This is a genomic window from Pseudarthrobacter sp. CC12 (assembly GCF_039907755.1).
Classification (GTDB): domain Bacteria; phylum Actinomycetota; class Actinomycetes; order Actinomycetales; family Micrococcaceae; genus Arthrobacter; species Arthrobacter niigatensis.
Genome location: NZ_JARDJH010000005.1, coordinates 57,672 through 115,342, shown reverse-complemented (window position 1 = coordinate 115,342; position 57,671 = coordinate 57,672). Strand labels below are relative to the sequence as shown.

General features: G+C 63.8%; 51 protein-coding genes (2 of these 51 cut by a window edge). 21 read left to right on the top strand and 30 right to left on the bottom strand.

Annotated elements, in window-relative coordinates; all coding sequences use genetic code 11:
- The 6 genes from PV772_RS06105 to PV772_RS06080 form a co-directional block, all read left to right on the top strand.
- A protein-coding gene (locus PV772_RS06105) for a hypothetical protein (protein WP_347885639.1) crosses the window boundary here: on the top strand, positions 1-719 show its 3' portion. It extends 118 nt beyond the left edge of the window; the window shows 719 of its 837 coding nt (coding positions 119-837); its start codon lies off the left edge, out of view; its stop codon occupies positions 717-719.
- A gap of 104 nt (positions 720-823) precedes the next feature.
- On the top strand, positions 824-1,597 hold the full coding sequence (locus PV772_RS06100) for a class F sortase (RefSeq protein ID WP_347885638.1): 774 nt from the start codon (positions 824-826) through the stop codon (positions 1,595-1,597).
- Between the two features lie 81 nt (positions 1,598-1,678).
- Positions 1,679-2,191: a universal stress protein gene (locus PV772_RS06095; RefSeq protein WP_307361061.1), complete on the top strand. Its 513-nt coding sequence runs from the start codon at positions 1,679-1,681 to the stop codon at positions 2,189-2,191.
- Between the two features lie 286 nt (positions 2,192-2,477).
- Positions 2,478-2,837, top strand: coding sequence for a metal-sensitive transcriptional regulator (locus PV772_RS06090; RefSeq protein ID WP_141158867.1), 360 nt, complete (start codon positions 2,478-2,480; stop codon positions 2,835-2,837).
- A 53-nt stretch (positions 2,838-2,890) separates the two neighbouring features.
- Positions 2,891-3,130, top strand: coding sequence for a cation transporter (locus tag PV772_RS06085; protein WP_141158866.1), 240 nt, complete (start codon positions 2,891-2,893; stop codon positions 3,128-3,130).
- Between the two features lie 27 nt (positions 3,131-3,157).
- Complete coding sequence (locus PV772_RS06080) at positions 3,158-5,434, top strand: heavy metal translocating P-type ATPase (protein WP_347885637.1); 2,277 nt, start codon at positions 3,158-3,160, stop codon at positions 5,432-5,434.
- 22 nt (positions 5,435-5,456) lie between these two features.
- Here the strand turns inward: PV772_RS06080 and PV772_RS06075 are convergent, their stop codons facing one another.
- Positions 5,457-5,729, bottom strand: coding sequence for a DUF2277 domain-containing protein (locus tag PV772_RS06075; RefSeq protein ID WP_141158864.1), 273 nt, complete (start codon positions 5,727-5,729; stop codon positions 5,457-5,459).
- A gap of 212 nt (positions 5,730-5,941) precedes the next feature.
- Here PV772_RS06075 and PV772_RS06070 point away from each other — a divergent pair, with 212 nt between their 5' ends.
- A complete protein-coding gene (locus PV772_RS06070; protein WP_110545130.1) occupies positions 5,942-6,205 on the top strand; it encodes a WXG100 family type VII secretion target in 264 nt (87 codons plus the stop codon).
- Positions 6,206-6,290: 85 nt separating this feature from the next.
- Here the strand turns inward: PV772_RS06070 and PV772_RS06065 are convergent, their stop codons facing one another.
- Positions 6,291-7,319 carry an EamA family transporter gene (locus tag PV772_RS06065; protein ID WP_347885636.1) on the bottom strand — a complete coding sequence of 343 codons (1,029 nt, stop codon included), beginning with the start codon at positions 7,317-7,319 and terminating at the stop codon, positions 6,291-6,293.
- Between the two features lie 71 nt (positions 7,320-7,390).
- On the opposite strand from PV772_RS06065, the gene PV772_RS06060 reads away from it, so the two are divergent.
- The gene (locus tag PV772_RS06060) at positions 7,391-7,936 is read left to right on the top strand and encodes a CGNR zinc finger domain-containing protein (protein WP_141182815.1); all 546 of its coding nucleotides are present in this window, start codon (positions 7,391-7,393) and stop codon (positions 7,934-7,936) included.
- A 39-nt stretch (positions 7,937-7,975) separates the two neighbouring features.
- Here the strand turns inward: PV772_RS06060 and PV772_RS06055 are convergent, their stop codons facing one another.
- The 3 genes from PV772_RS06055 to PV772_RS06045 form a co-directional block, all read right to left on the bottom strand.
- Positions 7,976-8,332 carry a hypothetical protein gene (locus PV772_RS06055; protein ID WP_141182816.1) on the bottom strand — a complete coding sequence of 119 codons (357 nt, stop codon included), beginning with the start codon at positions 8,330-8,332 and terminating at the stop codon, positions 7,976-7,978.
- 100 nt (positions 8,333-8,432) lie between these two features.
- Positions 8,433-9,023, bottom strand: a complete 591-nt coding sequence (locus tag PV772_RS06050; protein WP_210411337.1) for a hypothetical protein — start codon at positions 9,021-9,023, stop codon at positions 8,433-8,435.
- Positions 9,024-9,092: 69 nt separating this feature from the next.
- The gene (locus PV772_RS06045; protein ID WP_347885635.1) at positions 9,093-10,445 is read right to left on the bottom strand and encodes an MATE family efflux transporter; all 1,353 of its coding nucleotides are present in this window, start codon (positions 10,443-10,445) and stop codon (positions 9,093-9,095) included.
- 108 nt (positions 10,446-10,553) lie between these two features.
- On the opposite strand from PV772_RS06045, the gene PV772_RS06040 reads away from it, so the two are divergent.
- Together PV772_RS06040 and PV772_RS06035 are read left to right on the top strand one after the other, a co-directional pair.
- Positions 10,554-10,991, top strand: coding sequence for a DoxX family protein (locus tag PV772_RS06040; RefSeq protein WP_347885634.1), 438 nt, complete (start codon positions 10,554-10,556; stop codon positions 10,989-10,991).
- Positions 10,992-11,117: 126 nt separating this feature from the next.
- The gene (locus PV772_RS06035) at positions 11,118-12,134 is read left to right on the top strand and encodes a hotdog domain-containing protein (protein ID WP_347885633.1); all 1,017 of its coding nucleotides are present in this window, start codon (positions 11,118-11,120) and stop codon (positions 12,132-12,134) included.
- Here the strand turns inward: PV772_RS06035 and dnaB are convergent.
- Positions 12,131-13,513, bottom strand: a complete 1,383-nt coding sequence (dnaB, locus tag PV772_RS06030; protein WP_141158857.1) for a replicative DNA helicase — start codon at positions 13,511-13,513, stop codon at positions 12,131-12,133. The two genes, PV772_RS06035 and dnaB, sit on opposite strands and share 4 nt — an antisense overlap.
- A gap of 641 nt (positions 13,514-14,154) precedes the next feature.
- On the opposite strand from dnaB, the gene PV772_RS06025 reads away from it, so the two are divergent.
- Positions 14,155-14,472: a hypothetical protein gene (locus PV772_RS06025; protein ID WP_141158856.1), complete on the top strand. Its 318-nt coding sequence runs from the start codon at positions 14,155-14,157 to the stop codon at positions 14,470-14,472.
- Between the two features lie 2 nt (positions 14,473-14,474).
- Positions 14,475-15,041, top strand: coding sequence for a hypothetical protein (locus tag PV772_RS06020; protein WP_141183487.1), 567 nt, complete (start codon positions 14,475-14,477; stop codon positions 15,039-15,041).
- Positions 15,042-15,275: 234 nt separating this feature from the next.
- Here the strand turns inward: PV772_RS06020 and PV772_RS06015 are convergent, their stop codons facing one another.
- From PV772_RS06015 to rpsF, 6 genes are all read right to left on the bottom strand, one after another.
- A complete protein-coding gene (locus PV772_RS06015) occupies positions 15,276-15,902 on the bottom strand; it encodes an FMN reductase (RefSeq protein ID WP_347885704.1) in 627 nt (208 codons plus the stop codon).
- A gap of 107 nt (positions 15,903-16,009) precedes the next feature.
- Positions 16,010-16,858 (bottom strand): PhzF family phenazine biosynthesis protein, encoded by an 849-nt coding sequence (locus PV772_RS06010; RefSeq protein ID WP_347885632.1) that lies wholly within the window; start codon positions 16,856-16,858, stop codon positions 16,010-16,012.
- A gap of 80 nt (positions 16,859-16,938) precedes the next feature.
- Positions 16,939-17,391, bottom strand: a complete 453-nt coding sequence (gene rplI, locus PV772_RS06005; protein WP_141158853.1) for a 50S ribosomal protein L9 — start codon at positions 17,389-17,391, stop codon at positions 16,939-16,941.
- A gap of 17 nt (positions 17,392-17,408) precedes the next feature.
- The gene (gene rpsR / locus PV772_RS06000) at positions 17,409-17,648 is read right to left on the bottom strand and encodes a 30S ribosomal protein S18 (protein ID WP_003800144.1); all 240 of its coding nucleotides are present in this window, start codon (positions 17,646-17,648) and stop codon (positions 17,409-17,411) included.
- A 124-nt stretch (positions 17,649-17,772) separates the two neighbouring features.
- Positions 17,773-18,348 (bottom strand): single-stranded DNA-binding protein, encoded by a 576-nt coding sequence (locus PV772_RS05995; protein ID WP_141158852.1) that lies wholly within the window; start codon positions 18,346-18,348, stop codon positions 17,773-17,775.
- Positions 18,349-18,421: 73 nt separating this feature from the next.
- Positions 18,422-18,727, bottom strand: a complete 306-nt coding sequence (gene rpsF, locus PV772_RS05990; RefSeq protein ID WP_015939036.1) for a 30S ribosomal protein S6 — start codon at positions 18,725-18,727, stop codon at positions 18,422-18,424.
- A gap of 695 nt (positions 18,728-19,422) precedes the next feature.
- On the opposite strand from rpsF, the gene PV772_RS05985 reads away from it, so the two are divergent.
- The 4 genes from PV772_RS05985 (at position 19,423) to PV772_RS05970 (ending at position 25,303) form a co-directional block, all read left to right on the top strand.
- The gene (locus PV772_RS05985; protein WP_347885631.1) at positions 19,423-21,159 is read left to right on the top strand and encodes a hypothetical protein; all 1,737 of its coding nucleotides are present in this window, start codon (positions 19,423-19,425) and stop codon (positions 21,157-21,159) included.
- 295 nt (positions 21,160-21,454) lie between these two features.
- A complete protein-coding gene (locus PV772_RS05980) occupies positions 21,455-23,011 on the top strand; it encodes a polysaccharide biosynthesis tyrosine autokinase (protein WP_347885630.1) in 1,557 nt (518 codons plus the stop codon).
- Positions 23,012-23,100: 89 nt separating this feature from the next.
- Positions 23,101-24,273, top strand: coding sequence for a glycosyltransferase (locus PV772_RS05975; protein ID WP_347885629.1), 1,173 nt, complete (start codon positions 23,101-23,103; stop codon positions 24,271-24,273).
- Positions 24,274-24,337: 64 nt separating this feature from the next.
- Positions 24,338-25,303, top strand: coding sequence for a hypothetical protein (locus PV772_RS05970; protein ID WP_347885628.1), 966 nt, complete (start codon positions 24,338-24,340; stop codon positions 25,301-25,303).
- Positions 25,304-25,576: 273 nt separating this feature from the next.
- On the opposite strand, the gene PV772_RS05965 is transcribed toward PV772_RS05970, so the two are convergent.
- From PV772_RS05965 to PV772_RS05945, 5 genes are all read right to left on the bottom strand, one after another.
- Positions 25,577-26,887 carry a hypothetical protein gene (locus PV772_RS05965; RefSeq protein WP_347885627.1) on the bottom strand — a complete coding sequence of 437 codons (1,311 nt, stop codon included), beginning with the start codon at positions 26,885-26,887 and terminating at the stop codon, positions 25,577-25,579.
- Positions 26,888-27,001: 114 nt separating this feature from the next.
- Positions 27,002-27,748 (bottom strand): glycosyltransferase, encoded by a 747-nt coding sequence (locus tag PV772_RS05960; protein WP_347885626.1) that lies wholly within the window; start codon positions 27,746-27,748, stop codon positions 27,002-27,004.
- 458 nt (positions 27,749-28,206) lie between these two features.
- Positions 28,207-29,673 (bottom strand): lipopolysaccharide biosynthesis protein, encoded by a 1,467-nt coding sequence (locus PV772_RS05955; protein ID WP_347885625.1) that lies wholly within the window; start codon positions 29,671-29,673, stop codon positions 28,207-28,209.
- A gap of 25 nt (positions 29,674-29,698) precedes the next feature.
- Positions 29,699-30,724: an aminoglycoside phosphotransferase family protein gene (locus PV772_RS05950; RefSeq protein WP_347885624.1), complete on the bottom strand. Its 1,026-nt coding sequence runs from the start codon at positions 30,722-30,724 to the stop codon at positions 29,699-29,701.
- Positions 30,721-32,586, bottom strand: coding sequence for a hypothetical protein (locus PV772_RS05945; protein ID WP_347885623.1), 1,866 nt, complete (start codon positions 32,584-32,586; stop codon positions 30,721-30,723). Before PV772_RS05945 ends, PV772_RS05950 begins: the two co-directional genes overlap by 4 nt.
- Before the next feature lie 580 nt (positions 32,587-33,166).
- Between PV772_RS05945 and PV772_RS05940 the strand changes: the two genes are divergently transcribed.
- The 5 genes from PV772_RS05940 to PV772_RS05920 all read left to right on the top strand — a co-directional run bounded on the left by PV772_RS05940 (position 33,167) and on the right by PV772_RS05920 (position 40,612).
- The gene (locus tag PV772_RS05940) at positions 33,167-35,860 is read left to right on the top strand and encodes an AAA family ATPase (protein WP_347885622.1); all 2,694 of its coding nucleotides are present in this window, start codon (positions 33,167-33,169) and stop codon (positions 35,858-35,860) included.
- A gap of 145 nt (positions 35,861-36,005) precedes the next feature.
- Entirely contained in the window at positions 36,006-37,583 is a 1,578-nt protein-coding gene (locus tag PV772_RS05935; RefSeq protein ID WP_347885621.1) for a sugar transferase, read from the top strand.
- Positions 37,584-37,606: 23 nt separating this feature from the next.
- On the top strand, positions 37,607-38,743 hold the full coding sequence (locus tag PV772_RS05930) for a Gfo/Idh/MocA family oxidoreductase (protein ID WP_347885620.1): 1,137 nt from the start codon (positions 37,607-37,609) through the stop codon (positions 38,741-38,743).
- 49 nt (positions 38,744-38,792) lie between these two features.
- Positions 38,793-39,956, top strand: a complete 1,164-nt coding sequence (locus PV772_RS05925) for a DegT/DnrJ/EryC1/StrS family aminotransferase (protein ID WP_347885619.1) — start codon at positions 38,793-38,795, stop codon at positions 39,954-39,956.
- Complete coding sequence (locus PV772_RS05920; protein WP_347885618.1) at positions 39,953-40,612, top strand: acetyltransferase; 660 nt, start codon at positions 39,953-39,955, stop codon at positions 40,610-40,612. Before PV772_RS05925 ends, PV772_RS05920 begins: the two co-directional genes overlap by 4 nt.
- A 2-nt stretch (positions 40,613-40,614) precedes the next feature.
- Here the strand turns inward: PV772_RS05920 and PV772_RS05915 are convergent, their stop codons facing one another.
- The 13 genes from PV772_RS05915 to PV772_RS05855 all read right to left on the bottom strand — a co-directional run.
- The gene (locus PV772_RS05915; RefSeq protein WP_347885617.1) at positions 40,615-41,916 is read right to left on the bottom strand and encodes a M18 family aminopeptidase; all 1,302 of its coding nucleotides are present in this window, start codon (positions 41,914-41,916) and stop codon (positions 40,615-40,617) included.
- A gap of 21 nt (positions 41,917-41,937) precedes the next feature.
- A complete protein-coding gene (locus tag PV772_RS05910) occupies positions 41,938-43,353 on the bottom strand; it encodes an amino acid permease (protein ID WP_347885616.1) in 1,416 nt (471 codons plus the stop codon).
- A 273-nt stretch (positions 43,354-43,626) separates the two neighbouring features.
- Positions 43,627-44,478, bottom strand: a complete 852-nt coding sequence (locus PV772_RS05905) for an ABC transporter permease (protein WP_141183489.1) — start codon at positions 44,476-44,478, stop codon at positions 43,627-43,629.
- A 20-nt stretch (positions 44,479-44,498) separates the two neighbouring features.
- The gene (locus PV772_RS05900; RefSeq protein ID WP_347885615.1) at positions 44,499-45,425 is read right to left on the bottom strand and encodes an ABC transporter ATP-binding protein; all 927 of its coding nucleotides are present in this window, start codon (positions 45,423-45,425) and stop codon (positions 44,499-44,501) included.
- 147 nt (positions 45,426-45,572) lie between these two features.
- Positions 45,573-47,069 (bottom strand): phosphatase PAP2 family protein, encoded by a 1,497-nt coding sequence (locus PV772_RS05895; protein ID WP_347885614.1) that lies wholly within the window; start codon positions 47,067-47,069, stop codon positions 45,573-45,575.
- 22 nt (positions 47,070-47,091) lie between these two features.
- The gene (locus PV772_RS05890) at positions 47,092-48,306 is read right to left on the bottom strand and encodes an MFS transporter (RefSeq protein WP_347885613.1); all 1,215 of its coding nucleotides are present in this window, start codon (positions 48,304-48,306) and stop codon (positions 47,092-47,094) included.
- Complete coding sequence (locus PV772_RS05885; RefSeq protein WP_141158822.1) at positions 48,303-49,076, bottom strand: DeoR/GlpR family DNA-binding transcription regulator; 774 nt, start codon at positions 49,074-49,076, stop codon at positions 48,303-48,305. The genes PV772_RS05890 and PV772_RS05885 overlap by 4 nt, the downstream gene beginning before the upstream one ends.
- A gap of 51 nt (positions 49,077-49,127) precedes the next feature.
- Complete coding sequence (locus PV772_RS05880) at positions 49,128-50,810, bottom strand: ATP-binding cassette domain-containing protein (RefSeq protein WP_347885612.1); 1,683 nt, start codon at positions 50,808-50,810, stop codon at positions 49,128-49,130.
- Positions 50,811-50,835: 25 nt separating this feature from the next.
- Positions 50,836-52,824 carry a penicillin-binding transpeptidase domain-containing protein gene (locus PV772_RS05875; protein ID WP_347885611.1) on the bottom strand — a complete coding sequence of 663 codons (1,989 nt, stop codon included), beginning with the start codon at positions 52,822-52,824 and terminating at the stop codon, positions 50,836-50,838.
- Between the two features lie 65 nt (positions 52,825-52,889).
- Positions 52,890-54,332, bottom strand: a complete 1,443-nt coding sequence (locus PV772_RS05870; protein ID WP_347885610.1) for an NAD(P)/FAD-dependent oxidoreductase — start codon at positions 54,330-54,332, stop codon at positions 52,890-52,892.
- The gene (locus PV772_RS05865; RefSeq protein WP_141182848.1) at positions 54,325-55,788 is read right to left on the bottom strand and encodes a glycosyltransferase 87 family protein; all 1,464 of its coding nucleotides are present in this window, start codon (positions 55,786-55,788) and stop codon (positions 54,325-54,327) included. Before PV772_RS05865 ends, PV772_RS05870 begins: the two co-directional genes overlap by 8 nt.
- Before the next feature lie 798 nt (positions 55,789-56,586).
- Positions 56,587-57,171: a histidine phosphatase family protein gene (locus PV772_RS05860; RefSeq protein WP_141158817.1), complete on the bottom strand. Its 585-nt coding sequence runs from the start codon at positions 57,169-57,171 to the stop codon at positions 56,587-56,589.
- A protein-coding gene (locus PV772_RS05855) for a CCA tRNA nucleotidyltransferase (RefSeq protein ID WP_347885609.1) crosses the window boundary here: on the bottom strand, positions 57,168-57,671 show its 3' end. The gene runs 1,005 nt beyond the window's last position; only the last 504 of its 1,509 coding nucleotides appear in the window; its start codon lies off the right edge, out of view; it ends in the stop codon at positions 57,168-57,170. The genes PV772_RS05860 and PV772_RS05855 overlap by 4 nt, the downstream gene beginning before the upstream one ends.

The window sequence follows — 57,671 nt, the reverse complement described above, 5'->3', positions numbered from 1 at the left end:
TACCGCTGGTCAATGTCAACGGCACAGGCGGGAACGGCAACGGCGGAACCAACAACGGCGGCGCCAACAACACTGGCGGGAACGGCAACGGCGGCTCCAACAACGGCGGCGCCAACAATACTGGCGGTAGCGGCAACAACGCTGGCGGCAACGGCGGCGGCAACGGCAACGGCGGCTCCAACAACGGCGGCGGCAACGGCAACGGCGGCTCCAACAACGGCGGCGGCAACGGCGGCTCCAACAACGGCGGCGGCAACGGCGGCTCCAACAACGGCGGCGGCTCCAACAACGGCTCCAACAACGGCGGCGGCAACGGCGGCGGCGGCGGCAACGGCGGCGGCACCGGCAACGACGGCGGCACCGGCAACGACGGCGGCACCGGCAACGACGGCGGAACCGGCAACGACGGCGGCACCGGCAACGACGGCGGCACCGGCAACGACGGCGGAACCGGCAACGGCGGCGGAACCAACAATGGCGGCGGCGGCAACACCAACGTCTCGGCGGCTTTGACCCCGGCCGCTGCCCCCAAGGCAGCCCCGCAGGCCGCTCCCGCCGCAGCCCCGGTCAGCGTGGGAACCAACCAGGGCTACAACGCCCAGACGGCCGTTGGGGCTGACAGCACACCCGGCTGGCTTGCTGGCCTGGGAGCACTGGCTGCCGCAGGAGCGCTGGTGGGGGTACGCCGTCGACCACGTCCACTGCACACCACCCGCTAGCCCACAATCCGCCACCCCGGTGGCTTAGAGACAAGGAAGGCGCCCTGCCAGTGCCCGGCAGGGCGCCTTCCTTCCTTTCCCCAGACCACCCGTGAGGAGATGCCATGCCACAGGACCGACGCCGGCACGCAGCACCCGGGCGGGGCCTCACGAGGTGGCAGCCCCGGCAGCGGTGGACCAAAGGCGACCTGGCCATCCTTGGCTGCGGCGTCCTCACCTTCCTGTCCTTCACGGCTGGCGCACCCCTCTTCCACGAGGCCCCCCTGCTGACGGTCCCCGGCATCCACGCGTCGGCTCCCGGCGTACGCGCCGCCGCTGCGCCTGCGGGGGCGGCAGCCCCGATGGAGGAGACTGGCATTCCGCAAGCCACCGGAACAGCGGCCGCCCAGCCCCAGCCCGTGGTGAATCCAGCGCCTGAAGCCGCCGTCCTGCCGCCGGCTGCCCAGCCGATCCACATCCGGTACCCGGCCGCCGCCTTCGATGTGCCCCTCCATCCGCTGGACCTGGACGGCGAAGCACAATCCAGCCGCACCATTGAGCCGCCCGCTACGAAGGACGGCTACTGGCTGTCAGCTTTCGGCACGCCGGGCAAGGGATCCGGCAACACCACGTACGTCATAGGCCACAGCTGGGAGGGTGCGGACGCTCCCTTTAACCATTTGAGCTCGGCGGCCGCCGTTGGTGACCGGTTTGATCTGGAAACCGCCGCCGGGTCCATCAGCTACCAGGTGGACAGCGTTACCACCTACCTGAAGTCCGGCCTCAAGGACAGCGCCGTCTGGGACATGGTGCCCAACCGCCTGGTCCTCATCAGCTGCTTTACCGAGGACCCGTGGGGCAAGAACGTTGTGGTCACCGCTTCCCCAGCTGCCCCGTAGCATCCGCCCGGCAACGCCTGAAACGTGCCCGGGCCTAACGTACCTGTTCACAAGGTCTTTGACTGGCGCACAATGGGCAGCATGACATGGGAAAACTTCGATGGAGCTCCCCTGCTGGTGGGCATCATGCCGAAACAGCACCCGGAGGTCATCCAGACTGCGGCCACCCTCGCTGCCCGGCTGGCGGCACCCCTGGTCTGTGCGTATGTAGACGAAGCCAGCTACCTGGTCGAGTGGGATCCGGCCCGTTCCGCCCACCGCCTGTCCCGGCACCCGGGAGTGGATGACGACATGCTGGCACTGACAACCGAGCTGAAAGCGCTGGTCCAGTCCACCCTGGACCAGCTGCCGGCGGGCGGTGGACCACCGGAGTGGTCCTTCCGCACCCTCACCGGCGACCCGGCCCGGGCACTCGGGCAGCTGGCCGCCGAAATGGACGCACCCTTGATCATTGTGGGTACCCCGGAACGGGGATTTAGCCATCGCCTCTCGGAAGCCCTCAGCGGCGCCGTGGGCACATGGCTCAGCCACCACCAGAGCCGGCCCGTGCTGGTGGTTCCCTACCGGATGCCCGCCCACGAGGACCGGCCGTGATGGGTGCTCCCGGGGGCAAAACCCCTTCTTCGGGGCCCCGCTAAAGTAAAGCGAAAGTAGTTATTCGGGGTGCTGGCGCGGTGCCGTACCAGCCAGTAAGCTGATTCAAGCAAGGCCGATCCACCTACCGTGGAAGCAGGAATTGCCCAAGAGCTGCTCCGGAGTGCGTATCCCCCAATAACGCCCTCCGGAGCTTTTTTGTGCCCCGAGGGGGTGCCATCGGCACCTTTAAATTACCCCCCGGGGGTACTTGTGCATATACCCCCAAGGGGTATATGTTGACTGCATGAACGCTACCGGGGAAGCCATTGCGGCCGCCGAACATCCGGCTATGGAGGAAGGCGCTGCCCCTCAGCACGGGTACACGGGAAACAAGGACGCCTACCTCCGCCGCCTGAAGCGCATCGAAGGCCAGGTGCGGGGCATAGCCCGGATGGTGGACGAGGACAAATACTGCATCGACATCCTGACCCAGGTTGCCGCCGTCACCAAGGCCCTGCACGCCGTCAGCCTGGGGCTGGTCGAGGAACACATCGGCCACTGTGTGGTGGGGGCCGCCTCCGAACCAGACCCCGACGTACGGGCAGAAGCCATCGATGCCAAGGTCAAGGAAGCTGCCGACGCAATCGGCCGCCTGCTTCGCTGACGCCACCACCATCCCAACCCGGCCACCGCCGGCACCACAAGAAGGAGCAAGCCATGAGCACCACCGCCCCCACCACCACGACCATCAGCGTCTCCGGCATGACCTGCGGACACTGCGTATCGGCCGTCAGCGAAGAACTCGAAGCCCTTGAGGGCGTTGAAGCAGTGAACGTGGACCTGAACGCCGGCGGCATCTCCACCGTGACCATCACCTCCGGCAAGGAACTGTCCCCCGCGGAAATCGGCGAAGCCGTGGCCGAGGCCGGCTACCTGGTGGTTGCCAACGAAGCCTGATCACCCTCCCACTACCGGAAAGCTGCCATGAGCTACCAGGAACTGCTGCACCCACCGGGCACCCGCGTCGTCGAACTCGACATCGAAGGGATGACCTGTGCGTCCTGCGTCAACCGGGTGGAAAAGAAGCTCGGCAAACTCGACGGCGTGGCTGCAACGGTCAACCTGCCCCTGGAGTCCGCGTACGTCACGGTCCCTGCAGGCATCACCGACGAGCAACTGGTGGAGACCGTCAACGCGGCCGGCTACCAGGCGAAGGTGCGCCGGCAGCAGCCGACGGGCGGCGAAAATACAGCTGCTGAACCTGCCGCAATGCCCGCCGCCGAGCTCCGGCCGCGGCTCATCCTGGCAGCCATCCTGACGGTTCCGGTATTCCTGGTCAGCATGGTCCCGGCGTTCCAGTTCCCCAACTGGGGGTGGGTTGCGGCGGCTTTGGCCCTTCCAGTCGTCACGTGGGCGGCGTGGCCCTTCCACCGCGCAGCGGCCGTCAATGCACGGCACCTGGCATCCACCATGGACACCCTGGTATCGCTTGGGGTGGCAGCGGCCTACCTGTTTTCGGCCTGGCAGCTGCTGGCAGATCCGCGCATGACCGAGCACCCCGGCATGGAGGGCATGACCGGCGGCCTGTACTTCGAGGTGGCGGCCGTCGTCACCACCTTCCTGCTCCTGGGCCGGTACCTGGAGGCCAATGCCAAGCAGAAGGCCGGCGATGCCCTCAAGGCCCTGCTGAATTTGGGTGCCAAGGATGCCACGGTCCTGCGCGACGGCACAGAGCAGAAGATTTCCGCCGACCTGCTCCAGGTGGGCGACCTCCTGGTGGTCCGGCCAGGAGAGAAAATCGCCACAGACGGCGTGGTGGTGGACGGCGCCTCGGCCGTTGACGCGTCCCTGGTCACGGGTGAATCAGTCCCCGTCGAGGTAGGCCCGGACAGCCGCGTGACAGGTGCCACCATCAACACGTCCGGCCGCCTGCTGGTCAGGGCTACCCGGGTGGGCGCCGAAACCACCCTTGCCCAGATGGCGCGGCTGGTGTCACAAGCCCAGACCGGGAAGGCGCCCATCGCGCGGCTCGCGGACCGGATCAGCAGCGTCTTCGTGCCGGTAGTCCTGGCGCTGGCGGTGCTGACATTCGTACTCTGGCTGCTCTTCGCCGGGCCGGCCGCGGACGGGGACCACCTGCGGCAGGCGTTCACCGCCGCCGTCGCCGTCCTGGTCATTGCCTGCCCCTGCGCACTGGGCCTGGCCACGCCCGTCGGCCTGCTCACCGGTACCGGCCGCGGCGCGCAGCTGGGCATCCTGATCAAGGGCCCGCAGGTCCTTGAGGACACCCGCACCGTGGACACCATCCTCCTGGACAAGACCGGTACGGTCACCACTGGCGTCCTGGCCGTGGATGCCGCGGCAGCATTTCCAGGCTTCCAGGACCGGGACGTCCTTCGGCTTGCAGGCGCCGTCGAGGCCGCCTCGGAGCACCCGGTGGCCCGCGCCATCGCAGCAGCAGCCACGTCAGTGTCCGCAGGCAAAGCGGGCGACGCCGGCACATTGCCGGCCGTGCAGGGGTTCAGTTCCGCCCCGGGCGGCGGAGTGTCGGGCACCGTTGAGGGCAGGGCCGTGATGGCAGGGCGGAGCGGTTGGCTGGAGCAGAACGGGATCGTCCTGGACGCCCGCCGGCAGGCCATGCTCGCATCCGCTGAGCAGGGCGGAGCGACCGCCATCTGCGTCGCCGTGGACGGGAAGGCTGCTGGATTCATCAGCCTCCGGGACACTGTCAAGGAAGGTTCCGCCGCCGCCGTCGAACGGTTGAAGGCATTGGGCCTGCGGCCCGTCCTGCTGACCGGCGACAACGCCGCGGTCGCCGCCCGGGTGGCTGCCGTCGTCGGGATTGCTCCGGACGATGTCTACGCCGGCGTCCTGCCCGAAGGAAAAGTCGAGGCAGTCCGCAAGCTCCAGGCCGGCGGCGCCACGGTGGCCATGGCCGGGGACGGCGTCAACGACGCCGCTGCTTTGGCGCAGGCCGACCTGGGAATTGCGATGGGTTCGGGCACGGATGTGGCCATCGAGGCCGCGGACCTGACGGTGATGGGCAACGACCTGGCCCAGGTGGCGCAGGCCATTGAGCTGTCCAGGAAGACGCTGGGCACCATCAAGACGAACCTGTTCTGGGCGTTCTTCTACAACGCAGTGGGAATCCCGGTGGCCGCCCTGGGGCTGCTCAATCCGATGATCGCCGGCGCGGCCATGGCCGCCAGCTCGGTACTGGTGGTGGCCAACTCGCTGCGGCTGCGAAGTTTCGGCAAGTAGCCCCGGCGGCTGGCCCCCGCGGTCAGGCCGCGCCGAAACGCACTGCGGAACGCGCCTTGGCCTTGGCCGCTTCCGCGTCCCGGTCCTTGGGCGGCGCCTGCGTTACCAGCGAATCCAGCAGGTGCTGTGTGATGTGGGCGATCTCATGGACGGCGTCGTCAAAGGCCTCCTGGTTGGCCTTTGACGGCTTGGTGCTGCCGCTGATCTTGCGGACGTACTGCAGCGCAGCCGCATGCACCTCCTCGGATGAGGCATGCGGCTCGAAGTTATGGAGGGTTCGGATATTCCGGCACATAACGCCATGCTAGGCTCTTCCAACGCCTGGGATCGACCCTTTTTTCATGGTCTTCACCCGGCGTCCATGGGGAGCCCGGCATGGGCAGGGCTGCCCATCGACACTGTTTGGGGGCCGGGATAGGTTCTAGGCAATGGATCTTCCGGATGAGCCGGGGGGCCGCTGGGGATGCCGATCTTGTTCGGATCCACACACCTAACAAGGAGAAACTGATGGCTATTTGGGGTGCAGACGTTGAGCAGCTTCGCCAGCTCGGCAGCAAGCTTCAGGCAGGTGCGTCCGAGATCGAGACGCAGAAGTCCACTCTCACGAAGGTTCTGAGCAGCACCAACTGGGAAGGTCCGGACGCCACCAAGTTCCGCAACGAGTGGTCCGGTACCCACACCGCCATGCTGACCAAGGTTGCCGAGGCACTGAAGGAAGCCGGCTCACAGGCCAAGCGCAACGCCGAAGAGCAGAGCCAGGCCTCCCACTAGGCTTTACCGCCGCCCGGCGGGGGCAGGGACACCATGCGGTGTCCCTGCCTTTTCTTTTTTGCGGCCGACGACGGCGCGCACGTGCTTAGGGGACGGGCTCGACGTCGTTCGCGTGCTCCAGCGGCGACGCCTGGACTTTCATACCCGCGGCGCGTGCGGAGGCGCGAAGCTCGTCAAGCCGGACCAGGACCACACCGCCAACGATCAGGAATCCCCCGAGGAGCTGGATGGCACCGGGAAGTTCCCCAAGCAGCAGCCACGCCCACAGCACGGCAAACAGGACCTCGGTGAGCGACACGAAGGATGCAACCTTGGAGCCGAGCGCCCTGGCGGCCATGATGCCCGAGGTGTAGGCGAGTACCGTGGCCAGCACCACCAGCCCGGCAAGGGACACCCACCACGGGGTGGTCCAGGACCCAAGGGTGGTGTCCGCGGTGCTGAAGGCCATGGGCAGCAGGCCGGTGGCGGCTGCAAGCCACATCACGGCAGCGCCCGTCATGAGTCCCCCTGATGCCAGCACGATGGGAGGCAAGGTGTCGTTTTCCTTGGCGGTGATGAAGAAGTAGATGGCCAGGCAAACGGCGGCCGCCATACCCCAAAGAACCCCAACCAGATCCACTTTGACGGCGCCCGTGAGGTCCAGGACCAGCACCAGGCCGGCCAGGGAGAGGAGTGTCCCGCTGGAGGTCAGCAGCCGGGGGCGCCGGCGGCTCGCGGCCCAGAGCCACAGGACGATGATCACCGGGGCCAGGTACTCCAGCAGGAGTGCCACGCCCACGGACAAACGTGCCACAGCGTTGAAGTAGAACAACTGGCAGGCCGCCACGCCAATAAGCCCGAACAGCACGATGGTGAGCCAATTGTCCCTCAGCTGGTGCCAGCGGCCCTTGAGCGCGAAGGCGGCCGGCAGCGCAAGGATCAGGGCCGCACCCGTCAAGCGGGCGGTGACGGCAGCTCCCGGCGACCAGCCGGTCTCCAGCAGTGACTTGGCAAAGGATCCGGACAGCCCGAAGACAGCGGAGGAGAACAGCGCAATCCCGAGCCCGGGTGCCAGGAAGCCTCGGCGTCCGGCGGGCAGCTCCGTGGTGGGGATGTGGTCTTTGGCGGCAGGCACCGTCGCCTCCTGTCAGGAGTAAAGTGGGGTTATGCCCATGACATTACGCCCGGGCACTGTAAGGAGTCAACATGGTTTTCGCCCCTGACACGGAAGTGGCGCTGCGTACGGTGGTGAACCTCATCAACACGGCGGCGAATGGCAGGGAGGGACTGGCCACCCTCGAGGACCTCGATGCCTTCCTGGCCGCTGAGGGGTTTTCGGGTGGCCGCCGCCGGGATAACGCGGAACTGGAAAGCGTGCTGGAACTGCGCCGTGAACTGGCGGCAGTGTGGACGGCGGATGAGGACGCGGCGGTCGACACCGTCAACCGGCTGCTGCGGGATGCGAATGCGCTGCCCCAGCTCATGAAGCACGACGGTTGGGACTGGCACCTGCACGCCACGGCACCGGATGCTCCTTTGGCGGACCGGATGAGCACCGAGGCAGCCATGGCCCTCGCGGACGTGATCCGCGGCAAGGAAATGGACAGGATGCGCACGTGCGAATCAGAGGACTGCGATGCCGCCGTGCTGGACCTGAGCCGCAACCGGTCCAAAAGGTATTGCGACACCGGAAACTGCGCCAACCGGGCACATGTGGCCGCGTATCGGGCCAGGCAGGCGGCAGCGAATTAGCAGGCTGAGGCTGCCTGGGGCTTTGGCGCAGGTGTGCCGCTAGCGCTGGGGCGTGCTGTCGGTGCCGTCGCCGGATGCCGGCGGGTTCTGGCGGCCGGGACCTCCATGGGGGGATGCCTTGGGCGCCGAACTCAGGTTGACGCCCGATCCCTTGCCCAGGTGTTCGGCGTTCTCCTTGTAGCTCATGGACAGCATTGCGGCGATGACCAGGGTCACGATGAAGGCGATGCCGGCGGCGGTGAAGGCGAGGTCGAAGCGGGGCGCGCGGGCGCTTCCCCCGGAAGCGAAAATCAGCACCGCAACGAAGGCGACGACGGCCCAGAACGCCGAAAACATCAGCGGCCCCTTCACCGAGGTCCGCAGCTTGCGCGGTTTTCCTTGATGCTGGTCAGCCACGGTGGTTCCTCCCTGCAGGCGGCGTACGGCCACCTGGTTTACGAATTGCGGTGTCGCACCCCGGCATTTCTACAGAAAGTAGAAGGGCGCTCCTCCTAGTTTACGGCTTTCCTGCGCCGGTGCGGGCATCGTGCCGGAGGGTCAGGCCGGACAGGACCCACAGGACGCCGGAAATAATGGCCCCTCCCCCGGCAACACCCAGCAGGGCATGGGCCCCGAGGTTGACGAAGAACGGCAGCAGGATGGCGGTGCCGATCCCGATGATGCCCGACGCGATCCAGTCCCGGGCCAGCACGTGGCGCCCCCGGCGCTGAAGGCCGCAGGCAAGCTCAAAGACACCGGCCACGCCCAGCCCCAGCGCGGCAATGACTGCGAACAAGAGGTCACTGTGCAGCAGGACCACCGCAAAACCAGCCCCGGCCAGGACGGCGCCAGCGGCGGAAAGCAGCTTTCCAGGGGCGGAATTCCGGGCGAAACCCACCGCCGGGACACTCCGGAGGGACAGTACACCCGTCGCCAATAGGTAGAGGCCTCCGGCCCAGCCCATGACCTCCACGGAAGGCGAAGTCCAAAACACCGTCACTGCGCCGAACACCAGGGCAGCCGCCGAGCGCAGCAGGACCGGCTTCCAGAGGTCGGTACGGGGGGCAGTTCCCTGGGCAGCATCCGCGGGGATGGAAGATTGCGTCACCGGTCCAGTTTAGTGGGGGCTGATGGAAGGTCGAACCGGGCGCTGTTCCCCGGTTCGCCTGCAGTCAATTCAGGCGGAGCCCAGCACCATCCAGCGGTCGGACCGGGCGCGCACGCCCAGGGTGAGTGCCCGCGCGGCCATGTATCCCACGCCGAAAGCGGCCCACAGCCACCCCAGCCCTGCGGCGCCGGTTGCACCGGAGAGTGCCACCCAGGCGAGCAGCGGCACGTAGATGGCGATGTTCACCAGCCCTGCGAGGGCGAGGTAACGGGCGTCCCCCGCGCCGATCAGCACACCATCGAGCACAAAAACGTAGCCGGCGATGGGCTGTCCGGCGGCCAGGACCCAGAGCGCAACGGTGAGGACTGACTGCACGTGGGGATCCGTCGTGAACAGGGCTCCCGCCCAGGGGGCAACCGCAGCCAGCAGCAGGCCTGTCACTACGCCGAACCCGGCGCCCCACCTGGTCATGGTCCCGGTCAGCAGGCGAGCCCTGCCGGCATTGGAGGCACCGAGTTCCTTGCCGATGAGCGCCTGCGCAGCGATGGCCAGGGCATCCAAAGCGAACGCCAGGAAGGAAAAGATGGTCATGGCCAACTGATGGGCGGCAAGGTTAACTTCACCCTGGGCCGTTACCACCAGCACGGTGGCCAGTATTGCGGCCCGCAGGCTGAACGTGCGCAGCATGAGCCAGGATCCAACCCGCGTCATGCTGCGGATGCCCCGCCAGCTGGGCAGCAGGCTGACTCCGTGCCGTACGGCGTTCCGGCGGACCATCGCCACGTAAACCGCAGCCATGGCCCACTGGGCGAGGCTGGTGCCGATCGCCGAGCCGGTTACCGACAAGCCCAGCCCGTAGACAAGCCACAGGTTCAGCAGCGCGTTGACGCCGAATCCGGCCGTGGCCACCACCAGCGGGGTCCGGGTGTCCTGCAGGCCGCGCAGGACACCCGTGCCGGCGAAGATCAGCAGCATGGCCACCAGTCCCGGCATGGACCAGCGGAAGTAGTCGATGGCAAAGGTGCGGACACTGCCCTCCGCGCCCAGTAGGTCGATCAGCGGTTCGGCCGCAGCGAAGCCGGCGGCGGCGAGCAGCACGCCCAGGAGCGTGGCCAGCCACACGCCGTCGCGCCCTGCCGCGAGGGCCTTGCCGAGTTGTCCGTCCCCGATCGCGCGGGCCACGGCGGGCGTCGTCGAGTAAGCCAGGAAGACCATGAGCCCGACGGCGGTCTGCAGCACCGCTGATGCCAGCCCCACGCCTGCGAGCTGCGCGACACCAAGGTGCCCCACAATCGCCGAGTCGGCCAGCAGGAACAGGGGTTCAGCCACCAGCGCCCCGAACGCAGGGATGGCGAGGCGAAGAATTTCACGGGCAGGCCCGCGCCCTCCGGAGACGGCGGCAAGGGCAGGTTGTTGGGGCACGTTGCCAGCCTAACCGGGCCGCACGCGGGACCCTTCAAGGCATGACAAAGACCACAAGTATAACGAATTAGTTGATACTACAACTATTAATCCGGGACAGTGGAACCCATGAACAAGTCTGCACTGACCACCACTGCCCTGGCCGCCCTACGAATCATCCTCGGCTTCCTCTTCGCAGCCCATGGCTGGCAGAAGTTCAATGAATGGACCATCGCCGGCACCAAGGCGTCCTTCGCCAAGATGGGCGTCCCGGCCGCCGACGTCATGGCCCCCGCGATCGCCGTCCTCGAACTGGCAGGCGGCATTGCCCTGATCCTGGGAATCCTGACACGGGTCGTGGCCGCCCTCCTCGTGGTGGACATGCTGGGGGCCCTGTTCCTCGTACATGCCCCCGCCGGTATCTTCGCGGCAAACGGAGGCTACGAACTCGTCCTCCTGCTGGCAGCGGCATCCTTCGCCCTGGCACTTACCGGAGCCGGCCGGCTGTCCGTGGACCGCGCCCTCTTCGGCCGCCGTCCGGAATCCCGGCTGGCAGTCCTCGCGTAGCCCCTCCCCACGCCACGAACGGCGGCAGGCCACCAAAGGTGCCTGCCGCCGTCGGACTTTAAGCTGCGCTTCGCATTGTTGCAGCGCCAACCGGCCGGTAACCGGGGCCGCCAGTAGGATCGCAGCATGACTGAGACCGGCCGCCCCAACTCCGTGACCCTCCGCTTCCTCGCCGCCCCCACCGACGTGGGCCACAGCGGCTCGGTGGATGCCGGCACAGTGCTTGAGTGGGTGGACAAGGCCGCCTACGCCGCCGCGGTGGGGTGGGCCAAGTCCTACTGCGTGACCGCCTACGTGGGAAACATACATTTCGCCGATCCCGTCAACAGCGGCGACATGGTGGAAGTGGAGGCCACCATCGTTTACACCGGCCGCTCCTCCATGCACATCCACACCGTGGTCTCCTCCGGCGATCCCAAAGGCGGCCCGGCCACGATGCGGAGCCAGTGCATGGTGATCTTTGTAGCGGTCGGCGAAGATGGCAGGCCGATCCCGGTTCAGCAGTTCCAGCCCTCCACCCCAGTCGAGATTGAGCAGCGGGACCACGCCTTGGCCAGGATCAAGGTCCGGGAACAGATTGTGGAAGCCATGAACCGGCAGGAATATACAGACGCCGGCACTGCCGAGCGCGTGACGCTGAGGTTCATGGCAGCCCCCACCGACGTGAACTGGGGCGGGAAGGTCCACGGCGGCATCGTCATGAAATGGATCGACGAAGCAGCCTATGTCTGCGCCTCCCGCTACTGCGGCAGGGATACCGTGGCCGTATTCTCCGGCGGCGTCCGCTTCTACCGGCCCTTGCTGATCGGGCACGTGGTGGAAGTGGAAGCCCGCCTGGTCTACACCGGGACCAAGGGCATGCACATCGCCGTCCACGTCCGCTGCGGCGACCCCAAGGGCCGGGAGCTGGATCTCACTACCTACTGCCTCACCGTGATGGTGGCGCGCGACGACGAAGGCAACTCGGTGCCGGTTCCCGCGTGGGTGCCGGTCAGCGAGGAGGACAAGCGGCTGCATGCCCACGCCCGCGAACTCCTGGAGATCCGGGGTACGGCGCCCGGCAACCGCCTGCCGAACCACCTGCTGGCCGCCGCAGGGCCTGCCGGCAGCGCCGCGGCCCGCTCCGGGAACGAAGGGGACTAGAAGCCTCCACCGCCAGCGTCGCCCGCCATGTTCGCAAAGCGGGAGTAGTGGCCCTGGAAGGCGACCACAATGTCCTTGGTGGGGCCGTTACGGTGCTTGGCCACCAGGATGTCCGCCTCACCGGCCCGGGGTGATTCCTTGTCGTAAACATCTTCGCGGTGGAGCAGGATCACCATGTCGGCATCCTGCTCGATGGACCCGGACTCACGGAGGTCCGAGACCATGGGGCGCTTGTCCTGGCGCTGCTCCGATCCACGGTTCAGCTGGGACAGGGCAATGACGGGAACCTGGAGTTCCTTGGCGAGGAGCTTCAGCGCCCGGGAGAACTCGGAAACTTCCTGCTGGCGGGATTCCACCTTCTTGCCCGAGCTCATAAGCTGCAGGTAGTCGAGGATCACCAGCTTGAGGTCGTGCTGCTGCTTCAGGCGGCGGCACTTGGCACGGATTTCCATCAGGGACATGTTGGGGCTGTCATCGATGAACAGCGGGGCATCGTTCATGCGGCCCATGGTGGTGGCGATCTTGGACCACTGCTCGTCCTTGATGGTTCCCTTACGGAGGTCCTGGAGCCCAATGGTGGCTTCGGCTGACAACAGGCGCATGGCGATCTCGTTCCGGCCCATTTCCAGGGAGAACATCACCGTGGCGAGGTTGTTCTTGATGGCCGCGGACCGGGCGAAGTCCAGGGCGAACGTCGACTTGCCAACGGCGGGGCGCGCGGCGATGACGATCATCTGGCCGGGGTGCAGCCCGTGGGTCAACTCGTCGAGTTCGTAGAAACCTGTGGGGACACCGGTCATGCCCTCCCCGCGGTGGCCGGACGCCTCAATTTCGTCCACCGTGGACTCCATGACGTCCTTCAGCACCACGTAATCCTCCGCGGTGCGGCGTTCGGCCACGGCGTAAACCTCGGCCTGGGCCTGGTTGACCAGGTCCTCCACCTCGCCGTCGGACCCATAGCCCAGCTGGACAATCTTGGTGCCGGCGTTGACCAGGCGGCGAAGCACCGCCCGTTCGGCCACGATCTCGGCATAATAGCCGGCGTTGGCGGCAGTGGGGACGGTCTGGATCAATTCGTGGAGGTAGGCGGGCCCACCGATCCTGTTGATCTCGGCCCGCTTGGTCAGTTCATCGGACACGGTAACCGCATCTGCAGGCTCGCCGCGGCCATAGAGGTCGATGATGGCCTCATAGATGGTCTCGTGCGCCGGGCGGTAAAAATCCTGGCCGCGGAGGATCTCGACAACATCCGCGATGGCATCCTTGGACAGCATCATTCCGCCCAGGACTGACTGCTCGGCCGCGATGTCCTGTGGCGGCTTCCGGCTCGCGTCCGATCCACGGGTTGCCTCGACAGGGTCCAGATGCGCGATTGACAAAGCTGCCGTCCTCCATTTGTACCGGGTGTGCAGTCCGGTGATCCATCCTGTTCGTGGCTCCGATATCCGATCCGCCACGCGTCCAGGTCTACCCGCAGGCCCTGACAATCACGTGCCGGAGTTCCGGAAACCAGCTCCGGACCGGAGTTATCCCCAATATCCACAGCTTTTCCACAAAAAGATGTGGAGGAAGCATGGAGGAGGTCCCAGTGGCCAGAACAGGGATCCTGTTTCGGCCCCGGAGAACAGGTACCCCGCTACGCTAACTGGCATGGCGGCCGCCGCAAAGCCAGCATGCCGCACACCCTGTGGATAACCTGTGCAGTATGCGGCATAGCTTGTGCACAGCCTGTGGGGAAGTCTGTGGATACAAAGTTTTTTTCGCCCTCTTTATGCCCCTGAACTGGGAAAACACTGCCACCAGCATGTGGAGTAAATATTTCTTCCGCGGAATTTCATCCACAGGCACTGAGTGGGATCCCAGAGATGGAAGGTGCGGAACGGCCCCGGAAGAGCCCGGGCCCCCTGTCCGTGGCGCTCCTCATATTCCAGTGCGGGGGTTTGACTGGCGCCTGCGCGGCCCTGTATGCGGAAGAGTGAATATTGCTGTGGATAAACCCGATCTGGATTAGGCTCTAGGTATGGGCGATCTCCTGCTGGTGCTGTTGCCGGCGATTGTTTTGGTGGCCCTCCTATGGGGAGTCGCCACCGCGCTGCGGCCGCGCGATCCGGGCTTGTCGGAGGCCGCAAAGTACCAGCGCGAGCTTGCCGAGCGGTCGGCACGCCACTACGCGGCCCAGGTCCAGGCGGCCACTGCCGCCCGGGACCGCTTGGCCGCCGCTACCCACCCCAGCCAAAACGCCCAGCAGCACAACCAGCAGCAGGAATATATCCGTGCGGCCCGCCAGCAAAGCGAACGCACCTGGCAAAGGCCAGGAACAACAGAGAACGGCACGTGAAAATGGAATCCCTGGCGGTCCCGGTCCTTATCCTGCTCGCGGTTGTTACTGGCGTCATACTGGCGTACCGCGCCTTCCGCACCCGGAAGTCAACGCGCGGCACAGCCCCGGCCCAGGCCGCTGCCTCGTCGCAGGAATTGGCCCGCGCGGCTGCGGGCCGCTTGTCCGAGGACCAACACCGGCGGCTCTATGCCCTGATCGCCCAAGGGCAGGCCATGGCCGCCATCAAGCTCTACTACGAGGCCACCGGCGAGGGACTGCGGGCCTCCCGCGACGCTGTCGGCGCCATGGCGGCCCACCCCCAGCCTTACCGGGCCCAGGAACCGGTGCAGGTCCCGGAGGAGGACGACGACGAGCCAGAGCGGTTTCCGTACCGCTACCGGGCGATCGCGAGCAAAGGTGACGTCACCCGGGAAGTAAGCAGCAACATGCTTAACGACGAAATTTTCGGAAGGATCCGGACGCTGGCCCGGAGCGGAGAAACGGAGGCGGCAGCCACCGCGCTGACGCGGCACTCGGATATCTCGCTCAAGCAGGCCCGGGAGTTCATCGCGCTGCTGGACGACTAGGCTAGCGGCCAGCCGGCCTCCCTGGAACTGAGGTCCAGCCCATCACTGCTGCTCGTATCGAGCCCCCGCGAGAGCTGGCGGCCCAGGTCACCCCGGTCTCTGTCCGGCCGTCGTCAGCCACAAGTTTGGCGTTCTACTTGCCAGTCGAGCCGCTTCTCACAGATTGCGTCGAACGAGCTTGTGCAGACAACCGCGTTCGTGGTTCCACTCGGCTTAGGCGCAGGCTCCGGCCGGTCAGGCGTTGCCGGAAATGCCCGCCAGCAGCTGCTCGAACGGCAGGGACTCCAGCGGGACTTCCTCCCGGCCCGGCTGCGGGCCGTCAAGCAGGCGCGTGAACTCGCCGGCTGCGCGTTCGATGCGGTCCGCGAGGGATCCCCCACCCTCCTCTGCGGTTCCCCAGTCCTGCGGTCCTGCAAAGACTCCGGTGGCTGCCATGCGCGTCCGGAGGTAGCTGAACAGGGGCCGCATTGCGAAATCCAGGACCATTTGGTGCCGGTCCGTTCCGCCGGTGGCGCCCAACAGAACGGCCTTTCCGTCGAGTGACTTGGGATCAAGGACGTCGATAAAGGACTTGAAGAGGCCGCTGTAGGAGGCACTGAACACGGGAGTGACCGCAATGATTCCGTCGGACGCCTTCACACCCGCGATGACGTCCGCCAGGCGCGGCGCGGCGTAGCCGGTAACGAAGTTGTTGGCGATGTCCACGGCCAGGTCGCGGAGCTCGACGACGTCCACGGCCACCTCATAACCGGCTGCTTCCAGCTGTCGCGTGGCGGCGACCGAAAGCTGGTCAGCCAGCAGCCGACTCGACGAAGGTACGCCAAGCCCTGCGGAGAGGACGGTGATGCGGCGGGTTTCCATGGCATTCTCCTGGTGTTTGTTCAGTTCATCATACATGCGTATGCATCTATACCTTTGAACTGTTGCGCGCAGCGGAGTATTCCCGAACGAGCCTCCCGGGCGCTGGATCAGAGCAGGACGGTGCCCCGGATACAGGTAGTGGACTCGCCGCCAACCCAAATATCTCCGTCCTCCGTACTCACGTGGATGCGCCCGTCCCGTCCCAGGACGGTCCCCTGCGAGGCCACATACTGCTCCGGCGCCCTGCCGCTTCCCACCAGCCACTGGGCGGCACCGGCGTTAAAGCTGCCGGTGACGGGATCCTCTACCATTCCAGCACCCGGCAGGAACGTGCGGACTTCAAAGTCGGTTCCGGCTCCGGCATGGTATGGCCCTATGACGCCGATCTTCAGGTCGCCCATGGCAGCCTGGTCCGGTTCCAGGGCCAGCACCTGCTCTGCGGATTCCAGCAGGACGCCAATCCATTCCGGGCCGTTCACCAGCCAGCACGCGTCAACGATGTCCCCGGCAGGCACCCGCAGGGCGGCGGCCAGTTGCCGGCGGACCGGGTCCTCCACAGGGCCGAAACGTGTCAGGGGCGGCGCTGCGAAAGCCAGCCTGCCGCCGTCGAGCTTTATCCGGACCAGCCCCGCGGCGCATTCCTGCACCACGTGGCCGCCGGACTTCGGCACCCCTCCGCTCGCCAGCCAGGAATGCGCAGAGCCCAGCGTCGGATGGCCTGCGAAGGGAAACTCCTCGGCCCCGGTGAAGATCCGGACCCTGTAGTCCGCCCGCGGATCCCGGGGAGGCAGGAGGAAGGTGGTTTCCGAGAGGTTGGTCCAGTTGGCGAAGTGCTGCATGGTTGCCGCGTCCAGGCCCTGGGCATCAAGCACGACGGCGAGCGGGTTGCCGCGGTAGGCGTGGCCGGCGAAGACATCCACCTGGTGGAATGGGCGATGGCGGGGGTTCGGGTTCACCGGAGCAGGCTACCACCGGAAAACGAAAGACCCCCGCTGCCGGAGTCCGGCAGCGGGGGTCTTGGCGTGAGGCGGGGAAATTACTTTCCTGCCACCACGTCCAGTTCGATCACAGCGGCAACGTCAGCGTGGAGGCGGACGTTGGCCTGGTAGGTGCCAACCGACTTGATGTGGGCGGGCAGTTCAACCTTGCGCTTGTCGATCTTGCCAAGGCCTGCGGCCTCAACAGCGTCAGCAACGTCGCCCTGCTTGACGGTGCCGAACAGGCGGCCGGACTCGCCGGCCTTGACGACCAGCTTGACCGGCTTGGCGGACAGTGCAGCGGCCTGCTTCTGAGCATCTTCCAGGGAAGCGTGCTCGCGGGCGGCACGGGCAGCCTTGATGGACTCAACCTGCTTCTCGCCACCCTTCGACCAGGTCAGGGCGAAGTTGCGGGGCAGCAGGTAGTTACGTGCGTAACCGTCCTTGACCTCGACAACATCGCCAGCAGCACCGAGACCGGTGACCTCGTGGGTCAGAATGAGCTTTGCCATGTTAGTTAATCCCTTCCTTAGCCGCGGCCAGCGCCGGAGTAAGGCAGCAGAGCAACTTCGCGGGCGTTCTTGATTGCCTGGGCGATCTTGCGCTGTTCCTGCACCGTGACGCCAGTAACGCGACGGGCGCGGATCTTGCCGCGGTCGGAGATGAACTTGCGCAGCAATGCTACGTCCTTGTAGTCGATGACAGTGATGTCAGCGGCCTTCAAGGGGTTGGACTTTGGTTTGGGCTTACGGAGTTCAGCCTTAGCCATCGTGGAGCTCCTATTCTATGGAGCCCGTGGATATTGATCCACGGGATGGTGGTGGTCCGACGGCGGCAGTGCCCGGGTGCATCTTGCACCTTGGCAGCCCCAGCGCCGGGCCGTTGTTTAGGTTTTAGAAGGGAGGTTCGGAATCGGGGCCGTTGCCCCAGCCGCCTGCATTGGACACACCGGGCGTAGCCCAGGGATCGTCCTGTGCAGCCTGCTGGTTGCCGCCGCCCCAGCCTCCACCGGAGTTGCCGCCCTGGTTTCCACCAGAGTTGCCGCCTCCGAAGCCACCGCCGCTGTTGCCGCCACCGAAGCCGCCGCCACCCTGTCCGCCGGAGCGCTGGGTACGGTTGACCTTGGCGTTGGCGTAGCGCAGGCTGGGGCCGATTTCGTCGACCTCAAGCTCGATAACGGTGCGCTTTTCGCCTTCTTTTGTTTCGTAGGAGCGGCTCTTCAGGCGGCCGGTAACGATGACGCGCATGCCCTTGGTCAGGGACTCCGCGACGTTCTCGGCTGCTTCACGCCAAACAGCGGCGCGGAGGAACAGGGTCTCCCCGTCCTTCCACTCGTTGGACTGGCGATCAAAGGTGCGGGGGGTGGAAGCGATGGTGAAGTTCGCTACTGCCGAACCTGACGGTGTGAACCGCAATTCCGGGTCATTGGTGAGATTACCGATGACCGTAATGGTGGTCTCGCCTGCCATCTACTGCCTCCTTGTTCGATCCTGGGTGAAGAGTGCGTTTCCTGCGGGGTAAAGAATGAAGAATGGTGCTGAATTACTCAGCAACAACCTTCTGCTCTTCGGGGCGGGTGATCTTGGTGCGCATGATGGTCTCGTTAAGAGACAGCTGGCGGTCAAGTTCCTTGGCGGTCTCCGGCTTCGCGGTGAAGTTCACCACGGCGTAGATACCTTCGGACTTCTTCTTGATGTCGTAAGCCAGGCGACGACGGCCCCAGATGTCAACCTTCTCGATGGTTCCACCATCGTTCGTGATGACGTTCAGGAACTTCTGAAGCGACGGCTCAACGGTACGCTCTTCGACCTCGGGGTCGATGATTACCATCAATTCGTAAGGACGCATATGTGAACCCACCTCCTTTGGGCTAAGCGGTTACGGCATTTCCGTAACAGGAGGTTCATTTGCGATTCCGCGCGATGCCCGGCCACCGGAACGGAGGCAGGACGCAGCACAGACTTCAATATCCTAGTGCATTTGGACCCGATAGGCGATTCACGCTTGACCCAAGGCTACTGCGGGTGCTGCGCCGCGGACCTGTCAAGGCCTTCTATGTGGAAAACCCGTGCCGCGAAGGTGCAGCGCTCCTCTTCCGCTAGAGCAGAACGGCCCCGCAACTCCCTAACGCCCGCATGCCGCAAACACCCTATTGTCCCAACCAGAGCACGCGGACTACGTTGGCCCTAAATCTCTGTATCCGCTTGCGGATGTCCGGCACAGGCTGGGGATGCCACCCGAAGAGTTCATAAACCTGTGCGCAAGGAACCGACATGCCAATAGCAAAATCCCGAGCCGTCGTTGTCCAATCCCTGGCGTTGGCAGTCGCCCTGCTGCTAAGCCTCGTTGCAGGGATCAACAGTGCCCGGGCAGCGGAAAATTACGGATTCCAAAGCATCAGTTACTCCGGGGTCTCCAACCCGCCCACCGCCGACAAACCGCAAAGCAAGCTGTGGTTCAACGACGGCACTTGGTGGGCAGATATGTGGGCCACAGGCAGCGGATGGCATATCTTCAAGCTGGACAGGCCGTCCAACGCGTGGGTGGATACAGGCATCCTCAACGACAACCGGGGCAACACCCTGGCGGACACCCTCTGGGACGGAAACAAGTTGTATATCGCGTCCCACGTCGTGACGGTGTCTGGGGATGCAAGTACCCAGCCTTCCGTGCCGGGACAGCCGGCCAAGTTGTACCGATACAGCTATTCAAGCGGCAAATACACCCTCGACGCGGGCTTTCCCACCACCATCACCAACAACAGCAGTGAGTCGATGACCATTGACAAAGACACCACCGGGGCCATCTGGGCAACGTGGACCCAGGTCGCCGGGAGTTCTGCTGCAGGCTATACCAACACGGTCTATGTCAATTACTCCGCTCCGGGAGGAACCAGTTGGGGGACGCCTTTCGTCCTTCCTGTTTCCAATCCGAATCCTGCCCCGGATGACATCTCGGCAGTCGTGGCTTATGGCTCCAATAAGATCGGCGTGATGTGGACCGATCACCGTACGGATGCGGTCTACTGGGCCCGGCGCACTGATGGAACCTCACCCACCGCGGCCTCCTCGTGGAATGTGCAGCCGGCTGTACAGGGCAAAGGCCAAGCCGACGATCATCTGAACTTAAAATCCCTCATGGCGGATTCCCAGGGGCGCGTCTATGCGGCAGTGAAAACGAGCCTGAACGACATCTCTTCGGACGGAACGCTCCCGGAGCTCCAGCTGCTGGTTTTCCGTCCTGGAACCGGTTCCTTCACCCGCACGACCATTGCTACCATCTCAGACTGCGTCACTCGACCGCAGATTCTTCTTGACACGGCAAATAATCTGGTCCGGGCGTTTTATACGGCACCCTCCACCTCTGTGTCGGGCTGCGCGTATTCCGGCATTCCGGGAAGCATTTATGAGAAGACGGCATCGATGGACAGCCCGGTTTTCGGTACCGGCCGCGGAACGCCGATCATCCAGGATGGAGCGTCTGCCAATATGAATGACGTCACCACGACCAAGCAAAGCGTCAACGCAACAACGGGCGTGGTAGTCATGGCCAGCAACAATGCCACAAAACGATACTGGTACTCGGACCGGCCGCTGGGTGCAGCGCCTTCGCCGAGCCCGACACCCACACCCACACCCACACCCACACCCACACCCACACCCACAGGAAGTATTACAGCAGTGGGTACAACCAGCAGCTACTCCGGCACGGCAGCCACCGTCACGCTGCCTAAACCCGCGGGAGCGGCGGCAGGCGATGTGCTAGTGGCATCCTTCACCGCCGACCTGAACCCTGCGATCGCCTCGGTGCCACCTGGCTGGACGCCGATCGTAAACGGTCTCCGCGTTTGGACCGGGGCAGAAGTATTCGCGTATTACCACGTCGTTGGAACCGGCGACGGTAGCTCGTATTCGTGGACCACCAGCCCGGCGGTGAAGTGGGGTGGCGGTATCACCGCATATCGGGGAGTCAACACCACCACACCCCTGGACACCAGCGTTGCCACGGCGGTCTCCGCCGGGACCAGCATCACGGTGGCAAGCGTTACCACTTCCAGCGCCGGAGCGTTGATTATCGGCGGGGTCGGGTACGACAGTGCGACGCCTGCTGTCACACCTCCCCCCGGCTGGACCGAGCGCTGGGAAGCAGCCGGCGGGCAAATTACCGAAGAAGCGGACAAGTCCCAGTCCGCAGCAGGAGCCAGTGGCACCAGTACCTGGACGTTTTCCGCCAGTAAGTCCGCTGGAGCCTGGCAGACGGCGCTGAAGCCGGCACCGTAATCCACCCGTCCAACTGCCGGGTTTGCCTGGCTGTGCCCCAGGCAAACCCTGCAGTTACCCGCAGTATCCACAATATTCGCCCCCCGTGCCCGCATCCTCCCAGGTAGGACGGATCGCGTCCGCCGCCATCGCCATAGCGTTGCTTCACGCCGTTCGTCAGGCAACGACACAGGCACCCGCCGGAAAAGGGGCATCAATGACAGCAGAAGTGGTAATTCGCAAAGACCCGGCCGTTCCGGGGCCATTTGCTGAGGCCGCCTATCCGGCGCTTCAACCCACAGAAGGGATCGAGGTCTTGACCAATCAGGAGATGGGCGGCAGCGATGAAAAGGCTGCAGGCATGGGATTGAGGGACTACGTGCGGGTGGCCCGCACGTACTGGAAGTCGATCACCGCCGTGACCCTCGGCATCACAATTGCAGTGATGGCTTGGAGCGCACTCCAGCCGCGCGTGTACGCGGCGGAAGCCTCTGCCGTCGTCCTTGCAGTGGGAACCGACAACGTGAGCACTTTGCTGCAGGGTGACACACTCGCCAAGGCCAGGGCCAAGAACTACAAGTCCCTGGCTGAGTCCCGCCTCGTGGCGGACAACGTCCGCTCCTCTTTGGGCTTGACCCAAACAAGCGAAGACCTGCTAAAAGACGTCACTGTAAATGTCCCGCTTGATTCGGCTGAGGTGTTCGTCAAGGCGGAGTCTGACGACCCGGCAACTGCCCAGAAGGTCGCAGACGCCTGGATCGCCGAATTAGCCAAACAGGTTCACGACAGGGAAGCGGCAGCCGCCTCTGCACAGCCAGCCTCCCCCGCAATCCCGCGACTGTCCCTGATCCCGCTCGATGCAGCCACTGTTCCCACCCAGCCTGTTTCGCCGGGGCTGGCACTGGCCACGCTCTTTGGCTTTGCAGGCGGCCTTGTCCTGGCCTGTGCAGCCGCCCTTTTGCGGAACCACTTGGACCGCCGTCTCCGCACCGCCGACGACGTCGAACGTCTCTCATCCCTGCCTGTGATCGCAGCCCTTCCCCTGGAAGCAAAGCTTAAGGCGGACCACCACTCGGCAGCAGGCCTCTCCGCGAAGCCAGGCAGCGGGGCGCAAAGTCCGGCGTTTGCGGAGTCCCTTCGTGAGCTTCGCACCAACTTGGCGTTCCTCGACGTCGACAACCCGCCGCGCATCATCGTCGTTTCAAGCTCGGTGAGCGGGGAGGGGAAGTCCACCGTGGCGGCAAACTTGGCCGCTACGATGGCGGCAGCGGGTGAAAAGGTGGTTGTTGTTGACGGGGACCTTAGGCACCCGAGCCTTGCCAAAATCTTCGACCTCGTTCCCGGTGTAGGCGTCACAGACATACTCACCGGAAAAGCTGAACTGGATGATGTTCTTCAACAGCGCGGTGATCTGCCAAACCTTTCAATCCTGGGTGCCGGCCGGATCCCGCCGAACCCGAGCGAACTGCTCAGCTCGCATGCAATGCGGCATCTTGTAAATTCCCTCGCAGACCGCGGCATCGTCATCATCGACGCCCCGCCCCTGCTCCCGGTAACGGATGCAGTACTCCTCACGCGCATCGCGCACGGCGCCATAGTCGTGGTCAGGGCCGGCCGAACCACAACGGATCAACTGCGGAAAGCCCTTGGAAACCTTCGAAAGGTCAACGCCGGAATCCTGGGAACGCTTATCAACGGCCTTCCCTCCAAGGAGTTCGACGGGTACACCTACTACACGCCGGAACCAGAGGCGGCCCCCCTGCCCGCGACCCATGCCCCGTCCACCGTTCATGGTCCCAGGACGGCCCAGCATCCACCTGCTGCTCCGTTGCCAGGTTCTGAAAAGTCCCGGAGAAGCGTCCCCTCGTCGTAGGCAGGGTGCCCGGCTTTCCCCGCATTTCTATGCCATAACAGCCCGCTATCGTTCGTGGGCGCTGCCTTCACGCTCTCTGAGGAGACCGAATGTCCAAATCTGTGGTTGTCATCGGAACACGTGGCTACCCAAGCTATTACGGGGGCTTTGAAACGGCCGTCCGTCACCTTGCTCCCTTCCTCGCGGAAAACGGCTGGGATGTGACTGTCTACTGCCGGGAGGGACAAACGAAGGACGACGACGCGGCACGCGATTTGCGGGTGCGCACAACGAGGACCTGGGGGCTGGAAAGCAAGTCCCTCAGCACCCTGTCGTTTGGACTGACTTCGGTTCTGCATTCGCTGATGCACAAGCCCAAAGTTGCCTTGGTAATGAACGTCGCGAACGGGTTTTTCCTGCCCTTGCTCAAGCTTCGGGGAATACCGAGTGTTGTGAACGTTGACGGCATTGAATGGGAACGAGCCAAATGGAACCGTATCGCCAAGTTCGTCTTCAAGCTCGGCGCCCTGATGACGGCCCGATACGGCACCATCCTGGTCAGCGACTCGCTGGAAATCCAGCGGCGGTGGCGGGAGGAATTTGGCCGCGACAGCGTGTTCATCCCTTATGGCGGATTAGTCCCCGCCCAAAGTGACGTTGTCGCCGGATATGAACACGACAAATACGTGCTTATGGTGGCACGGTTCGTTCCGGAGAACACAGTGTCAGAATTCTTCGAAGCGGCACAACATCTTGCCGAACATCACAGGGTGGTGATTGTAGGATCGACGGGCTACGGCGGAGACCTGGATGAGGCTGCGCGGCGGTTGAGCGAGCATCCCAATGTGGACTGGCTGGGCCATCTCAGCGATGACAAAAAGCTTCTGTCACTTTGGCAGCATGCCGGTGCATACTTCCACGGCCACAGCGTCGGAGGGACAAACCCCGCCCTGGTCCAGGCCATGGCTTGCGGAGCACCGGTCATAGCCCGCGACACGCCCTATAACGCAGAAGTCCTCGGTTCGGACGAATACCTGGTCCCTCCCGAGCCACTGGCAATCAAGGCGGCAGTGGAACGCATGCTGAAGGATGACGACGAACGGACCAAATGCAGGGAGGCCAACAAGAAGCGGGCCGCCTCCCAGTACGACTGGACGGACGTATGCATGCGCTACGAGAGCGCCATGCGGGACGCTATCAATGGAAAGAAGTCAGAGAAGGGGGAGGAGGGGCACAGGAATGACATCCACGGAGCCAGCGACCTCCGGTCCACTCTCCGCTAGGGAGCCGGCGCGGGTCATTGTGGTCAACCCGCTTGGTGTTGCGCTTGGACACTACACTGCTGCCTTGTGCGCTCATCTTCGGGACAGCGGGGCCGAGACAGAGGTCATTTCCGTCGCGGAACCGTCGCAGTCCGGAAACGGCCGACTGCAGTGGCTTATTTCCTATACCCAAGCTCTGGTGTCGGCCGGACGCCTCGCCCGCCAAAGTGCTGTACCGAGCAAAGTGCTCGTGACATGGCCGGTACTGGGGTTCGTGGACCTCTTTACAGTCAAGCTCACCTGCGGCAGTTCAGGGATGATCGTCTACCACGATCCGCGCCCGCTTGTGAGGTCCTTGGGCAGCAGCAGCCTCTTAGCCGGACTTGCGGCACACCTCAGGAGACGTCCCGGCACACTGGTCCACAGCAGTGAGGCAGCTGAGGCCATGCGTGGCCTCAGACTGGGCGACGGCGTAGTCCTGTTGCCCCATCCCATGCTTCCAGTGCATGACGCGATGCAAGGGTTCCCATCGGTCAAAGGAGACAGTGGGCCGCCAATAATCCGGGTGCTTGGACAATATAAGCCGGATCGGGATGTCGCATTGCTTGAGGAGCTGGCCACCAGGCTCACGTCGAAGTACACGCTTGAGATTGTCGGCCGCGGATGGCCAGCCGTTAGCGGTTGGACGGTCGTGGCGCGCTTTGTGCCTGAAGACGAGCTTGATCAGCTGATTTCGACCAGCGACGCGATCATCATCCCCTATAGGCGCTTCTACCAAAGCGGGATTGCTATCCGCGCCTTGGAGCAGGCCGTTCCTATCGTGGGACGAGCGGGAACAAGCCTTCGCGAACTCTACGGCGCCCAGTCCAAGCTCCTGGTAATGGAATCAGGCGAACATCGGAGAACATCCATCGATGGCTGGATCAGTGCTATTGACCATGCAGTGGCCCACGGGCGAACCGAAGCAGCCCTAGCCGGCAAACTCTTTCACGAGGGCGCGTCGAGTGGTTGGGCATCGCTGTACCGAAGCTGGCTCCAAGCGGAACCATAAGGCCTGCCATCGCCATCTGAGCTAAGGGCAACGGCTGCCCGATGTTTTCTGCGCCAAACGACCGCGGCGGGCTCCGTCCCCATTCCGCCCTCGTAGGGGTCTTTCTAGCCTGGCAGCGCCACTTACCTTGCAACGGCTTTAGGACGCATGCGGCGCTTTAGCTGGACCCGTTTGCCCGGCACAGATTATGGGAGGGTACAGCGGTGCGGGCGATGTTGGTAGGGAGCGGCTCTCTGCAGTACCAGGACTGCCGTCCGCCGAGAGAGGCCCTAATTAAGACTGAACCCGAGTTGCATGAAGCGTAAAGGGCCCCGAAGCTGCTGGTACGGCCGGGGAAACAGCAGCTTCGGGCGCGGAGTAACGGCGCCGATGCGCTGTAATTGCCAGTGCGACCAAGAGCCAAGTTATCGGGAAGAAGACTGCGTTCGAAAAGAGGCTGCTAATGAGGCAAAACGTCAGGAGCTGACCCGGAATGGTCCGAAGCCTGATCAATGCAAGGGTGACGAGGAATGCGACCAGAGGTACCGCAAACCACGCTCCGTCAACCCACATGCCCAGGATCCAGTTGCTGGCCACGTTGTTCTGCGCCTCACCCACCGCATCAAATTGTCCCCACGCACCCACACGGCCAGCCGCGCTAATGCCGTGTCCGTACACCGGCACAGAGTCAGCGAGAGTCATCAACGAATCATTTTGCCTGATGCGCGCCTGCCCGGAGATGTCATCCTCCTGAACGGTTCCGATCATCGTCGAAACCCGCCGCACCAAATCTTCCTGAAGTTGTGGAACCGCCGTCAGGGCAATCGTGGATGCCAGCACGGCTGCGCCTACGGCAGCCAGGCGGCCTCTTCTGGGTCCCTTCATCTTGGGACTGGCCGCGTGGGAAAGACGGTGAACAACTGCGGCACACAAGACCAGCGCGAGGGTTCCGACCAGGGCCACCCAGGAAGCGCGCGCCATTGCCAAGACGAGCACCATAAAGTTTGTGAGGCTGAAGATAACCTTCCCCGCCCTGGATAGAGCCACGCGCCAGCTAAGAATGACACCTACGCCGGCGTACATACCCAGCCAGTCGGGCTCGGGGTAGATGCCGGTTGGACGCCCGATGGCACTGATCTGAAGATGCCACAGATCGCTCGGCACAAGCTTGAAGACCTGCAAAAGACCGACTGCGCTACCGATAGTTGACATGACGAGGAGGCCCCAGAGCATGGCCTTTGCATCATCTCGGCTTGACCGGAGCACCACTATCCCAGCGGACGCGACAAGTCCGAGCAATTGCAGCGCCAGGGTGGCACTGTTGACCAAGTCTCCGAGTAGCGCAGTGGAAGCAAACAAGACTGCGGAAAAACAAAGGGGAACCAGGAACTTGGCGGACCTCCGGTTACCGGCACCCTGCGGGATGAAAAGCCAAATCACCGCCAAGATCGTGAATAGATGGATGCGGAAAACCTGCACGCCAACCAAGCCCGCGGACGCGCCGAGCAAGAACGAAAGTGCCGTGCGACGCTCGGGGTGCGTTAGCAGTGCCACGAGGGCAAGCAGGCCTGCGGCACTCCCCAATCCAAGATAAAGAGCCTCCACGCGCAGATCCTCTCCGGCTGCCAATAAAAGTGTCTTCTTGCTCGTCTTCCACGCTAATCCGGGGTGCGCCCGGCCCATAGGTTCTTGGCGGGAGTATGTGGATAGCCACAGCGGCTACTTGTTGTGCTGCCTCTCATCCACAGCTTCCCGCCAAAAGGAAACGAAAGGCATGACGACCTTGCGGACTGACTGCTCCTTTTGAAGCTCCCCGATCTCACTTTCCATGCGCTCAAGTTCCGCTTGGTCGGTGATCACCCGGTAGGTCTCACGGGCGAGCTCCTGCACAGAGTTGGGGACCGCTATCAGTCCTCCAGCTTTGGCTGCTTCACCCAGGGTTCCGGAGTCGAAGCCGAGGACCGGCGTACCGTACGCGAACGCGCGGGAGGCCACACCGGAAGCCGGCAGCATCTTCCCGTAGAACCGGCTTGTTTTGTCATAGGGCAAAAGGATCGCCCTTACGGACTCGAAGAAGACATCCTCCTCCGGGCCCTCAACTGCACCAAGGATGCTGACTCCGGGGACTGGCGGAAGCCTCTCCGTTCCGCGTCCCGCCACGACTACATGCACGTCTGCCGGAAGGGCGGCACGCAGTTCCACGAGTCGTTCGAATCCTTTGCCTTTCGCCGCATGGCCGTACAGCCCTATCGCCAGTGGCCGATCGAAGACTGGCTTTAAGGCGGCCTTAGTCGGGACAAAATGCCGGGCAGACAGTACTCTGCATCCCGGGAACGTGTCCTGGAGAGACCGCGCTCCGACGTTGCTAAGCGCGAATAATGTGGTGTTCCTCAAGGCCCACTGCTCGAGTCCGTTACTCATAAGGCGAAGCGGAAGATGGATGCCGTGGTGGAGCCACTTTCTCATGGCCACAGCATTTACTCGAAAGGGCCACCACACTGCCCGTGGAGGGTCGTGGACCGTGGCGGAGGTGATCACGTGCGGGGAGCATCCTGCCAGCAGCCAAAAGGGGGCCACGGATGCTGCGGACAGTTCGAAGTGGACAACCACTCCGCCCTCGAGTGCCGCCTTCTCGATCTCCGCAGCCAACTGAGCCCGGTACCGGAACAGGTCGAGAAGTCGCACATCTCCAGGGCCGCCAGTCCGGATTTCCCGGAAGCGAGGAAAGTAGGGAATTGCCGCAGCAATGAAATCTTCCGCGTAATCGCCGACGCCTCCCGAATTTACCCGTGGCGCGACAAGAATCAGGCTCGCCGGAATCTGCGGGCGGACTGCGTCGATAGTGTCTTTTGGTTCTCTCATGTCACTCCATCTTCAGATTGACTCGGACCACTTGAATCGTTCCCCTGGCTTAATTTCGGGCCTCACGCAGGCTGGTGACTTTTTCGGCGCAGGAGGACCAGAAGCTCGTTGTGCACCGGCGCGAAACAGAACCGGAGCACGACGTACACGGCGCCGACGGCGGTGGCCACCACCAGACCGGTAGTGGCCACACCACCAACGTAGGGAAGGAGAAAAAGGCCTAGCCCGCACATTGCAACAATCGCGCTGCAGGCGAGGGCAGGGAAGATTGAGTTCAGCAATGCCTTGGGTTGTATTCCCAGCACTTTCGCAGCCACAGTCTGCATGCCAAGAGCGAAAACGACAGCGGTTACCAATTGGGCCATCGCGACCGCAATAATCCCCCACTGGGCGGCTAGCAGCAGGACGGGAACCAGCACAGCCAGCCGGATGCTTGAGAAGGCAATGGAAATGCCCGGACGACCAATTGCCTTATACACATCATTCGCCCCAGCTCCAAGCGAGCGCGCCGCAGCATAAAGCGACAGGAATATCAGGGGAACGACAGACGCGCTCCATTTTGAGCCGAAAACCAGGGGCACCACCACTGGCGCTAATACGGCCAGACCTACACCCGCCGTCATCCCGTAAAGGGCCTGGATCCTGACACCTCTCAGGTAGCCGTCGCGCAGTCGGCCGGGCTGGTCTTGGACCTGGGTATACAGGGGAAAGAGGACAGTGGAAAGCACGAAGAACACGTTGATTATGAGTGCCTCAGGAAGACGAAACGCCAGCGTGTAGAAACCGAGAGCCTGGGCTCCCAGTACGGCTGCAATGATCAGGTAATCTACGTCGAAGATGAGCCGCGCCAGTAAATTGCTCCCAGCCACCGGAACGCCGAATTTGATAGTTGCACGGATCGCATCCTTGGCAACCCGCCAGATTTGCCACGGAGCCGAGCGACGGACCAGGAACCAGCAGGCGACGGCATAAGCGACTGATCCAGAAGCCGTTCCCACAGCCAACGAAAACGCTCCGTACCCTGCGAAAGCAAGGACCAGGCTGACCGTGCCAGTCGTAAAGGCGCGCAGCACCGGCGCAACTGCCAGTTTCTTGAACTGCAGGTCACGCCTCAGCAGCGCTTCGGGGACTGCCCCGAGCGCAGTGGCGAGCAGGGAGACCGCCAGCACGCGGACTAAGGGTGCTACCTCGGGCAGCTGAAACAGCTCCCCGATCCACGGCGCCGCCAATATGGCCAAAATGGCAAGCATTGCCCCAAGAAGCACCGACACGAGGAGCGCCGACCGCGCTGTCACTGCAGAAGCGGGAAGATATACCAATGCTTGCGCCACGCCCGCATCTGCGACCGTCTCCACATAGGCCATGAGAACCAGGGCCGCAGCTACCAGACCGTATTGTTCCGGTGAAAGCAGACGCGCCAGGACGATCGTCGTGATGAGAACAATCCCCTTGCCGGACACAAGCGCAATACCTTGCCAGATCGCTCCCTTGAAGCCGATCCTCGCCAGTCCATCAGCAGCAGTAGTCATGATTTGAGAACCTTTCCGTGGCCCCTCAGAGAGCCTGAAGCGGCCAATCAGTGACCGAATGGCGCCAAAGCCAGAAATCCCTGTCGGAGGTGACCGCCGCCCTGAGGCGCTCCGAGTCCACCGGATGGCTTCCCTGGTTCGCCAGCCTGTACGCCATTGTGGCCGTCGACCTGGCCCACGTAGCGACGACCAGATACGGAAGCAATCCCGTATCAACGCCACGGCCGCGAAGATGGTTGGTCACCGGGTCAATTGCCCAACCTCCCGGACTGAAGGCGTGATCGAAAGCATAGAGCTGACGCTGGCGGGAAGCCTGCGCCTTTTCGCGCGACTGACCAATATATTGCAGGTAAAAAACGAGATCGTGGGCGGGCAACCCGTCGAGCTGCGAGCGTTCCCAGTCCACCACTTGCAACCGGCCATTCCTCTGCAGGAATAAGTTTTGGTAGCTGAGGTCACCGTGTTCAACAACGCCCGGAAGTTTTTCCTCGTGTAGAGGGACGAGTGCTTGATGTGTGCGCTCTATGAGATCGACGACTTCGCTGTCGCCAGCCACCAGTAAAGAAAGGTCGTCCAGTGGTTGGCCGATCGTCCGCTCGTACCAATCCGGATTCTCCGAAACGTTCTTGGTGCAAGGGAGGGCCGCCACAAAGTGCTCACCTGCTTCAAGGACCCGTTGAAAGTTCTCCAAGACCAGATGTGGTTCCAACAGCGTGCCAGTCACGGCCGTCTCGATAAGCACTGTTTGTCCGGCAACGTCGAGTACCCCGACCACCTCCGGCGCCCCCTGTTCAGACCCCACACCAAGGGCCTTGAGTTGAAGCAGCACATCCGCTTCCTTGCGCACACTGGCATTGTCTCCGGGTTGGCGCGGGATCTTCACTACCAAAGCGGGCTCCCCGGCGCCCTCGGCAAAGACCAACGCCACCACATGCCGGGATGTAACAAACTGCGGTGTGAGCAGGAGAGTCGTCCACTTGCCCTTCAAACCGAAGGACTCAAGCGCCAGTTCACTGAAGTGATCGCGGAGGAGTTGGTCGAAATACCTCACTCGGACCCCTCACCCCCGGTGCCCAGCCGGCATCGACCAATCACGATGCCGGCCGGGGCAGCCATGTCGAACAGGCCCAGCCTCAGTGCCATCCTGGCAATAGGGGCCTTTACCCTACCGAACCGAGTACTCGAATAATGGGCGATGGTATCCCTGACGGCAGCTTCAGCGTCGGTGGGCACTATTCGCTCTGGGTGCTTGAGAGTTGGTACCAGCCAGTAGACGTGTACATCGTCGAAACCGGACTGCTCCAGCGAGCGCTTCCACCCGGCCAAAGTATGGGGTCCAAATCCCACAGCGTTGCTTCTTCTTATCTGCAGGCAGATCCATCCCCCTGATTGCAGGGAGCGGATACCGTTCTCGAGCAGCGACACGTCTGGCTCCGAGAGGAGAACCAGGTCAAATTCCCGTGCCTGCTTACTTCTGTCTGAGGTAACTCTGCTGGCTGTGGGGTCCAGCAGCTTGACGGCTTCGACTACGTCCTGGTGGACGCTGCCACCGTAGCCCACCCTCCCGGGCAGTGGGACCGGAAGCAGGAACCTCCAGTCGATCAAGGTCCACAGATGCAACGGCAGCGCCGCCGAACCAACGGATTCCGCTGACCATTTAGCGTTTAGGGTGTGCCACAGGAACCTTGATGCTTCCCGTCTGACGTCAGCCACTGTTTGGCTGGCATCCACCATCCGCGCCGAAGGAAGATTCGCGGCAAGACTCAAATATGCCCGCCTCCACTCCTCGAGTATTTGGGGACTGTGTTCGCCCTTGCGGCTGAACATGAGTTCCCCCGGGACGTCGAGGACCAGCACAATGTCCGGCGTCGGCTGAAGTCGCAGGGCAAGACTGTCTGTCAGGGCACCCAAGCGGCTTTTCCCTTTCGGGCTGGGCAACAGCGTATCTTCCGCAAGCCGGTCCATAAGGACGATTCGACCTCGCAGGGATACGTATCTCGCGGTAAGGCCACCCCGAAGTATCCGGAAGACTTTCCTGGCAAGCACGCCGCCTGGAACCTTCCGGATATATGGGTCGTAAGGGCTGTTCGCCCAAAGACCCATATAGACGTAGCGAGAAGGCAGCGGAGTATGCGAGCCAAGTTCGGCGAGCAGGGTTGTCTTACCCGCTCCGTCCGGGGCGAGCACCCCGACGACGGGCCCCCTTCCCTTGAGGTGCGGTCCTACTCGTCGAAGGATTGCATTGGACAACGATGTGATCCTCCTGCCAAACGAGGTATGCCCGCTCCAGTTGCTGGCCATCCACTCCGCCGTTGCGGGAACCTCCTGAAAATTGCCGCAAAGTAGCAGATCAAGAAGGCTTTGCGCCTTTAAGTCGCCGAACTTTCCGTCCAGGAAAGATGCCACTGGACCAGAAGCTGTAGCTACGGCAGCTGCTGCCCGTGCGGCCGTTTCTCTTTCCGGTGCGATGAGTCCTTTATCCAGCACCAGATGCAGGATTTGGAGCCAGGCCTTGTCCCGCATTTCCGGCAGTCGCAGTGGGCCGAGGGCAACACGGCGCTGCAAGCAGCCGGCGGCAAGGTCAGTCGGCAGCTCCTGGAATTTCCCAAAGGCAATATCTGAAACGACATCCAACTTTATCCACAAGTCAACATCCGGAACGTAGCGGAAATAGAAGCGGTGAGTTCCATGTCCATGAGCCAGCACCCGGCAGAAGCCCGCCTCCTCCAAGATGCGATCGATGTTAGGCAATAGAGGTTCGGAAATTAGCAGATCGACATCTCCAGAGGGGCGGGCTAAATCCTCTTCGCCGCGCAACAGCATCCACGGGCAGCCACTATTCTCGAGAAGACTAAATGCGTCGGCTAATACGTCGTTTACTTCGACCGAAATCTGCGTGGATGCATCCGGCAAAGGACTTGCAGGCTGGTTAGGGAGGGCACCATAATCCGAAAACCCGGAAGATATCGTCAATTCACAAACCCCCTAAGAAATGTTGGTTCCGCAACTCTGCGCAGTGGTCCGGCAAGGGAGTGAGGACTCCCAGTTTCGATGCCCCACAGTGTTGCCCCGTCCGGACTTCTCTAGCCGTCTGGTGAGCTTACGCCAGGTGGGAGTAAGCATCACGAGTAGTGAGTACTCGCTTTTAGGGAGGGGCATGAACGAAAGTACGTAAGTATAGGGGGGACAAGGCGACGTGTCCCGTTAGGTAGGGGATGAAGCGGCCGTCATCCACTAGGTAGTTAGGGGGAGGTGCACCCTTTCGGATGGAAACAAGGGGAAATCTTGATGAAATTCAAGAGAACATTTCTCTAGCGTTCGATCCTGATATAACGCTATATTCTCAACTACGGCTGGGTACCGTGCCGGCGGAGAAAAAGCGCCGGCAGGCTGCATCTGACGGTTATCTACATAACCGCACAGGGCGGTGTTTAGATCCGAAACTACAACAACGAAAGAATGCTGGTCTCCTTCTTCGAGAATTGGGGGACCCATGTCATTGGCAGGAAGAAGCAGGGAGTTGGACAGGCTCCTGTCCGTGATCAGAGGGCCAAAGGACACCGCCCTTGCCGTGAGCGGTGCCCATGGAATCGGCAAGTCAGCACTCGTCTCCGAGATTCCGCACCTGACCGACTACAGGACGGTCTTTCTCGGGGCAAGCGTGTTCGAGTCGGCGTGGCCGATGTCAGGACTAACAGCTCTCCTCAATGCCTTGGACGACCCTGTCCTCAACGGAATCGGGGACCAGATCCTGCGGGACGCGGCCGGAACGCTGGATCCGCCTGCGATATCCGCTCTGCTGCTCAGGGGTCTGCATCAGCGTTCTTCTTCCAGGACTGTCATTGTCGTAGACGATGCAGACCAATTGGACCCGAGCAGCCAGGCAGTGATTGGCTTCCTCGCGCGCCGCCTCGCGGGAACGGACATGGCACTCATTCTCTGCATTCGGGAGGAGATTCCCGAAAGCCCCTTCTCCGGCCTGCCCGTCCTTCAGCTCCAGCCCTTAAGCTACAGCGAGACCGTGCAAATGCTTGAGGCACTCCCCGTCAGGCACGCTGCCCAGGCTGCCATCCACGCAGTCGCCGGCGCGAGCCGCGGCAATCCGCTCGCCGCCGTTGAACTTTACAATCAGTTGCTGGAACGGCACGCTGAGGGAAAGTTTGCTCTCCCCGTTCCCCTTGCCGCCAAATGCAGTTTTGAGGCTGAATTCGCCCTTGCTGTAGGTGGCCTTACGGAGGTCGCGCGTAATGTCCTGAATCTCTTGTCCCTGTCGTTTCGAAGCGACATATCAGCAATCGAACGCATCAACCCCGACGTGTGGTCCGGCGTGGAGGAGTTGCTGGGCGTGGGGTTGGTGCGGCGGACGGGCTCCTTCGTGGGCATACGCGACCAATTGCTGCGTGGCTACATCTTCGCATCAATGACGCCGGCAGTCCGAACGGCTTACCACGGGGCATTGGCAAAAGCTTCGGAAACCGCGGATCCACACGCACGAAAGTGGCACCTCAGCTTCACAGCCTTGGAGCGGCAGACGCCGTTCGGGCTGCTGCGCCAAGCGGCAGATCTCATCCGGGCTGGGGAAGTTCGGTTCGCCTTCGAGTACGTTGAGCGGGCGCTGAGCATCAATCCGTGGGAGGCAGAAATCGCTGCTCGCCTTTCGACTGTGGCTGAGCTGCTGATCAACCGGGGTGAATTCGTATATGCCAGCCGATATGTGGAGTGGGCTCAACGGATCACCAGGAACCCTGCTCTCATCCTGCGATTGACCGGGCTTTCTTTTGAAATCGAGTTCATCCAGGGTGCAGCCATACGTTCTGCCATGGTCCTGCGCCTGGTCAAGGAATTTGGCCAATACGACCCGTCGTTTGCGGCGAGATTGCTGGCCATGGCCGCCGTCTACTATGCCGAGCGATGGGAACTCTCAGACGCGAGGGAAATACTCTCATACGCGAGCAAGTTCGAGGATTCTGCGTCCGAAGAATGCCGAGGAATCACCGAACGTGCCAAGGTACTGGCCGAAAGTGTTGGCGGAGACGCGGAATCCGCGAATCCCAAACATACCCCTGGTGGGGATAGCACCATCGCAGGCCTGCTCATTCATGGTCGCGCCCTCAGCTACGCCGAAAGGCACAGTGAAGCGCAGGAGATCTTCGCAAGGGTGCGGTCTTCCGCAGCGGACGCCGACTGCAACTGGCGCGAAACAGCATTGTTCCTTTCGGCCGACAACGAGATCAGGGCAGGCAACGTTCGTACGGCCGTCAAACTCATCGACGAGCTTGAACAGCGAGTGCCGGGATCCACCTACCATCGCGGCATGCGCCTTGTATTCCGTACCTGGCGGGCGCATGCGCTGGGCGATGAGCCTATGGCTCGGAGCTACGCAAAAGAAGCGCAGCGGCATGCCGGCGTCGAGAGCCATGCCGCCACCACTGCCCAGCTCGCGTCGTGGCAGGGGCATTTTGCGTTGCTGCGCGGCGACTTAGCGGAGTCACTCGCCCAGCTCTCCCGCGCGGCCGAAATTGGTTCGCGTTTCACAAACCCCACACTGCTGCGGTGCGATGCAGACCTTATTGAGGTTTTGGTGCGGCTGGGGCGCCACCAGGAGGCCACCCAGGTTCTTGCCAGCCTTGAAAGCCGGTCAGTCGGACTCCGTTCCCCGTGGTTGATGGCAGCCCTTGCCAGAAGTCGAGCAATTTTGGCAGACGGTGAACAGTCCCTCCAGCTATTTGCCCAGGCGCTCGAAGACCGGAACCGACATGAGTCCTTGCTCGAGCGGGCCAGGACGATGCTGTGCTATGCGGAGCGGCTGAAAGCCCTCGGGCGAACGCGTGATGCCCGGGACGAAATGATGCGGGCAAAGGTTATTTTCGATGAAATCGGCGCCAATGCCTGGCTCCAGAAGGTGGATTCCCTTCTGCTTAACGAGAGGGTGGAAGCACCGGGTCCGCAGGGAAATCCTGCCATGCTGCTGCTGGCTGACCACGAGCGTGTCTTGTCCACAATGGTTGCAAGGGGCATGCGAAACAAGGAAATTGCGGCCACTCTTTTTGTTTCCGTTCGGACGGTGGAAGTTCGCCTCACTGCGATCTATCGAAAACTCGGCGTCGAGTCACGGGCGCAGCTCACCGCCCTTGCAGCAGGGAAAGCCAACTCACTCCCGGAGCCATACGTCCTTCCGGTCCTGTGATGAGTTTCCCTGCAGGTCCCCGCATTTCCCACAACATACCTCGGCAGGATCCACAGCGAAGCGGGCAGAACGCGTTTCTTGATGCTTTCCACAGCTAACTTTGCGTCAAAGTCACAACTCCGGTGAACATCCGTTAGGGGCCACGATGGCAGAAGTACCTATTTCCCGGGAACGAAACCCGATCTCCTTCGGCGGGTCAGGCCGACCGCTTTACACCGGCAACTTGGACAACGGATTTCCTGTCCGCAGGAGCCATATCGATTCCCCCCAGCCTGCCAGCCTGGTAGCCGTGCCGGCTAAGGGACGCAAGGCATCGGCCGACTGGATCGCGACCCACATCAACCTCCTCAGAATTACGGACTCCCTGTTGGTGGCTGGGTCCGTATTCCTGGGCTCTGAGCTGGCTAGCAGCGGGATGTTCCGCGAAGGATCCAAAACCGGAGTTGCAGCCTCCGCGGCAGTAGCTCTCATTTGGATAGCAGCTCTGGAAGTTCAGCGGACACGCGACCCCAAAGTCCTCGGTGTAGGAGCCGATGAGTATAAGCGTGTAGCGGGAGCTACCTTCCGTGTCTTTGGTTTTCTTGCCCTGGCCGCCGTGATCTTCTCGATCCAGGGCGGCGCCCCCTTGGCGACGATTTCCCTGCCGGCGGGGATCATTGCCCTTACGGCCAACCGATGGGTGTTTCGCCGTAGGCTGGCGAGGGAAAAGGCGAAAGGGCGCCACCTTTCCCGAGCCATCGTCGTCGGCGAACCCGAGGATGTCCGCTACGTCGTCCATCAGATTGAGAAGAAGTCGGGCCCGGTATACGAAATCCTGGGTGTCTGCCTCCCGGGCTCCAGGCGTGGAGCCCGACTCCGCGTGGACAACAAGCTGGTTCCGGTCCTGTCCTCTACGGCTGACATTCCCAGAACAGCGCGTCTCGCCACTGCGGACGCGGTGATCATCGCAGGCCCCCTGCCCGGGGGAAACCGGTTCATTCGTGAACTGGGCTGGAGGCTTGAGGAATGTTCGGCGGAGATGGTCCTTGCGGCCACTTTGACAAACGTCGCTGGTCCCCGTATCCACTGGCGCCCTGTAGAGGGTCTGCCGCTTATGCATGTGGACATCCCCCAGTATTCCGGAGGAAGGCACATCCTGAAGCGGGCAGTGGATGTGGTGCTTGCGGGCGGTGCACTCATTGCCCTGTCGCCGATTCTGTTCTTCCTCGCCGTCGTCGTCAAGAAAGACAGCGCGGGCCCTGTTCTGTTTCGCCAGGAGCGCATCGGGAAGGATGGGCGGACGTTCGGAATGTACAAATTCCGGTCTATGGTGGTCGACGCCGAGCAGCGCCTGGAAACCTTGGCGAAGGAAAATGAAGGGGCCGGTGTTCTCTTCAAGATGCACAACGATCCGCGCGTCACGAGATGCGGGCGCTGGATGCGTAAGTATTCGTTGGATGAATTACCGCAGCTGTGGAATGTGATCTTAGGCGATATGAGCCTTGTGGGGCCCCGACCCCCACTCGCCAGCGAGGTCAGCGCCTACGAGCGTCATACTCACCGGCGCCTCCTTATCAAGCCGGGCCTGACAGGTCTTTGGCAAATAAACGGCCGCTCTGACCTTTCGTGGGACGAAGCCGTCCGACTGGACCTGTACTACGTCGAAAACTGGTCGATCGCCGGGGACCTGCTGATTCTGTGGCGGACCTTCCGTGCCGTTGTCCAGCCTTCCGGCGCCTACTAATGGCTTGATAGGGAGGGAACGCGATGAATGCAGTGCCAGGCGATTTTGGTTTTCACAGTGCGCCAGCAACCAAGCTCGCTATCGCTGTGATTGGTGCCGGACCGCGAGGGGCTGGGCTGGCCAGAGCCTTTCAGGTTTGCCCGGATTGGGAATTAGCAGCCATCTGCGACGTAGACGTCAACAGGGCCAGCATCATGGGAAAGCAACTTGGAACGGTCCCCTGTTTCGAGACGATAGATGAACTGTTGGATTGCGTTGAGGTCGACGCCGCTGCAATTGCCACCCCGCTTGGCGCCCGGCACGGGACCGCCATGACAGCGTTGCGGGCCGGCAAGCATGTCCTCGCCGACGAACCCTTGGCGGACAGCCTTTCGCACGCACAGGAGATGGCGGCGGAAGCGAGAATGGGCAGCTTGGTCCTGATGGCAGGCCGGCCCCACTCTTATGAACCTTCCATTCAAAAGATCCAAAAGTTGATTGATGCCGGCTCGCTTGGTGACATCATGTTTGTTGAAGCCCTTCTTTCCGAAACCAATCTTCTGAACACGGAAAGGGACGTCTTCTGGGATCTTGCACCCCGCAGCTTCGCCGTAATGGATGAAGTGTTACCGGGCGGGCTTGCTCCGCTGGACGTCTCCGCATTCGGTGGTGACCCTCTCGGCACAGGGCGGGATTGTGTAGGCCACATATATTTCAGGCTTCCGAATGATGCTCCGGTTCATCTTCACGTCAACAGGCTAAGCCGTTCTAAATGCCACCAACTGTTGATAGCTGGTACCCGCCTCACGGTTGTATGGGACGCGGGGGTGCAAAAAGAGCGCCTGCGCGTCTACGATCCTTCCTCGCCTGCATTACAGAAGCTGTCAACCCCACCTGTCCCTGAGCTCAATCTTCTTCAACTACCCGGCGAAGACGGCACTGGGCCGTCCGTTGAACAGCAAACAATGGAGCGGATGGCTGATGCGTTTTCGCGCAACATACGTCGCCAGAACGACGGTCACTCCCCAAATTCACCCACCTCAAGAATCCTGGCCGTGCTGGAAGCCGTTTCCCGGAGCAGAAGCCTGGATGGCCAAGTGTCGGGAGTAGTGTCCCCGCTTGGCGACACTCACGGCGGTCTGGCCGATGACTGGCCTCAGAGCGTGCTGTGGCCAACCTAAGCGAACTTGTTGGTCGACGTCCTGCTCATCAAAGGAAAGTTGGTGTCTTGTGGCTACTGAAGCAGTAGTTGCCAGGATAGATGTGGTGAAGCCCTGGCTCGGGCAAGAGGAAGTCGACGCCTTGGCGGACGTGGTCCATTCGGGTTACCTCAACCAGGGCAGAAAGGTCAGGGAATTCGAGGCTGCTTTCGCAGCTGCGCAAGGAGCCCGGTTCGCCGTTGCGACGTCAAGCTGCACGACGGCGTTGCACCTCGCACTGGTGGTGGCCGGTATCGGTCCAGGTGATGATGTGGTGGTCCCCTCCCTTGCTGCCGTGGGAACGGCAAACGCCGTCACCTATGTGGGCGCGCGGCCGGTATTCTGCGATGTTGATCCGGCTACAGGAAACGTTACGGTAGAAACAATTTATGCCGCCCTCACCCTGGACACGCGTGCGGTTATCGTCGTAGACCAAGCCGGTGTACCCGTGGATCTCGACCCCATCCGGGAACTTTGCAACCGACACGAGATCACATTGATAGAGGATGCGGCTTGCGCGATCGGGTCGCTCTACAGGGGTAAGCCGGTGGGCGCGGGATCTGACATTGCGGTCTGGTCGTTCCACCCGGATCATATCCTCACCACCGGCGAAGGCGGGATGCTCACTACCCGCCGGGCCGACTGGGCGGCCCGGGCAAGGTCCCTGCGGACCCATGGCAGCAACCTCGCGCCTGAAGATACAGATCAGCCACTTCGGTCGAGGGAGGTGTGCCTGGAGGTCGGCTTCGACTACCAGATGACTGATCTCCAGGCAGCCATCGGCCTTTGCCAGTTGATGCGCCTCCCGGCCATGGTGGAACGCCGACGGCGGATTGCAGGTATCTATACCGGCGCGCTCTCGGGTTTGGAAGGTTTGCGATTTGTTTCGGATCCGCCCTACGGCACCACCAATTTCCAGGCCTTATGGGTGGAAGTCCTGCCGGCGTTCCCCGCTACGCGCGAATCGTTGGTGGAGCGTTTGGCAGATGCGGGCGTAACGGCGCGCCGAGGGGCCTACGCTGCTCACCGCCAGCCCGCCTACAGGTGGCGGGATATTGGCAACATACGGCTCAACTACAGTGAGCGGCTCAGCGACCGGACTTTGGTCCTTCCGGTGTTCCATGAACTGGATGCCACCAGCATCAATCGCGTGATTAACGCCATTCGCAATATTGCTTCTCCGGTAGTCATATGAGCGAGCTGATACTGGTCGCGGCGACGGGCCTCGCCCGGGAGGTTCTCGCAATGGTCCGCGGAAGTGGCCAGTACGACGTCGTCGGGTTGCTCGATGACGACAACGAAATGGCCGGTGTCACAGTGGACGGAGCGCCGGTACTGGGGAGCATCGGTGATGCTCCCCACTACACACACGCTTTCCTTCTCGTGTGCGTGGCGCCAAGCCGGGAACGGGAGGCTGTAGTTGCGAGGCTCGCTTCGCTCGGAATCAACGAGTCACGGTACGCAACAGCAGTAGACCCCTCTGCCCACTACCCGGAGGGATGCCGGATTGGCCGCGGGAGTATCCTGCTTCAGAACGTAACTCTGACTGCCGGCGTAACGCTGGGCGCGCACGTGGTGGCCATGCCACACGTGACGTTCTCATACGACGACGATGTGTCCGACTTTGCTACCTTAGCCGCCGGCGTTTCCTTGGGGGGTGGAGTCAGGGTCGGCAGGGGCGCCTCCCTCGGCTTGAATTCGAGCGTTCGGGAAAGAACGTCAGTCGGAGACTATGCGACGATCGGCATAGGCGCTGCCGTACTGAGCCACGTCCCGGATGGGGAAACCTGGGCAGGCGTACCTGCCCGCGAGGTCAACCACGAATTGATCCAACATGGAAGGGTGCACTAGACCTACGCAGCCGTCCCGAAGAACAGCTCCGTGACAACAGCCAGGCGGTACGGATCCTCCACGCCGCACAACTCGCGCGCGGAGTGCATGGACAGCAGCGGCACGCCCACGTCCACGGTCCGGATTCCCAGCCGGGTGGCGGTGAGCGGGCCAATCGTGGAGCCGCAGGGCACCACGTTGTTGGAGACGAACTCCTGGTACGGCACCCCGGCTTCGCCGCAGAGCCGGGCCCAGAACGCGGCACCAAAGGCGTCCGTGGCGTACCGCTGGTTGGCGTTGATCTTCAGCAGCGGGCCGCCGTTCAGCACGGGGTGGTTGGCCGGGTCGTGCCGCTCGGGGTAGTTCGGGTGCACCGCGTGGCCGGCATCGGCAGAGAGGCAGAACGACGCCGCCAGGGCCTGCCGCCGCTGGCTCACCGTCGCGCCCAGGCCGTCAGAGATGCGCACCAGCACGTCCTCAAGGATGGGCCCGCACGCACCGGAGCGGGAGTTGGACCCGATTTCCTCGTGGTCGAAGGCCGCCAGCACTGCGATGGGACCGCCGTCGGCCCGGGAACCGGCGTGGGCGGCCAGCGCCGCCAGGCCTGCATGCGTGGCCGAAAGGTTATCCAGCCGCCCGGATGCGAAGAACTCCCCCTTGCCGCCGAAAACCGCAGGGTCCTGCGTGTCTGCAATGACGACGTCGTACCCGCCAATCTGCGCCGGATCGACGGACGCCCCGGCAACCGACCCCGCCAGCACGCCCAGCAGATCGGAATCCGACGGATTCCCCAGCCCCCACACCGGATTCATGTGCCGCTGTTTGTCCAGCGCCAGCCCCTCGTTCACTGCCCGGTCCAGGTGGATGGCCAGCTGGGGGAAGCGGAGCAGCGGTCCGGTGGCCGTAAGGTGCTCGGTACCGTCCAGCATCACCAGCCGGCCCGCGAGCCGCAGCTCGCGGTCCAGCCAGGAATTCAGCAGCGGGCCGCCGTAGACCTCCACACCCGCCTGAAGCCAGCCGTGGGCTCCGGTGGTGGGCTTGGGCTTGAGCTTGAAGGACGGCGAATCGGTGTGCGCGCCGAGGATGTTGAATCCGGTGGCCGGTCCCGCACCCTCCGGGACCACCCACGCGATCAGCGCGCCGTCGCGGATGATGTAGAACGAACCCGGCCCGCCCTCCCACGGCTCCAGCTCATCCAGGCGCGTGAACCCGGCCTCCGCCAGCCGCCGGCCTCCCTCGTGCGCTGCATGGAAGCTCGACGGCGATGCGCTGACAAAGGCGCCAAGGTCCTGGATGTGGTCTGCGGCAGAGGAAGGCAAAGGCATGGTCCCGAGTCTAGCGCCGCCCTACTCCGCGGGAGCCGGGGCAGCCTCGGCGGCTACGGCGGCTACGGCGGGCTGTGCGTCCGCTGCCGCATCCTTGCGGCGGTACCGGAGGGCGCCCACTGCCACCACAACGGCGGCCAGCGCCAGGGAGAGCAGCAGGGACTCACGCGTGGATTCCACGATCACCATGCCGATCAGCAGGGCCACGATGCTTATGATCGCTGCCCAGGTGAGGTATGGGAAGAGCCACATCTTCAGCTGAAGGTCCTTCGCTGCGGCACCCATCCGACGGCGGAGGACCAGCTGCGAGGCGGAGATGACCAGCCACACAAACAGGGCAATGGCACCGGAGGTGTTCACCAGGAAGAGGAACACCGTGTCCGGGGCGATGTAGTTCAGGCCCACGGTGACGAAGCCGACCACGGTGGAGGCGAGCACGGCGGCAGCGGGAACGCCTCGGCGGGAGATGCGGGTCCAGGAGCGCGGGGCGTCACCGCGGGTGGAGAGGGAGAACAGCATCCGGCTGGCGGTGTAGAGGCCGGAGTTCAGGCAGGAGAGGACCGAGGTCAGCACCACGACGTCCATGATGGTCCCGGCGCCGGGGATGCCAAACAGCTCGATGACCGCAACGTACGGGCTCTTGGCGACGGAAGCGGAGTTCCAGGGAAGCAGGGTGACCACCACGGCGATGGAGCCGATGTAGAAAACCAGTATGCGCCACACGGTGGACTTCACGGCCTTCTTCACGGCGTCTACGGGGTTCTCCGATTCACCGGCGGCGATGGTGGCGATTTCGGCCCCGAAGAAGGAGAAGACCACCACCAGGATGCCGGCCAGGACGGCTCCCGGACCGTTGGGCATGAAGCCGCCATTGTCGAGCAGGTTGCTCAGGCCGGGCGCAGGGACACCGGGGATGAGCCCCAGGATGGCGGCAACGCCAAAGATCAGGAACAGGACGATCGCCGCGACCTTGATGGACGCGAACCAGAACTCGAACTCGCCGTAGGACTTCACGGAGCCGAGGTTGGTGAGCGTCAGCAGCACCATGAGGACAAGGGCCCACACCCACTGGTCGATGCCCGGCACCCAGCGGTGCATGATCGCGGCACCCGCTGTGGCTTCAATGCCCAGGACGATGATCCAGAACCAGGCGTAGAGCCAGCCGATGCTGAACCCTGCCCAGCGGCCCAGCGCCTTGTCCGCGTAGGTGGAGAAGGAACCCGTTTCGGGGTTTGCGGCGGCCATCTCACCCAGCATGCGCATCACCAGGATGACCACCAGGCCGGCGGCCGCATACGCCACGAGGATGCCGGGACCGGCCTGCTGGATGGCTGCCCCCGAGCCGACGAAGAGTCCTGCACCGATGACGCCGGCGATGGCGATCATGGACAGGTGCCTGGGTTTCAGGGACTTTGAAAGTTGCTGGTCAGCATGCATGGAAGTGCCGTCCTGTTGGGAAATAGCATGGGTTGGGCGACGTGCCTTGGTGGTCACCGGCGGACCGTGTGATGCACCACATCGTCGTCTCACCCTAGATCCGCCATTATGCGCCTTGCTTTGTGCAGTCCAACAGATCTGGTTCCGGCCAACAGGACGGCGCTCCAAGCGGAGACCGTCAGGGGCAATAAAAGTTTTCCTCCAGGCATATTTGTAATGTGCCCGAAACCACGCGGCCACCCCGGGCGCGTGGCGGAAACCGGCCCCGCGGGCCTATACGTCCCGGCGCTTCAGCAGCACGGCTGCGAGCAGGACGGGGATAACCACCCAGGCGCCCAGGACCAGTCCTGCCTGCCAGGCCTCCAGGGTATCCGGAACGTGCTGGGCGGCCGTCAAAGGCTCCACGGTGTTGCCTGGCAGGTATTTGCGGGCTTCCTTGAAGAAGTCCCCGGGGATGAGCTGGAATGCAATCGGTGCCACGAAGAAGATGCCCACCAAGCTCATAATGCCGCCGGCCGAATTCCTGATCAGCGTCCCCAGGGCCATCCCGATGGCGGCGACGGCGGCCACATAGATGCTGTTGACCAGAAGGAGCTTCACCGACTGGGAGCTGCCAAGGTCCAGCTTCAGTCCGTAGTTGTCCAGGATAGGCACCGCCACCAGTCCTGCCACCCACGTGGAGGCAGCCGTGACCACGAACGAAGTCACCATGACCACCACCAGCTTGGCACCGAATGCCGGGAGGCGGCGGGGAACTGCCGCGAAGGTGGACCGTGCCATTCCGGTAGTAAATTCCGAACTCATCAGCAGCACGCCAAGGGAGCCGAGAATCAGCTGGGCGAAGGCGATGCCGGACGTAGGCACGCTGACGGCAAGGTCTCCGCCCTGTGCTGCCATCCGGGCAGCAGCCTGCGGGTCCCGGGTGGCCGCATCGGCGAACTGGCCCGTCCCCCATGCGGACAACGCGCCAAAGCCAACCATCACGACGGCCGTGGAGGCGAGCAGGATCAGGGTCGAAAGAAGGCTGCGGAACTTGATGACTTCCGAGTTGAGCACCCGGATGAAGGTGGGCCCGGGAAGGGAGCGTCCGGCACTGCGCGGGTCCGGTCCGGCGGGGGAGGGCATGGATTCAGTGGTCGTGGAGCTCATGAGTGGGCTACCTCCGCAGCGGGCAGGGAGTGGTATTCGACGTCGTCCTTGGTCAGTTCCATATAGGCCTCCTCGAGGCTGGCCACAAGGGGCGTGAGTTCATACACCATGACCTGGTTTTCCAGGGCCGTGGCTGCAATGGTCCTGGGATCCAGGCCGGTCACTTCGAGCAGTTCCCGCTCGGGCACCTCAATGGATGCTCCACGGCCGGCCAGGAGCTGGCGCAGGTGGTCGGGCTGGTCGGTGCGGACGCGGACCCGGGACTGGCCCTTCCCGGCGATGATGTCCCGGATGGGGGCATCGGCAATGACGCGGCCGCGGCCAATGACAACCAAATGGTCCGCCGTCTGTGCCATCTCGCTCATCAGGTGGCTGGAGAGGAACACCGTCCGCCCTTGACCGGCAAGGTACCGCACGAGATTCCGCACCCAGACCACGCCCTCAGGGTCCAGGCCGTTGACGGGTTCATCGAGGATGAGCGTCTGGGGGTCCCCCAGCAGTGCCGCTGCGATGCCCAGGCGCTGACCCATGCCCAGCGAGAATCCGCCGGCTTTCTTGCGCGCCACCGCCTCGAGTCCGGTCATTTCGATGACTTCGTGCACCCTGGCTTTCGGGATGCTGTGGGTGGCGGCCATCGCCAGCAGGTGGTTGTAGGCGCTGCGGCTGGTGTGGACGGCTTTGGCATCCAGCAGGGCGCCCACCTCCCGCAGCGGGGCTTTGTGCTGCCCGTAGGGCAGTCCGTTTACGGTCGCTGACCCTGACGTTGGCCGGTCCAGTCCCATGATCATGCGCATGGTGGTGGACTTTCCTGCCCCGTTCGGTCCAAGGAAGCCGGTGACTTGCCCTGCCCTGACGGTGAAACTGACACCGGCCACGGCGGTTTTGTCGCCATAGACCTTTGTCAGCCCGTTTACCTCGATCATGAATCATCCTTTGAACGGCAGCGGACGGCTGCGGACGTTGTGGGGTGCGGATACCTTCCCCACGCTACCGAGGCAGGCGCCGCTTTGGGCCGGTTTCAGGGATGATTCAGGGGAGAATCAGGGTTGTCCTCCCCGGCGTGGCCCATGTCAGGGGCGTGGTGAGTAGTACGCCAAGGCCTTGGGCCGTACTTCGTAGGCCACCTTCCGGACACCGGCCAGCGCTTCTCCGTCCACTGCCAGTGCCATGGGCGCGCCGCCGGCGTCGATCCTCACCTCGGTGGCTTCCCGCAGGTGGGTGATCCTTGAGCTTGCCACCGTCCCCGTCAGCACGGACCACAGAAGCCGGAGCCGGGCAAAGGATTCGTCGGCGGTGATCAGCCGGACGTCGAGGACCCCGTCGTCCATCACCGGCCTGATCAGGGGTGCGTGGTCCCGTGGATAATACCGGCCGCGGCCCAGGTAGGCGATCCACACCTTGTGGCGGACGCCGTCCACGCTCAACGTTGTGGGGGTGCCTGCGGCGAAGGTGCGGAACATGGCCACAACACCGGCCAGCGGCTTGCCCAGCGCCGGCTGCAGGTGTTCCCGCCGCCGCACAAGATTCGGATAAAGGCCCACGCTGGAGGTGTTCAGCATAATCAGCCGGGAGACTTCGGGATTGCCGGCAAGTCCGCGTTCCACGGTGACCACACCAACGTCGGCCAGCGCCGCGTCGCCCTTTTCCGCGGCCGCGACCGCCTCCTTGAGGCTGCCGGTCCCGGCGTCGCGGGCAAAGTGGTTGAGCGTCCCGCCCGGCAGGACCAGCAGGGGTATGGAGCGTTCGACGGCGACAGCGGCTGCGGCGCCGACGGTCCCGTCTCCGCCCCAGACACCGAGGGCCAGGGTGCCGGGATGGTCTGCAGTGGCATTGATGCGCTGGACCAGGTCTTCATCCGGCTGCACGACATTCGTATGCGCCTTTGGGAATACTTCTTGGAGCGCTGCCGCGGTTTCCTCCTTGAAAGAGCCGCCCAGGGTGTTCACAACGATACTGAGGCCCTCACCGCCCGGCAGTGCCGGTGCGCTGGTTACCGCCCGCGTGGTCGGGGGGATGGGCGGACGGACGGGCCACCAGTGGCGCGTCACCAGGGCAGCTCCTGCACCCAGGACCGACCCGAAGATTACATCGGAGGGCCAGTGCGCGCCGGTGTGGACCCTCGAATAGGCCACCCCCAGGGCGGCCGGAGCCAGCGCGATTCCCAGCGCCGGACGGACCAGGCCGGCTCCCACGGCAAACGCTACGGCTGATGCGGAGTGCCCGGACGGCATGGAGGAGCTCGTGGGCTGCGGATGCACGAAGCGGAAGACCGGCAGGTGCTCGGGGAGCGGCCGGGTGCGGGGGAGCAGTGTCTTGAACACCACGTTGGTCACTGCCGACGCCACTCCCTGTGCGATCAGCCCGTGCACCGCCGCCCTCCTGGTCTTCCCCGGGAAGAGGGCCAGGGCCGCTGCCGTCCCCATCCAGAGTTTCCCCTGGTTGGCGGAGGCGGAGAGGCGGCGGAAGAAGGCGTCGTGGTTGCCTCCGGGCAGGCCCGAAACATGCCCTACGAGGTATCTATCGAGGCGGCTGACCCAGCTCCGGCCCGGGGGCTTGCTGCTTTGCATGGGATCACCCTAACCCCACGGGCTACTCCTCCGGGGCTGGCCCCGGTTCAACGCGCAGGGGTTTCGCCGCTCCGGCGAGGAGCAGTGCCACCAGGATGGGCGCCATGATGGCCAGCAGCGCGGTGTGGATTCCGGTGAGGTCACCCAGGTATCCCAGCAACGGCGGGCCGGCCAGGAAAGATATATACCCCAAAGTGGATACAACAGACACGCGGGCCGCAGAATGGTTGGGGTCATCCGAAGCTGCGGACATACCCATGGGAAAGGCCAGGGCGGCGCCCACGCCCCACAGGGCAGCTCCAATACCTGCCAGCCAAATGTTTGATGCCATCACGAAGAGACCCAGTCCGGCGGCGGCCGCGGCCATGCTGGCCCGCAGGACGGCCACCCGGCCGTACTTGTCGATGACCCTCCCGCCCAGGAACCGCATGGCCGTCATGGCCAGGACGAACAACGCGAACATGAGGGCGCCGGTGGATTCGGAGGTGGCAAGCCCGTCCACCGAGGCCTTGGCGATCCAGTCGTTGCCTGCGCCTTCGGTAAGCGTGGCGCCGAGGACCACCACACCAATGAGCAAGGTCCTGCTGTCCCGCCAGGCGGACGGTCCCTTGGTTCGTTTCGGCTCCCCGTCCACAGGGGCAGTCGAGACGTGGGGGAGGAAGTAGCGCGGCACCGTCAGCGCCACCAGCACCACGACGGCTGCGATCACCATAAGGTGCAATGGCAGGTCCACGCCGAGGGTTGACAGCCCCGCCCCCACCAGGGCCCCTACGAAGGCGCCTCCGCTGAAGGCTGCGTGGAACTGGGGCATGACGGTCCGCCGGAGCTTGTGCTCCACGTCAGCCCCTTCGATGTTTTGCGCCACGTCCCAGAGGCCAATTCCAATGCCGAAGAAGAAAAGTGCCACGGCCGTTCCGGGAATGGACGTTGTCAGGAGTGACATGGCGATGCCCACGCCGGCGGCCGCGGCCAGCAGCCCGGCATAGCGCACGGTATTGGCCGTTCCGAGCCGGCCCACCACGAGTCCGGCGGTTGGCAGCGCGAGCAGGGAGCCAACGGCCGTGCACAGCAGCAGGGTGCCCATTTGGCCGGAAGTGATGTGCAGCGTCTGGGTGACGGCGGGGATGCGGGCGGCCCAACTTGCAAAGACAAGCCCGTTGATGCCGAAAACCACGAAGGTTGCCGCAGCGGCGGCCTTTAGTCCTGCCTGCTGGTCCGTTCCGGTATTGGTGCTCATACACTCACTACTTCCACTGGGTATTTCTCAAGTTCGGCTTTGTCCTGTGCACTGAATTTCCGGTCCGTGACGATGACGTCCACCCGGTCCAGTCCCGCCACGAGAACCCTGGCGTGGGCCTGCCACTTCGCGGCCGAGGCGGCTACCACCACCCGGGCTGCGGATTGCAGGCCGGCTGCCTTGACGGCCGCATCTTCAAGGTCGTGGGCCAGGAGTCCGTCTTTGAAGTCCACGGAACACGGCGTCAGCACCGCGGTGTCGAAACGCAGGGACCTGATGGTGGACTCGGCCAGTGGTCCGCGGAAGCAGAGTTCACCGGGCACCACGCTTCCTCCAGGCAAGAGCAGCGCGGGGCGTGAGCCCCCTGCGCCGTCTCCCTCAGCTGCCGCGTTCAAGGCCTGCAGGGACATGGGCATCAGCGTCAGTTCCCTGCCCGCCACGGCCCGGGCCACTGCGGTGGCGGTGCTTCCGCTGTCCAGCCAGACGTGCTCGTTCTCCGCCAGGAGGCCGGCGACGGCTGCCGCAATGCGCCTCTTGCCGTCCTGCTCCTCCAGCTCCCGCTGTCCGTAGCCGGGATTCTGCCCCTGCCCTATCAGGCTCCTGGCCCCGCCGTGGACCCTGCGAAGGACACCATGGCCGGCCAAAACCTCGAGGTCGCGGCGGATGGTTGCTCCGGAGGCGCCGCAGGCCTGCATCAGTTCCTCCACGCTCACCTCCGGCTGCTGCCGCAGGACTTCGGCGATTACGCGGTGCCGCTCATCCGTCTTCATGATCAAATGCTATCAATACTTGATCATTTGATCACTCATGTGATCGAACCCTCAGCGGGCGCGCTCCACCCGCTGTTCGTCCCAAACGGGCTCCGCGGACTCATAGACCTTGCCGTCCGAACCGAAGACCAGGAACCGGTCGAAGGTCCGCGCGAACCAGCGGTCGTGGGTCACGGCCAGCACGGTCCCCTCAAAGTGGTCAATGGCCCGTTCCAGCGCTTCGGCCGAATGCAGGTCCAGGTTGTCCGTGGGCTCGTCCAGCAGGAGCAGCGTGGCGCCGCTGAGCTGGAGCAGCAGGATTTGGAACCGCGCCTGCTGACCGCCGGAGAGGGACTCATATTTCTGTTCCGACTGCCCCGCCAGGCCGTAGCCGTCCAGCGCGCCGGCGGCGGCCTCGCGACCCAGCCCGGAACGGTGTTCGTCGCCGCGGTGCAGGATCTCCAGGAGGGTCTTGCCCAGCAGGTCGGGCCGGACGTGGGTCTGGGCGAAGAATCCTGGCCGGATCCGGGCACCCAGCTTCACGGTTCCCTCGTGGGGTACCTCGGCGATCTCCACATCGGAAACGGGGAGGTGCTCGCGTTCGGGGTCGGTGCCGCCGGTGGCGAGCAGCCGGAGGAAGTGCGACTTGCCCGAGCCGTTGGATCCGAGAACACCGACCCGGTCGCCAAACCACACTTCGGTGGAGAACGGCTTCATCAGGCCCGTGAGCTCCAGCCGCACCGCCACGATGGCCCGCTTGGCCGTTCGGCCGCCCTTGAGCCGCATCTGGACATTCTGCTCGATGGGCAGGGCCTCGGGCGGCCCAACCTCCAGGAACTTGGCCAGCCGGGTCTGCGCCGCGTGGTACCGGTTCGCCATGTCGGAGCGGAAGGCAGCCTTGTTCTTGTACATGTTGACGAGTTCCTTGAGCTTGATGTGCTCCTCGTCCCAGCGCTTGCGGAGCTCCTCGAAACGCGCGTTCCGGTCTGCGCGTGCCTCGACGTAGGACCCAAAGCCGCCGCCATGGATCCATGCTGCCGCTCCGTTGATTCCGGGCTCCAAGGTGACAATGCGGCCGGCCGCGTTGTTCAGCAGTTCCCGGTCGTGGCTGATGAAGAAGACGGTCTTCTTTGAGTCATTCAGTTTTTCCTCGAGCCAGCGCTTGCCCGGGACGTCCAGGTAGTTGTCCGGCTCGTCCAGGAGCAGGAGGTCGTCCGGGCCTGCGAAAAGTGCCTCCAGCACCAGGCGCTTCTGCTCGCCGCCGGAAAGGGTCGACGCCGGGCGGTGCTGCGCGCGGTCGAACGGGAGTCCCAGCGCGGCCATGCAGACCTCGTCCCAGACGGTTTCGACGTCGTAGCCCCCGGCATCGCCCCAGTCCACGATCGCTTGGGCGTACCGCATCTGGGTGGGCTCGTCGTCGTGCTCCAGCATGGCCAGTTCGGCCTCGTCCACCTCTCGGGCGGCGGCCGCAAGGGCCGGGGGAGCAGCGGAGACCAGCAGGTCCCGGACCGTGGAACCATCCCGGACCTGGCCCACGAACTGGCGCATGATGCCCATGTTGCCGGAGCGCCCGATGACGCCCTCGTCGGGGACCAAATCCCCGGCGATGATCCGGAACAGGGTGGTTTTACCTGTGCCGTTGGGGCCGATCAGGGCGGTCTTGGTGCCGTCCGGGACCTTGAAGGTCACCCCGTTCAGCAGCTGGGTGCCGTCGGAGAGGAAGTAGTCGATGCCGGAAACGTCAATATGGGCCACGCCGTCAATCCTCCCACGCCGCTTCCTAGCCGGCGGCGGTGAGGAACTGCTTCAGCAACGGCCCGGAGGTGGTGGCGCCCAGGCCGCCGTCCTCCACGAACACGGCCACGGCCAGGTCACCGTGGACGGCCACGATCCAGGCGTGGGTCTTGGGCGGGTTCTCGGTTCCGAATTCGGCGGTTCCCGTCTTGGCTCCTACCGGTGCGCCGGGGACGCTGGACAGGAAGCCCGCGTGCCCGGAAGTGACCACGGCGCGCATCATGTCCGACAGCGATGCCGCCTCCGCTGCGGTGATGGGCTTGTCCGACGCCGTGGAGGGCGCCTGCGCAGTGGCCGTCGCCGATGCTTCGGCTGCTGGAGCGGTGGAACCCGCCGTTGTTCCGGCGGCGGGAGCACCGGCGTCGGGGTTCAGGACCAGCTGCGCCGAGACCGGGGCGCCCTTGGCGACCGAGCCGGCCATGATCGCGGCGGCCAGCGGGGACAGCAGCACTTTGCCCTGGCCAATCATGGAAGCCGCGTGCTCCGTGCCCTGGGCTTCACCTGGGACGGAACCCAGGAATGCTTCTGCGCCGAGTTTGGGTGCTTCAACCGCCACCCCCATGGATGTGGCCGCTGCTTCAAGCTGGCCCTGTGAGACAGAATCGCGCTGCGAGATGAAGGCGGTGTTGCAGGAGTGGGCGAAGGCGTCGCGCAGGGTGACCGCACCCAGCGAGGTTTCCGGGTAGCCTTCGGAGTTCTTGAAGGTCCGTCCGTCGACCGTGAGCGTGGGCGTGCACTGGACGGTGGAGTCCGGCGTCATCCCGTTGCGGAACATTGCAAGGGAATCCACCATCTTGAAGATGGATCCGGGGGCGTACTGCCCCAGCATGGCCGTGTTGTAGCCGTTGCTGCCGGGCCCCGAGGCGGCGGCCAGCACGGCGCCGCTGGAGGGCCTCAGGGCCACAATGGCCGACGCCGGACCCACCTTATCCAGGGTGGTTTCGGCCAGAGACTGCAGCCGCGGATCGAGCGTGGTCTTCAATGGCGTCCCCGGCTTGGGTGCCACCTGGAAGAGGACGCGCCGCGGGTCCGTACCCGCCGACTGGATCTGTTCGCGGGTCAGGTCTGCCCGCTGCGCGCGGATGACCACCGCGTCCGAGCCACGGAGCTGTTCGTCATACTGTTGCTGGAGCCCGCCGATACCGGTGACATCACCCGCGGTAAGGACGCCTTTCGAGGCCTCAATCTGTTCGGCGGTGGCTTCCCCAACGGATCCGAGCACTGCGCGGGCAAACGTCCTGCTCGGGGCCAGGGGGATCGACGCCGGGATCCCGCGGGCGCCGGGAATGGCCGCGATCTGCTCGTCTGAGATGGTGCGGCCTTCTTCACGCAGCGTGATCGCGGAAACAAAGGCCTGTGCCCCTGCCGCCTTGACCTGCTGTACGTACGCGGCAGGGTCCACACCCACCAGTGCCGCCAGCTTACCGGCGGAATCGGCCGGGTCCGCGGTGCCGAGCTGCGGTTTGTCGATGCCCACGTTCACCACGGGGCGGTAGGTCACCAGCGGGACGTCACCGGCGCCAAGGATGTCTGCACGCTGGGGGGACTGGGATCCCTTGGTCACAATCTCACTGTCCGCCAGGCCTGGTGCCAGGATGGCCGGGTCCCAGACGGTGAGCCACTTGCCGCCGGACTTCTTGAAGTTCACTGCGATGGTGTACTTCCACTCCGCATCGCCGAATTTCCAGGTGTAGTTCAAGGGCGCCGACGCCTTGTCTCCGTCCAGCGTCAGGGTGCCTGACTGGACCTCTGGCTTTTGCGGGTCCAGTGCCGCGAAGACCTGGTGCAGCTGGTCGTTTGCCGCTGCGGCGTCTTTGCCCTCGAAAGCCACAGACCCTACATCGAGCGCGGAGACCGCACCGGCCAGTTGTTGGGCGGCAGCTTCCGCTCCGGATGTTCCGTCATCGCAGGCGACCAGTGTGGAACTGAGAATGAGCGCAGCTACGGCAAGCGAAAGTTTCGTTGATTTCCCCATCGCGCCATTATCCCCCGGACCGGACGTGGGCCGCGCCACGCCGGCGGTTGCCGCCGTGCAGTGGCCTAGGACAGGCCCAGATCCGGGACCGGGAGCTTGAAGATGTCCTTGAGGGCATACTTTGCCGCGTGCAGCCCGGGCATGCCCGTGACACCGGGACCAGGGGGCGTCGATGACGAGCACAGGTAGACGCCGAGCAGCGGTGTCCGCCACGGGACGGGAGATACCACCGGTTTCTGGACAAGTCCGCGGACATCCATCACGCCGGCGCTGAAGTCGCCCCCAATGTAGTTGCGGTTATAGCCGGCCAGTTCCGCAGCGGTGATGGCGTGCGATTCCACCACGAGGTCGCGGAAGCCCGGCGCGAACCGTTCCAATTGGGCCACCACCTGGCTGGTCATGTCCTTCGTCGAGCCGGACGGCACATGGCAGTAGGTCCACAGGATGTGCCGGCCTTCCGGTGCGCGGCCGGCATCGAACCGGGAGGGCTGGGCCACGAGCACATACGGCCGTTCAGGGTGGCGTCCGGCACTGACCTCGTTCTCCGAGCGCGCGAGCTCAGCCCGCGTGCCGCCCACATGAACCGTCCCGGCGTCGGAGAGCCCGGCTGCCTGCCACGGCACGGGGCCGGACAGGATGAAGTCCACCTTGCAGGAGCCGTTGCCGTAGCGGAAACGCTCCAGCGCCCTGCGGTAGTGGGCGGGAAGGGAATGTCCTGCCATTCCGAGCAGCCCCGCGGGGGCAACGTCCAGGAGGGTGGCGCGGGCAGCCGGAAGCTGTTCCAGCCTGTCGATCGGCGTGTCGGTGTGAATGGCGCCGCCGTGTGCCCGGATGTCGTCGGCAAGTGCTTCGGCAATTGATGCGGAACCGCCGCGGGGGATGGGCCACCCGCCGGCGTGCCCCAGGGCGCCAAGCATGAGACCGGCGCCGGAGGCTGCGAGGGAGGGCAAATGGGAAATGGCGTGGGCGGCCACACCGCTGAGGAGTGCCGGCGCAAGTTCGTCCCGGAACCTGGCGTTCCACAGTCCGGTGCCCTGCTCCATTGTCCGCAGCCCATAGACGGCGGCCACCAGGGGGTTCCGGGGAATCCGGAGGAGCTGGTTCTGCGTGAAGTCCATGACAGCGTCGATATGCCGGACCAATGGTTCCATGAGCCGCCGGTATGCGGGGCCGTCCTGGCCCAGCTCCGATGCCGTCCTGTCCAGCGACTTGTAGGCCAGCGCCGCGCGGCCCCCGTCCAGCGGTGACCCGAAGGAAATCTCCGGGGTAACCAGCTCCACCCGCCGGGGCAACTCGAAGGCACGGAAGAAAGGGGAAGCAACGGCCATGGGATGCACCGCAGAGCAGACGTCGTGGAAGTGTCCCGGCCGCATGAGCTCTATGGTCCGGGTGCCACCACCGATTTTGGGGGCTGCCTCGAAGACTTCCACTGACAACCCGGCGCGTGCCATGACCGCTGCCGCGGAGAGTCCGTTGGGACCGGAACCGACTACCGCGACATCAGGCATGGGACTTTGCTTTCGAGGGAAGCAGCGGAGCGGCCGGGCCGAATGGATTTAGCCGGAACCGGTCCGGTGCGTTGGCAAACGGACCGCCGTGGGGATCGTCGAGGTGGTGCCGGCGGATGGGATCGTACATGGGATCGTAGATATCCCAGACGACGCGTGCCATGAGGTAGCCCACCGCGACCATGTGCGCGGCCACAGCCAGGACGTAGTAGGGCATGTCCAGGTTGTGCTGGGAGGAACCTGCGCTGGTCACCTGACCAAGGTACATCCAGATGGCAGCCCAATGCAGGGCTTCGACGCCCTGCCACACGAGGAAGTCACGCCACCGCGGCCTGGCCAGCGCCAGCAGCGGGATGAGCCACACCACGTACTGCGGGGAATAGACCTTGCTGGTCAGGATGAAGGCAGCCACGATCAGGAATGCGAGTTGCGCCAGGCGCGGGCGGCGACGGGCGGTGAGGGCAACAGCAGCGATCCCGAGGCAGGCCACCACGAAGAGTCCGCCCGACAGGAGGCTGACGCCTTCGGCACCCAGCTTGGACCAGCCCAGCCTGTCCGCCACCAGGTTGTAGGCAAACCAGGGGGAACTGTATCCGGCGCCCCGGTCGGCGCTGTACTGGAAAAAATAGGTCCAGCCGGAAAAGTTCGCGAGGGCGAAAGGGAGGTTGACCACCAGCCATGCGGCGGCGGCGCTCCCGGCGGTAACCAGCAGTGGCCGCCATCGGGCAGTCCGAACCGCCAGCAGCAGGATGGCCGCCAGCACCAGCACGGGATACAGCTTGGTGGCTGTGGCCAGGCCGATCAGCACGCCGGCGGGAACCAGCCGCTGCCTGGCGAAGAGATACATTCCCAGCGCAAGCAGGCAGGCAGCCCAAAGGTCCCAGTTGATGGTCCCGGCCAGCACGATGCCCGGCGCCAGTGCCACCATGGCAGCGTCCCAGGGACGGCGGCCGGGCATCCGCGCAGTCACCAGCACGGTAATCATGGCCGCCGCCGCCAGCAGCACGGCGTTGATGTCGAAGTAGGCCAATGCCTGGGCGTTGGCGTCCCCTCCCGGGACCAACCATGCCGTCAAGCCCGCGATCAATCCGATGAGAACGGGGTATTCGAACAAGCTGCCGCTGCCCACGATGGGAAAGACTCCCGCTGCCATGCCCCGGTTCCGGAACAGCTCCGGAAAGTCCGAGTAGCAGGTGGCATAGAACTGCGTGGGAGTCTCCCACCCGTTGGCCCTGCAATAACCCTTGAGCAGGATCCCCAACAGGGCTGCCAGCGCCGTGAGGGCAATGAGCACGCGCTCCACGGTAAAGATGCCAGGGGTGACGACCCCGGGATCCGTCCGGGTCCCCAGCGGGCCGCCTATTACCTCGGTGAAATTCCGCAGGAGGGTGTCGCTTCGGCTGGGCACCACGATGCGGGGCCGTCGACCATCCTCCGGCGCCTGGGTCTCGTGCATGGGATCGAGCTTACAGCCGGCCCCTTTCCACGGGACCGGGGCCCGCCGTCAGCGCAGGCCGCCAACCTGCTGGTGCATCAGCACGAATACGTCATTTCGATGCTGCTCCAGCAGGTCGCTGTTAAGGGAACTGCGGCGCTGCAGGGGACGGGACAGGAGTCTCATGATTCTTTGCATCAAGGGGAGCCACCTCCTTTCTTGGGCAGTCGGAAATAGGCATGACAAATCAGCGCCTTTTAGGGCGCACAAAAGTAAGGCAGAAATAAGGACCTGCAATCCATGGAAGAAATCCAGACTAATTGCAGGAATCAGCGCAATTGAAAGTTCGGACAATTACGGGAGTTGCGCCGGAGCTGGCCATTGCCGGCGTCGGTGGCCCGGGCAGGGACATCGGACGACAAAGGAAGGAGTGATGCGGTGGCTATCAAAGAGCCAGCGGAGTGCGTTCCTTTACCGGACGGCTGTCCCGGGCGGAAGCCCGTGCGGGGTCCCGGCCGGAGACTGGTGCCGTTTAGCGGCGCCGCAGGCCCTAGACGGCGGCTGAACGCCAGGTATCCGGGGTATCCGAGGCAACGCTTGCAGAATCAGCAAAGGCCGGGAACGCATTGACGAGGGCATTCCATTCGCCAGTCAAAGTCATCATTTTCCCAACCTCCTTTTCTGCTGTCCGCTGCTTGGTGTGCAATGCGGTCTTGGCCCCGGCAGATTGCCGCGGGGTCAGGAATAAAGGTACCCCAGGAATCTGCGAAAGGCCAGCAATTCCCGGGAAATGCGGATTAGTTTTTTACTAAAGGCGATTCAGAGGCCCCAACGGACAATGGCGGGCGTCTTCTTATCCCAGCCCAGGGTGCATACTTTGGCAGTTCCCAGGACAAAGTGCCGTCCCTCCGCGGGCGGCAATTCCAGCCAGCGGGCAGTCAGGATCCGGGAGAAATGCCCGTGTGCCACGATCAGCACGTTGTCCATCCCTGATTCGAGGATCCGGCCGATGATTTTGTCCGCCCTGGCGGCCACCTCGTCCAGGGTCTCGCCGTTGGGTACGCCGTGGGTCCAGATCAAGTAATCGGGGTTGTCCTTGCGGATCAGGTCGGAGCTGATGCCTTCGTAATCGCCGTAGTTCCATTCCACGGCCAGCGGCTCATGCCGGGCATCGGGGAATCCAGCCAGCTCGGCGGTTCGCCGTGCGCGCCGCAGCGGGGAGGTGAGCACCAGATCGAAATCGACGCCGTCCAGTACCTTGCGGGCCTCGACGGCCTGCTGTTCACCCTCCACGGTCAGGGGGAGGTCGGTCAGGCCGGTGTACTGACCGCTTTTGGACCACTCGGTCTCACCGTGGCGGAGGATCCAGAGCTGGGGGCGCGGGGCAAGGGCGGGATTGGTCACTTGGACTCCTCAACGGGTGAAGGTTCGACGACGGCTGGAGAGGCTTCTGCCCCGGGTCCGGAAGGTGCGGATTCAGGCTGTTCAGCCCACCAGCGGAGCAGGCGCGCCTCCGCTTCCTCCGTGGGCAGCGGTCCATGCTCCATCCGTTCATTCAGGAGGAACTTATAGGCCCGGCCCACTACAGGCCCCGGTTTAAGCCCCAGCAGCTCCATGATCCGGGCACCGTCGAGATCCGGGCGCACCGCATCCAGGGATTCCTGTTCACGCAGGGCTGCGATCCGTGACTCGAGGTCGTCATAGGCGAAGGCCAGGCGTTCTGCCTTCCGCTGGTTCCTGGTGGTGACATCGGAGCGGGTAAGCCGGTGCAGCCGCTCCAGCAGCGGCCCGGCGTCCGTGACGTAGCGCCGGACGGCGGAGTCACTCCAGCCGGCGTCACCGTAGCCGTAGAAGCGCATGTGCAGTTCCACCAGCCGCGCCACGGCCTTGGTGGTGTCGTTGTC

Bases quoted from the DNA above. Each gene is read 5' to 3' on its own strand.
- PV772_RS06020 (WP_141183487.1), top strand. From the start codon at position 14,475: ATGGAATCCCTGGCGGTCCCGGTCCTTATCCTGCTCGCGGTTGTTACT.
- PV772_RS05870 (WP_347885610.1), bottom strand. From the start codon at position 54,332: ATGCCTGATGTCGCGGTAGTCGGTTCCGGTCCCAACGGACTCTCCGCG.
- PV772_RS05875 (WP_347885611.1), bottom strand. From the start codon at position 52,824: ATGGGGAAATCAACGAAACTTTCGCTTGCCGTAGCTGCGCTCATTCTC.
- PV772_RS05935 (WP_347885621.1), top strand. From the start codon at position 36,006: ATGGCAGAAGTACCTATTTCCCGGGAACGAAACCCGATCTCCTTCGGC.
- PV772_RS05920 (WP_347885618.1), top strand. From the start codon at position 39,953: ATGAGCGAGCTGATACTGGTCGCGGCGACGGGCCTCGCCCGGGAGGTT.
- PV772_RS05895 (WP_347885614.1), bottom strand. From the start codon at position 47,069: ATGCAAAGCAGCAAGCCCCCGGGCCGGAGCTGGGTCAGCCGCCTCGAT.
- PV772_RS06015 (WP_347885704.1), bottom strand. From the start codon at position 15,902: ATGGAAACCCGCCGCATCACCGTCCTCTCCGCAGGGCTTGGCGTACCT.
- rpsR (WP_003800144.1), bottom strand. From the start codon at position 17,648: ATGGCTAAGGCTGAACTCCGTAAGCCCAAACCAAAGTCCAACCCCTTG.
- PV772_RS05960 (WP_347885626.1), bottom strand. From the start codon at position 27,748: ATGAGAAAGTGGCTCCACCACGGCATCCATCTTCCGCTTCGCCTTATG.
- PV772_RS06070 (WP_110545130.1), top strand. From the start codon at position 5,942: ATGGCTATTTGGGGTGCAGACGTTGAGCAGCTTCGCCAGCTCGGCAGC.
- PV772_RS06035 (WP_347885633.1), top strand. From the start codon at position 11,118: ATGACTGAGACCGGCCGCCCCAACTCCGTGACCCTCCGCTTCCTCGCC.
- PV772_RS06095 (WP_307361061.1), top strand. From the start codon at position 1,679: ATGACATGGGAAAACTTCGATGGAGCTCCCCTGCTGGTGGGCATCATG.
- PV772_RS06090 (WP_141158867.1), top strand. From the start codon at position 2,478: ATGAACGCTACCGGGGAAGCCATTGCGGCCGCCGAACATCCGGCTATG.
- PV772_RS06080 (WP_347885637.1), top strand. From the start codon at position 3,158: ATGAGCTACCAGGAACTGCTGCACCCACCGGGCACCCGCGTCGTCGAA.
- PV772_RS05890 (WP_347885613.1), bottom strand. From the start codon at position 48,306: ATGAGCACCAATACCGGAACGGACCAGCAGGCAGGACTAAAGGCCGCC.
- rplI (WP_141158853.1), bottom strand. From the start codon at position 17,391: ATGGCAAAGCTCATTCTGACCCACGAGGTCACCGGTCTCGGTGCTGCT.
- PV772_RS06025 (WP_141158856.1), top strand. From the start codon at position 14,155: ATGGGCGATCTCCTGCTGGTGCTGTTGCCGGCGATTGTTTTGGTGGCC.
- PV772_RS05885 (WP_141158822.1), bottom strand. From the start codon at position 49,076: ATGAAGACGGATGAGCGGCACCGCGTAATCGCCGAAGTCCTGCGGCAG.
- PV772_RS05995 (WP_141158852.1), bottom strand. From the start codon at position 18,348: ATGGCAGGCGAGACCACCATTACGGTCATCGGTAATCTCACCAATGAC.
- PV772_RS05955 (WP_347885625.1), bottom strand. From the start codon at position 29,673: ATGACTACTGCTGCTGATGGACTGGCGAGGATCGGCTTCAAGGGAGCG.
- PV772_RS05915 (WP_347885617.1), bottom strand. From the start codon at position 41,916: ATGCCTTTGCCTTCCTCTGCCGCAGACCACATCCAGGACCTTGGCGCC.
- PV772_RS06060 (WP_141182815.1), top strand. From the start codon at position 7,391: ATGGTTTTCGCCCCTGACACGGAAGTGGCGCTGCGTACGGTGGTGAAC.
- PV772_RS06100 (WP_347885638.1), top strand. From the start codon at position 824: ATGCCACAGGACCGACGCCGGCACGCAGCACCCGGGCGGGGCCTCACG.
- PV772_RS05865 (WP_141182848.1), bottom strand. From the start codon at position 55,788: ATGCACGAGACCCAGGCGCCGGAGGATGGTCGACGGCCCCGCATCGTG.
- PV772_RS05900 (WP_347885615.1), bottom strand. From the start codon at position 45,425: ATGATCGAGGTAAACGGGCTGACAAAGGTCTATGGCGACAAAACCGCC.
- PV772_RS06040 (WP_347885634.1), top strand. From the start codon at position 10,554: ATGAACAAGTCTGCACTGACCACCACTGCCCTGGCCGCCCTACGAATC.
- PV772_RS05930 (WP_347885620.1), top strand. From the start codon at position 37,607: ATGAATGCAGTGCCAGGCGATTTTGGTTTTCACAGTGCGCCAGCAACC.
- rpsF (WP_015939036.1), bottom strand. From the start codon at position 18,727: ATGCGTCCTTACGAATTGATGGTAATCATCGACCCCGAGGTCGAAGAG.
- PV772_RS05940 (WP_347885622.1), top strand. From the start codon at position 33,167: ATGTCATTGGCAGGAAGAAGCAGGGAGTTGGACAGGCTCCTGTCCGTG.
- PV772_RS05910 (WP_347885616.1), bottom strand. From the start codon at position 43,353: ATGCATGCTGACCAGCAACTTTCAAAGTCCCTGAAACCCAGGCACCTG.
- PV772_RS06075 (WP_141158864.1), bottom strand. From the start codon at position 5,729: ATGTGCCGGAATATCCGAACCCTCCATAACTTCGAGCCGCATGCCTCA.
- PV772_RS05905 (WP_141183489.1), bottom strand. From the start codon at position 44,478: ATGCCCTCCCCCGCCGGACCGGACCCGCGCAGTGCCGGACGCTCCCTT.
- PV772_RS06085 (WP_141158866.1), top strand. From the start codon at position 2,891: ATGAGCACCACCGCCCCCACCACCACGACCATCAGCGTCTCCGGCATG.
- PV772_RS05975 (WP_347885629.1), top strand. From the start codon at position 23,101: ATGTCCAAATCTGTGGTTGTCATCGGAACACGTGGCTACCCAAGCTAT.